At 49.5% G+C, this 42,507-nt stretch carries 35 protein-coding genes and 2 pseudogenes; 20 read left to right on the top strand and 17 right to left on the bottom strand.

The window, feature by feature from the left end; all coding sequences use genetic code 11:
* The first annotated feature begins 405 nt into the window (after positions 1–405).
* Positions 406–528: a hypothetical protein gene (locus FS806_RS26820; protein ID WP_260982151.1), complete on the top strand. Its 123-nt coding sequence runs from the start codon at positions 406–408 to the stop codon at positions 526–528.
* Positions 529–632: 104 nt separating this feature from the next.
* Here FS806_RS26820 and FS806_RS17665 read toward each other — a convergent pair whose 3' ends face one another.
* Positions 633–1,478 carry an SDR family oxidoreductase gene (locus FS806_RS17665; protein WP_144939270.1) on the bottom strand — a complete coding sequence of 282 codons (846 nt, stop codon included), beginning with the start codon at positions 1,476–1,478 and terminating at the stop codon, positions 633–635.
* A gap of 178 nt (positions 1,479–1,656) precedes the next feature.
* On the opposite strand from FS806_RS17665, the gene FS806_RS17660 reads away from it, so the two are divergent.
* Positions 1,657–3,120 (top strand): protein adenylyltransferase SelO, encoded by a 1,464-nt coding sequence (locus FS806_RS17660; protein ID WP_144939268.1) that lies wholly within the window; start codon positions 1,657–1,659, stop codon positions 3,118–3,120.
* Positions 3,121–3,313: 193 nt separating this feature from the next.
* Here FS806_RS17660 and FS806_RS26815 read toward each other — a convergent pair.
* Positions 3,314–3,499, bottom strand: a pseudogene (locus tag FS806_RS26815) (hypothetical protein); the annotation flags it as partial.
* A 385-nt stretch (positions 3,500–3,884) separates the two neighbouring features.
* On the opposite strand from FS806_RS26815, the gene FS806_RS17650 reads away from it, so the two are divergent.
* The 5 genes and pseudogenes from FS806_RS17650 (at position 3,885) to FS806_RS17630 (ending at position 8,483) form a co-directional block, all read left to right on the top strand.
* Complete coding sequence (locus FS806_RS17650; RefSeq protein ID WP_186328413.1) at positions 3,885–4,832, top strand: aminoglycoside phosphotransferase family protein; 948 nt, start codon at positions 3,885–3,887, stop codon at positions 4,830–4,832.
* Positions 4,833–4,956: 124 nt separating this feature from the next.
* On the top strand, positions 4,957–5,322 hold the full coding sequence (locus FS806_RS17645; protein WP_144939263.1) for a MazG-like family protein: 366 nt from the start codon (positions 4,957–4,959) through the stop codon (positions 5,320–5,322).
* Positions 5,323–5,471: 149 nt separating this feature from the next.
* Positions 5,472–6,118, top strand: a pseudogene (locus tag FS806_RS17640) (response regulator transcription factor).
* 2 nt (positions 6,119–6,120) lie between these two features.
* The gene (locus FS806_RS17635) at positions 6,121–7,518 is read left to right on the top strand and encodes a sensor histidine kinase (RefSeq protein WP_144939261.1); all 1,398 of its coding nucleotides are present in this window, start codon (positions 6,121–6,123) and stop codon (positions 7,516–7,518) included.
* Between the two features lie 77 nt (positions 7,519–7,595).
* Entirely contained in the window at positions 7,596–8,483 is an 888-nt protein-coding gene (locus FS806_RS17630) for a hypothetical protein (RefSeq protein WP_222126703.1), read from the top strand.
* Between the two features lie 157 nt (positions 8,484–8,640).
* On the opposite strand, the gene FS806_RS26270 is transcribed toward FS806_RS17630, so the two are convergent.
* Positions 8,641–8,826: a hypothetical protein gene (locus FS806_RS26270; protein WP_222126702.1), complete on the bottom strand. Its 186-nt coding sequence runs from the start codon at positions 8,824–8,826 to the stop codon at positions 8,641–8,643.
* 361 nt (positions 8,827–9,187) lie between these two features.
* On the opposite strand from FS806_RS26270, the gene FS806_RS17625 reads away from it, so the two are divergent.
* The 6 genes from FS806_RS17625 (at position 9,188) to FS806_RS17600 (ending at position 17,338) form a co-directional block, all read left to right on the top strand.
* A complete protein-coding gene (locus FS806_RS17625) occupies positions 9,188–10,066 on the top strand; it encodes a pentapeptide repeat-containing protein (RefSeq protein WP_144939257.1) in 879 nt (292 codons plus the stop codon).
* Positions 10,067–10,488: 422 nt separating this feature from the next.
* Positions 10,489–11,274, top strand: coding sequence for a class I SAM-dependent methyltransferase (locus FS806_RS17620; RefSeq protein ID WP_144939255.1), 786 nt, complete (start codon positions 10,489–10,491; stop codon positions 11,272–11,274).
* A gap of 680 nt (positions 11,275–11,954) precedes the next feature.
* Positions 11,955–13,016: an LLM class flavin-dependent oxidoreductase gene (locus FS806_RS17615; protein ID WP_144939253.1), complete on the top strand. Its 1,062-nt coding sequence runs from the start codon at positions 11,955–11,957 to the stop codon at positions 13,014–13,016.
* 357 nt (positions 13,017–13,373) lie between these two features.
* Positions 13,374–14,366: a YecA family protein gene (locus FS806_RS17610; protein ID WP_186328412.1), complete on the top strand. Its 993-nt coding sequence runs from the start codon at positions 13,374–13,376 to the stop codon at positions 14,364–14,366.
* A 106-nt stretch (positions 14,367–14,472) separates the two neighbouring features.
* The gene (locus FS806_RS17605; RefSeq protein ID WP_144939249.1) at positions 14,473–15,228 is read left to right on the top strand and encodes a class I SAM-dependent methyltransferase; all 756 of its coding nucleotides are present in this window, start codon (positions 14,473–14,475) and stop codon (positions 15,226–15,228) included.
* Between the two features lie 394 nt (positions 15,229–15,622).
* Positions 15,623–17,338: an ABC transporter ATP-binding protein gene (locus tag FS806_RS17600; protein WP_144939247.1), complete on the top strand. Its 1,716-nt coding sequence runs from the start codon at positions 15,623–15,625 to the stop codon at positions 17,336–17,338.
* A gap of 120 nt (positions 17,339–17,458) precedes the next feature.
* Here the strand turns inward: FS806_RS17600 and FS806_RS17595 are convergent, their stop codons facing one another.
* Positions 17,459–18,499, bottom strand: coding sequence for a hypothetical protein (locus tag FS806_RS17595; protein ID WP_144939245.1), 1,041 nt, complete (start codon positions 18,497–18,499; stop codon positions 17,459–17,461).
* A gap of 609 nt (positions 18,500–19,108) precedes the next feature.
* Here FS806_RS17595 and FS806_RS17590 point away from each other — a divergent pair.
* The 4 genes from FS806_RS17590 to FS806_RS17575 all read left to right on the top strand — a co-directional run bounded on the left by FS806_RS17590 (position 19,109) and on the right by FS806_RS17575 (position 22,875).
* Positions 19,109–19,321, top strand: a complete 213-nt coding sequence (locus FS806_RS17590) for a hypothetical protein (protein ID WP_144939243.1) — start codon at positions 19,109–19,111, stop codon at positions 19,319–19,321.
* Positions 19,322–19,324: 3 nt separating this feature from the next.
* Positions 19,325–20,311: an ABC transporter permease gene (locus tag FS806_RS17585; protein WP_144939241.1), complete on the top strand. Its 987-nt coding sequence runs from the start codon at positions 19,325–19,327 to the stop codon at positions 20,309–20,311.
* A gap of 12 nt (positions 20,312–20,323) precedes the next feature.
* Complete coding sequence (locus tag FS806_RS17580) at positions 20,324–21,217, top strand: carbohydrate ABC transporter permease (RefSeq protein ID WP_144939239.1); 894 nt, start codon at positions 20,324–20,326, stop codon at positions 21,215–21,217.
* 68 nt (positions 21,218–21,285) lie between these two features.
* Positions 21,286–22,875: an extracellular solute-binding protein gene (locus FS806_RS17575; protein ID WP_144939237.1), complete on the top strand. Its 1,590-nt coding sequence runs from the start codon at positions 21,286–21,288 to the stop codon at positions 22,873–22,875.
* Positions 22,876–23,030: 155 nt separating this feature from the next.
* Here FS806_RS17575 and FS806_RS17570 read toward each other — a convergent pair whose 3' ends face one another.
* The gene (locus FS806_RS17570) at positions 23,031–24,074 is read right to left on the bottom strand and encodes a DUF7309 domain-containing protein (protein WP_144939235.1); all 1,044 of its coding nucleotides are present in this window, start codon (positions 24,072–24,074) and stop codon (positions 23,031–23,033) included.
* A gap of 246 nt (positions 24,075–24,320) precedes the next feature.
* Between FS806_RS17570 and FS806_RS17565 the strand changes: the two genes are divergently transcribed.
* Together FS806_RS17565 and FS806_RS17560 are read left to right on the top strand one after the other, a co-directional pair.
* Entirely contained in the window at positions 24,321–24,899 is a 579-nt protein-coding gene (locus FS806_RS17565; protein WP_260982150.1) for a histidine phosphatase family protein, read from the top strand.
* Between the two features lie 167 nt (positions 24,900–25,066).
* Entirely contained in the window at positions 25,067–26,527 is a 1,461-nt protein-coding gene (locus FS806_RS17560; protein WP_144939233.1) for a serine hydrolase domain-containing protein, read from the top strand.
* Between the two features lie 435 nt (positions 26,528–26,962).
* Here FS806_RS17560 and FS806_RS17555 read toward each other — a convergent pair whose 3' ends face one another.
* From FS806_RS17555 to FS806_RS17545, 3 genes are read right to left on the bottom strand one after another with little or no spacing between them, the layout of a single operon-like run.
* Positions 26,963–27,631, bottom strand: coding sequence for a GNAT family N-acetyltransferase (locus FS806_RS17555; protein ID WP_144939231.1), 669 nt, complete (start codon positions 27,629–27,631; stop codon positions 26,963–26,965).
* Positions 27,632–27,647: 16 nt separating this feature from the next.
* Positions 27,648–28,322, bottom strand: coding sequence for a GNAT family N-acetyltransferase (locus tag FS806_RS17550; protein WP_144939229.1), 675 nt, complete (start codon positions 28,320–28,322; stop codon positions 27,648–27,650).
* Between the two features lie 59 nt (positions 28,323–28,381).
* Positions 28,382–29,242, bottom strand: coding sequence for a carbon-nitrogen hydrolase family protein (locus FS806_RS17545; RefSeq protein ID WP_144939227.1), 861 nt, complete (start codon positions 29,240–29,242; stop codon positions 28,382–28,384).
* Between the two features lie 693 nt (positions 29,243–29,935).
* Between FS806_RS17545 and FS806_RS17540 the strand changes: the two genes are divergently transcribed.
* The gene (locus tag FS806_RS17540; RefSeq protein WP_144939225.1) at positions 29,936–30,313 is read left to right on the top strand and encodes a winged helix-turn-helix transcriptional regulator; all 378 of its coding nucleotides are present in this window, start codon (positions 29,936–29,938) and stop codon (positions 30,311–30,313) included.
* A gap of 103 nt (positions 30,314–30,416) precedes the next feature.
* Here the strand turns inward: FS806_RS17540 and FS806_RS17535 are convergent, their stop codons facing one another.
* The 9 genes from FS806_RS17535 to FS806_RS17495 all read right to left on the bottom strand — a co-directional run bounded on the left by FS806_RS17535 (position 30,417) and on the right by FS806_RS17495 (position 42,227).
* Entirely contained in the window at positions 30,417–31,628 is a 1,212-nt protein-coding gene (locus tag FS806_RS17535; protein WP_144939274.1) for an MFS transporter, read from the bottom strand.
* Positions 31,629–31,798: 170 nt separating this feature from the next.
* Complete coding sequence (locus FS806_RS17530; protein WP_144939223.1) at positions 31,799–32,914, bottom strand: response regulator transcription factor; 1,116 nt, start codon at positions 32,912–32,914, stop codon at positions 31,799–31,801.
* An 18-nt stretch (positions 32,915–32,932) separates the two neighbouring features.
* Positions 32,933–34,717, bottom strand: a complete 1,785-nt coding sequence (locus tag FS806_RS17525) for a cache domain-containing sensor histidine kinase (RefSeq protein ID WP_144939221.1) — start codon at positions 34,715–34,717, stop codon at positions 32,933–32,935.
* A gap of 151 nt (positions 34,718–34,868) precedes the next feature.
* Complete coding sequence (locus FS806_RS17520) at positions 34,869–36,179, bottom strand: Gfo/Idh/MocA family oxidoreductase (protein ID WP_186328411.1); 1,311 nt, start codon at positions 36,177–36,179, stop codon at positions 34,869–34,871.
* Between the two features lie 41 nt (positions 36,180–36,220).
* Positions 36,221–37,114: a carbohydrate ABC transporter permease gene (locus tag FS806_RS17515; RefSeq protein ID WP_144939272.1), complete on the bottom strand. Its 894-nt coding sequence runs from the start codon at positions 37,112–37,114 to the stop codon at positions 36,221–36,223.
* A gap of 22 nt (positions 37,115–37,136) precedes the next feature.
* Positions 37,137–38,051 carry an ABC transporter permease gene (locus tag FS806_RS17510; RefSeq protein WP_260982149.1) on the bottom strand — a complete coding sequence of 305 codons (915 nt, stop codon included), beginning with the start codon at positions 38,049–38,051 and terminating at the stop codon, positions 37,137–37,139.
* Positions 38,052–38,068: 17 nt separating this feature from the next.
* Positions 38,069–39,730: an extracellular solute-binding protein gene (locus tag FS806_RS17505; RefSeq protein ID WP_186328410.1), complete on the bottom strand. Its 1,662-nt coding sequence runs from the start codon at positions 39,728–39,730 to the stop codon at positions 38,069–38,071.
* 656 nt (positions 39,731–40,386) lie between these two features.
* Positions 40,387–41,070, bottom strand: a complete 684-nt coding sequence (locus tag FS806_RS17500) for a class I SAM-dependent methyltransferase (RefSeq protein ID WP_144939213.1) — start codon at positions 41,068–41,070, stop codon at positions 40,387–40,389.
* 200 nt (positions 41,071–41,270) lie between these two features.
* Entirely contained in the window at positions 41,271–42,227 is a 957-nt protein-coding gene (locus FS806_RS17495; RefSeq protein ID WP_144939211.1) for a DNA-3-methyladenine glycosylase family protein, read from the bottom strand.
* Between the last annotated feature and the right edge of the window lie 280 nt (positions 42,228–42,507).

Here is a 42,507-nt window from a genome sequence, read left to right as displayed (position 1 = left end):
AGAGGCTCCGTTAGGAGCTTTTTTTATATTTCATCGGTAAACGCGCCCGTCCTAAGGACGGCGATAGCCGTTTATCCTTGTTTACTGCTGGTGCCGTGCAAACGGAATGGCGCGTCTAACTGGATTTCATACAGTTAGTTTGAACCTCTGGAACGAAAGACGGAAACTAAGTGGAAAAACTACAGCTAGTTTGTACAAAAAAGGCGATTTTGGCAAAAAGCCCGGATTCTAAATGTAGTTTTTCCATTTACTTTAATCGCTTTCCACCATTCGCTTGAATTTAGCTGCATAAAATACAGTTAGACCATCTCGACCCTCGAAGTAATGGTTTTCTATTTGTGTAACACTTATATCCAAACTTATATTCCGCCAATCAAACCAAACCTTTAAATAGATTTTCGCTCTGTGAAAGTTGAATTATTATCGCTGCAAGAGAATAAGAATCCGGAGAAGATCATGAAGGCGGCGGAAGAAGCCATCCTTGCCCTCATCCCTCATAATTATAGTTACATGACTGTAGGGTTTTGAAATTGGTGCACATTAAACGAGCCGTCCACTGTTGGTCCGGCATCTTTAGGTTGCCTTGCTGAAGGATAACGAATAACGGAGCAGGGGAAGAAATGAACACACTACTATACCGAAGGTTTTAGTCCGCACCATTTCAAACTCCGCTCATACAGCCTCTCCTGCTGCTGTTGATCATAAGAGAACGGGCCGGTTTGCTTTTGCTCCATTTGCTTAAAATATTGGCCCGATATCCCTTCAAGCGACGGATCCGCAGCCAGCCTCAGAGACGGCCCCGCCCCTTTTTCCGGACTGGACATGAATAACTTTAACAGCGGTCGAAATATGGAGGGGGCCATCCGCGAAGATTGAGGCGTATAGATGACCCCGGGATGCACCGCATTGACCGTCACGAAAGTGCCGGATAACTTGCGGGCAAGCGCATAAGTGAACATGACGACAGCCAATTTGGAAGCCCCGTAAACTTTCAACGAATTGTATTTAGCGGGGGCGATCATTTGCTCGATATTCAAGGTTTCAGCCTGTACTTCCGAGGCTACATTGACGATACGGGCCGGAGCACTTCTCTTGAGCGTGTCAAGAAGAAGATGCGTTAACAGAAACGGGGCATAATAATTTAATGCGAAAGTCATCTCCATTCCTTCCGCATTCTTCTGATAGTCTTTAAAGACTCCGCCGGCGTTGTTGATCAGCACATGCAGCTTGTCGTGCCGATATAAATATTGCTCTGCCAACGACCGGACGCCATCGCTGGTTGACATATCCGCCACTAATAATTCAACACTCCGGTTGCCGCTTCGCTTAATGATATCCGCTTGCGCTTCTTCCCCTCGCTTCGGATCTCTGGCCGCCATAACAACATGCGCCCCGGACTTTGCCAGCCCTAACGCCGTCTCTCTGCCAATACCTGAATTGGCTCCTGTAATCAGACACAGCTTCCCGTTCATGTTCATTGCTTGGGCACCTCCCCAACAAGTGGAATATTAGTCCATACCTATGTACATGCAAATGAGTGGTTAAATTTTTTTGGTTTTTTCCTACGCAAAGTATTATAATGCCCATGATTATTATTGCAGTAAAAGTGTAAAATTAAGATATCAAATGTCAAAAGGAAAAGGAAGATTCGATTCGATGACAGAGGAAAAAACAGGTTGGAACTTCGATAATAGTTACGCTCGTTTGCCGGAAAGGTTGTTCTCTAGGCAAAAACCGACTCCTGTACATTCGCCGGAGCTGGTCATTTTCAATGAGCCGTTGGCGGCATCTCTTGGTTTGAATGCCGAGGCATTGCGAAGCGAAGAGGGTGCCGAGGTGTTTGCCGGTAACCGGATTCCCGAGGGCGCGGAGCCTCTTGCGCAAGCTTACGCCGGGCATCAATTCGGGCATTTCACCATGCTGGGGGACGGACGGGCTCTGCTGCTCGGCGAGCAAATAACGCCTTCCGGAGAACGGTTCGATATTCAGCTCAAAGGTTCAGGTATGACGCCATACTCCCGCGGGGGAGACGGCCGTGCCGCATTGGGGCCGATGCTGCGTGAATGCATCATCAGCGAAGCAATGCATGCGCTGGGCATTCCGACCACCCGCAGTTTGGCAGTGGTCACAACCGGTGAAACGATTCAACGTGAAACGGAGCTGCCAGGTGCTGTATTGACCCGCGTCGCTTCCAGTCATATTCGCGTCGGCACTTTTCAATACGTATCGAGATGGGGCACCGTCCAGGATCTTCAAGCCCTTGCGGATTATACTTTGCAGAGGCATTTTCCGGTTGGCGATGCTGTCCCGAATCGCTATTTATTTCTGCTGCAGGAAGTGATTAAGCGGCAAGCCGGGCTGATTGCCCAATGGCAGCTCGTTGGTTTTATTCATGGGGTGATGAACACCGATAACATGGCCCTCAGCGGAGAAACGATAGATTATGGGCCTTGTGCCTTCATGGATACCTATGACCCCGCAACGGTGTTCAGCTCTATTGATACTCAGGGCCGATATGCCTATGGTAATCAACCGTATATAGCGGCTTGGAATCTGGCCAGATTTGCCGAAGCTTTGCTGCCCCTGCTGCATGAGGACGAGGATGAAGCGGTGAAATTGGCTCAAGATGAGATATCGGCTTTTACCGGACAGTTTCGCCGGAACTGGCTCGCAGGAATGAGGGCGAAGCTGGGCCTCTTTAACGAAGAGCCGGAGGATCAAGCCCTGATTGAAGACCTTCTTGGTATGATGCAGAAGAATGGTGCGGACTACACGAATACCTTCCGTGCCTTAACTTTCGGTAAGCTGGAGGATACAGGCCTTTCCTGCAGCGCGGATTTTGATCCATGGCATGAGCGGTGGCAGGCGAGACTGGGCCGGCAGCAGGAATCCCAGGACTCCTCGCGCCAGCTGATGCGAAGCAGCAATCCCGCGGTCATTCCCCGCAACCACCGGGTGGAAGAGGCGTTGGAAGCGGCGGTGGAGGAAGGAGACTACAGCGTGATGGAGCGTCTGCTCGATGTTCTGTCGGACCCCTATAAGCACTCCCCCGAACAGGCTGAGTATGCAGCGCCGCCTGCGCCGTCCCCCCATCCTTACCGCACTTTTTGCGGTACATGACAGCTGGTTATAAAGTGGTTATTACGATAACGGGCGCCCATTCCAGGGCGCCCGAAATTTTCAAATTGGAGTTCCATATCCAAATAACGAGGCTGCCGTGGAAAAACGATCGGCAGCCTTATTTAAGCTTCGGCCAGCTTGCTCGCGAATGATTTCGCGGACTATGCCGGCATTCTATTTATTATCGTGCCTCTTACGTTCCCGAGAACGGTTCATACCTTCGTTCATGGCTTGCCAACCTATGACTTACAAGGGCCATAATTACAGCCAACACGAGAAAATACATCGGCATCGTTAATAATGAACCATTATGAAGATAACTCATGCCGCTCGTAATCAGGCTGACGACAAGGTAGTAACCCAATCCGAAAATGGCCCCGGGCTGGCGTGATGCCGATTCAGCGGCATGGCATGGGGCATGACTTTTGCCTGGAAGGAAGCGATCTAACTGTATTTTATGTAGGTAGATTGAAGCGAACATCGTAAAGTGAGATGGCTAACTGGAAAAACTACACTTAGAATCGAGGTTTTTTACTGATAACGCCCTTTTTGTCTAAAATAAATGGAGTTTTTCCATTAAGTTTTAATTTTTAGCTCCAAGGAAGCAAACTAACTGTATAAAATCCATTTTAACCGATCCCTGTCGGGACCAACGAATGCTGCCGATAATGATCAGCTATAACAAAACTGTCCGGTGATTAGCTAAATAGGTTTCGTATATGATTATCGGTAATGATAAATATACATTGGGGAGGACGGGCCATTTGATCAAAAAAGATGCTCCTAGTCTGGATTTAGCAGCACAAGTAGTAGGGGAATATCTTAATTCTACAGCTTTTAAAATAGAAAGGGTCTTAAGCGGAGTCTCCACTTATGTCTATCGTATCCGATTAGGTGAGGAGACCTTGTATCTTCGGGTTCTTCCGGAACAAGAGAGAAGCTTAGGCGTGGAAGTACATGTACATTCGTTAGTAAGACGAATGGGAGTTCAGGTTCCGGAGGTCATCCATTTTGAACACCATAATGAAGTCTTGGGGATGTCGGTGATGCTCGTTAAAGAAATCCCTGGTTCCAGCGTAGAGGATTGTATTTCCAATGGCGAATATGAGGACATTCTTTACCAAGCCGGGCAACAGATTGCGGTTATCCATCAGGTCAAGGTCGATGGCTTCGGTTGGATAATAAGAGGCCAAGAGCAATACGGCAACTTTTTACGAGGCGAGAAAAAAACATTGCAGGATTACATCTGTCCCTACTTGGAAGAGGATTTATTTTTACTGTCACAGAAGGTTTTCAGTAAGAGAGACACCTCTCAGATCACAAATATCATAAATTCCGGAATGGAATTGATGTCCAGGCACGAAGCCCATTTGGTTCACGGGGATTTCGATGATTCGCACATTTTCCAGCAAGCCGGGAAATACACGGGGATCATTGACTTCGGAGAGATCCAAGGAAGCAGTCCTTTATATGATTTGGGGCATTTCAAATTGCATGATGGTCAGCGTTATTATGGCTTCGATTCGTTAGCGAAGGGGTATGATGCAGTCACCTCCCTCTCATATAATGATCTATTGGAAATCGACCTTTGGGCATTATGGATAGGGGTAAGAAGATTAGGGATGATATGCGGAAGGACTTGGGGACGTTATCACGAACATTTAATAAAAACGGTAAACATGGAAATAGAACTATTAAAAGATATGCTTTAATTATAGGCGGGTCGAAATTAGTTTAATTGAAGGGTCGGTCGGGCCGGTGACTATGGATTCCTATCCCCATTGTTCCAACGGTGTTATATAATAGCAGAATGATATGAACGAAAGGGAGGCCAAAATGAAAGCGGTCCAAGATATGTATCAAACCTTCCAGGAGGAAATGGGATGGGCGCCGGTTGACAAGCATGACTATCAGTCCAGCAAAGAATTTCTTCTATATATCCATATGCTGCTGACAACCGAGGTGGCCGAAGTAGCCGAAGAATTTCGCAAGATGATGTATAGAACAAGGGACCTTGCCGAAACCGGGATGGAGATAAACGAAGCTTATTCCCGGGCGAAACAAGAAATCAGAGAAAATTTGGGCAAGGAGCTGGCGGATTGCCTTGCTTATCTTTGTAAGCTGGCCAACTTCTTTGACTACGATTTAGAAGAGGAGCTTCGCGCCAAGCTGGATGAAATAAGAAAGAGATACAACAAGTAAGGTAGTCGTAATCTAGCCTCTAAGACCAGTTTGGTTATAGAGGTTTTTTCTTGCTGAGCAGAACCGGCAGCATGGCCCGCCTAAGCCGAGATATTGGTTTTTACAACTCTGTTACATCTTCATGCTATGCTAGGGAAGAGTTGGTCCTAGTGGCAACAATTTTAATTGTAGAGGATGAAATTCCAATCAACGAGCTGGTCAGAAGAAACCTGCAATCCGTGGGACATAGATGTATCTCCGTATTTGACGGGAAGGCTGCCCTACTTGAGCTGGAACAGCATGAGGTCGATCTCGTCCTGCTGGACATCATGCTTCCTGAGATGGACGGGTACGAGGTGTATCAGCATATTTGCAAGACCCCTACGATTTTCCTGACGGCGCGAAGCAGCTTGTCGGATAAGGTGAAGGGCCTGACTCTCGGCGCAGATGATTATCTGGTCAAACCGTTTGAGATGTTAGAGCTGCTGGCAAGGGTGGACGCGGTATTAAGACGTACCAAGAAGGAAAGCAAGCATTTTGAACTGGACGGGGTTAAAATCGATTTTGAAAGCAGACAAGTCTTTCTGAATGAAAATCCGGTCGAATGTACTCCCAAGGAATTCGACTTGCTGGAAGTGCTGGTGAACAATCGCAATATTGCTCTTTCCCGGGACAAGTGCTGGAGCTTGCCTGGGGCTACGACTATGCAGGGGATACAAGGACGGTGGATGTCCATATTCAGAAGCTGAGAAAGAAGCTGGATATGGATGTCAGAATTAAAACGGTCTATAAGCTGGGATATCGTCTGGAGGTGTAGAGGTGAAATCGCGGACTTTTTTGCTCACGCTCATTCTATTCCTCTTGTTTTTTTACAGCGGGATTTTATTGGCATCGGTCGCGACGCTCAAGAGCAATTTGGACAACTCCAAGGATCGCAGTCTGCGGGAGCATTATTTTATCGCATCGTCTTATGCTAAGGATTTGAATGCTTTGGAGAATAGAGGGATTTCGGCAGGGGACGGAATTGGATCGCTCTATCGCTCTTACCTTGACTTCTACAGCAAGCAAAAAGTGATTCTGGCGGTTTCCAAGGACGGCCAACCACTGTTTGCCGATTTCATAGATAGGTCCACTTCGCTCCCCCAAATCTCTCGTCTTCCGAAGACGGGCGAACGTCTGGTTTCGATGGAAAAGCACGAAGGCAAGGAATACATCAGAGTAGCGGGTGCCCTGCCTGTACCATACGATACCTATACGCTTACCTATTATTATGATGTGTCCAACATCGTCTCTTCGTGGAACCAAATGACGGTGATGTTGTTTTTATATGGAATGTTATTTTGCGGATTGCTGGCCGCTTGTTTAATGCTTGTTCTGAATCGCGTGTTCAAGCCGCTTAAGCAAATTTCGGCGGCTTCCAAGAGCATTGCGCAGGGACAATACGAGAATCGGATTAAGGTTAAGGGGAACGATGAGCTTGCCGAAATGGCCGGGAGTTTCAATCATATGGCAGAGGAGATTCAGAGCCAGATGCAGCAGCTGGCCACAGCCGCTGAACAGAAGCAGCAATTTGTAGATAATTTGGCCCACGAGCTCAGAACTCCACTGACGGCTATCTACGGATATGCGGAATATATTCAGAAGGTCGCCCGCACAGAGGAGGACAGGCTGTTCGCGGCCCAATACATTATGTCCGAGACCCGCAGACTCCAGAAGATCGCTTATCGTCTGCTCGATCTGGCCATTCTTCGCGGAAATAAAATTGAGCTGTGTGAAGTTCCTATAGATAAGCTGATTCATGAGGTGGAGCAATCCGTGTCCATGAAGGCAGCGGAACGCGGCATTCGGATGACCTGTGAATGCCGGTTTGATACGTTATTGTGCGATGCGGACCTGGTGCATATTCTGCTCGTTAATTTGGTCGAGAACGCGATTAAAGCATGCGGTTCGGATGGAATCATTCACCTGAGCGCAACTCTGGAGAATGGAAGAAAAGTCATCTCTGTCCACGATAACGGCAAGGGAATGACAGAGGAGCATCTCCATCATATTACAGAAGCATTCTATCGAGTGGACTCTTCTCGAAGCCGTTCTCAGGGTGGAGCGGGATTAGGTTTGACACTGTGCAAACAGATTGCACTGAATCATGGAGCGGAGCTGAGCTTCTCATCTGAGCCGGATATAGGAACGACAGCCAAGGTAACTTTTACAACTTAATAATAAGTTCGTGATCGTTTGATAACTTTAGCCTTATATACTCATCCCTGTGATCACAATCTTTCAAAGGAGATGGTATGATGGGAACGTCGAAAGGTAACGAAATGAAAAAAATGGTGATCGGATCGGTAGCGGCCATTGCGGTGACTGCGCTGGCATTCGGCGGTATCAGTCAAGCGGTCAAAGCGGCGGAAATCGGTAAAACGCAAACGATTCCTACCAATTACAACATTCCTTATGCGGGGGCAGTGAACAATAACGTGCCTGACGATTACGTAAAGAAGGATTACGCGTTAAAATTTGTCGGTCAGGATCAGCCCACCGTCAACGATATGAAGATGGAGGAGGCTGCGGAGCTCGCCAGTCAGAATTTATGGCGGATCTTCCAGGCAGATCTGAGTGGTCAAACACTGGAAATGACCTATAATCCGGCCGGCACAACTCAACTGCGACCTATTTGGGAGGCTAATGTTAACATTAGTGATACGCTGTCCTATACCTTCACTCTGGATGCCGTAACCGGGGAAAACCATTCGATAGCGAAATGGGCTTATCACAAGGCGGACATTCCTGAAGGAATGGATTTCAATCTGTTGAAAAACAATCAGGAGTATCAAGAACTGGCGAAGACCGCAGCAGAAAAATATGAATTGGTATCAGGCAAAGTGACATCGGTTGAGTATATTGCCCAGGGATATCAGGAAAATCATGGCGCAACGGCCAGGAATGCGGACATTACCTTCCAGGTGAAATCGGATAAAGGGGAGGTGGCTCGACTCACTTTCTCCAGATACGATAAAGACTTGCTGACTATAGAATATAGCAGCTGGATTGAAGAAACCGAGCGTCTGGAAAAGCAGATTGAGCAGGAACTGAAGGAGAAGACTGAGAAATTTATTATTACGGACGAGTTATTGAAGAAAATTGAGGAAAATGGAGCCCCTATGCTGCTGGAAATAAAGTAAACGCCATGAGCATGACAGAATGGTATGGTTACGTTGATTGGATGATTCGTGCCATCCTGCCGCGAATAGTAAACATTATGCGAGGCTGGTTTAATTTAGGATGATGTTAGACCATGTATCTGCCTCAACATATCCAAATAGGCTTCGAGGGCGCTCTTTATAGGCTGTTGAAGCGTTCAGAGGTCACATCGATTAATTCGATGTGACTTTTTTTCTGTGCAGGAGCAACTTGTAGAAAGCCCGCAATTGTGCATCCTTTGAGGTCGATATGCTCCATTTCCGCAACAAAGCCTGCAAAAATACATCTTTTTCCTTGTTCCAATGGCCGCTCGACCGGTTTCATACGAAATTAATGCACAATCGCAGCTTTTCCCTCGAACGATCGGTAGCGATTCATAATAGATGTATTATCGCAGCTTTTCTCTCGGAACGAGGGTACATTGGATGAACAACCTTACGCCCAAGCATACATAAGAAATTACTTAAAGGATGTCCCGTTTCTATTCCGTGTGATCGAACCTGTGAAAATAGATAGGAGCGAGTAACATTATGGAAAAAGAATTGACGGAGACTTCGTTCAGTAATAACATAGACTTCTATAAAAATTCAACTATTCGAAAAGTATCTCCGATGATGCCGGAAACTTGCGTTAAGATCAGATAGTTAAAGGATGGAATAGATTCAAGAGGGGAGGAAACCGCACCATGTCAGATAATCATGAAAAATCATCATCGACCCCCCATAAGAGCCGCGTGAGTCTGCAGGGCGATTGCGAGAACTGCTTCGGCTTGTGCTGCGTTGCGCTGCCTTATGCAGCTTCGGCTGACTTCGCAATCGATAAGGATGCCGGGTGCCCCTGTCCGAATCTGCAATCCGATTACCGCTGCGGTATCCACGACAGCTTGAGACAGAGGGGCTTTCGGGGCTGCACGGTTTATGACTGCTTCGGCGCCGGGCAGAAGGTATCTCAGATAACGTTCGGCGGGCGAGACTGGCGGGGAGCCCCGGAGTCCGCGAAGCTCATGTTCGAGGTGTTTCCGATCATGCGGCAGCTCCATGAGCTGCTTTGGTATCTGAACGAAGCCCTGACGTTACCGTCGGCAAGTCCGATTCATGGGGAGCTTGCGCAAGCTCTCGACGAGACCGAACGACTCACCGACCTGGATTCCGGCTCCATCATGGAATTGGACATCGCGGCACATCGGGCCAAGGTGAATGACCTCCTGCTTCGGACCAGCGAGCTTGTGCGGGCGGAGGCTATCCGATCGCAGAAGGGCTCTGCCAGCCGCCGGAAGACGTACGGCCGGGGTGCTGACTTGATCGGGGCCAAGCTGAGGGGCGCCGACCTAAGGGGGGCCAATTTGAGGGGCGCCTACCTGATAGCGGCGGACCTCCGTGGCGCTGACTTGAGAGGCGCCGACTTGATCGGAGCCGATTTGCGGGACGCCGATCTAAGAGGGGCTGACCTTACCGGCAGTATATTTCTCACTCAGCCCCAGCTTAATTCAGCGAAGGGAGATGCCGATACCAGGCTGCCCAAGTCGCTCACTCGCCCTGCACACTGGTCCTCCAGCGGAAGATAAAGTGTGCGGGGTTCAGCCAATCGGATCTTATCCACCTGCTGTTGTGACAAATGGGTGAAATCGCTTTATTTGAACGAAGGTAGCAGCCTATGCCGCCTTGTGCAGCACCATCAGATACTGAAAAAGCGGGATTTTGAAGCCTGTTGATCCATAAACTCGAATCGGGAATAAAGGCCTGGTTTACCTTACAGTACGCGTAAAAGGGATTGTTTTGCAACATTCGAAGCAGAAGTGGCAACAAAAAAAGACACTGCCACAGTGTCTTTTGGTTTTTTTTGGGTGATTTTAAGCAGAGGGTACCTATCCCGGTTCCCTATAATAATATTATAATTTCCGGATCATTATAAGTCTACACATTTAGCAAAATATCCCGTATTCTTAATCGTGCCGGCCGGCAAATCTGATGTTGGGGGTGCCAATCTATGTTTCCAGATCTGACGCAGCATCCGGACTATTTACGAGGGCAGACCTTGGCCTGGTGCAATCAATTGGCCGCCAAGACGGGCAAGTATGAGTTTACGTGGAGAAGCATTTGTGAAGGGACAGCGGCCGAGGACGTTTTATCTGATAAGCTATCTTCCGTGCTGTACGGCAAAGTTCTGGATGTCGGATGCGGTCACGGGGAGTATACGAATCGATGGACGGAACTGGCCGAAGAAGTGGTCGGGTATGACATGACCGAGGGGTTTATCCGAACGGCTGAGCAAACCCGCAAACCGAATGTCCGGTACGTAGCGGGAAGAACACATGACGGGCTTCCTTTTCCAGATGATTATTTCGACTGTGCCTATACTAAGAAGGGCCCGACCAGCTGGTATAAAGAGGGGAACCGGGTAGTTCGGTCCGGGGGAACGCTTCTATTATTCCATCCCGGAGACGGCAACGGAGAAGGTGGAGAATTGGGGTTATGCTTCCCCGGATTATTCTCTCCTCCTGAGTTAGGCACCCCGACTCTGGACAGAATCCAGGAGCGGCTGGAAACTAGCGGCTTGATCGATATTCAACTAACTACTTTGAAGGAGACCATATGGATTCCGACTCCTGAAGATATATTTGCTATGGTATGCTTCGGCCAGAGTGATTCATTTGCCCGCTATGTCAGAGAAACCTGCTATGATCGAATCGTTACCCAATTTGAGAAGCATGCGAGCGAACAAGGAATCCGGACGACGGGCTTTTATTATTTGATTCAAGCTAAAGCTGCATAAAATGTATCCAGGGCCATCTATTCGGATGGTCCTGTTTTACTATTAAAAAGAGCAACTCTCCGATTGGCGTAAAAAGCATTCGATGGGGCGACGGACTAACTGTAATTTATGCAGGTAAATTCAAGCGAATGGTGGGAAGTAATTGAAGTAAATGGAAAAACTACATTTAGAATCAAGGAATCTTGCTGAAATCGCCTTTTTTACACAAACTAGCTGCATTTAGTTTCCGCCTTTTCGCTCCAGAGGAGCAAACTAGCTGTATAAAATCCAGTTAGACGCCCAGTATCTAAAATCCAGTAAAACTGCCTGTATAAAATACAGTTAGATGCGCCAACTGCGAGTAGACTGTTTGCACGCCACCGGCAGAAAATGAAAATAGACGGATTTCGAGATAGTCGAAGTCGGAAAAGCGTCACCGGTACCGTCAAACGTCACCACATCAGAAGGGTGAAAATGAAGACATAGTTTAAGAGTAGCTATGCTTTTGTCCAGACATGATAAGGCAGACTATATATTTACTGTGTGGTAAAGTCGTTTAGGCGGCGGTATTATCAAAAATATATTTACTAACTTGAAATAAGTATGGGAAAGCCTCAAAATAAAGATACTACTCTTGGACGGAGCTTTGCTTCCATAGCGTCGGAGAGAACTGAACATGAAACCGCAAGGAGGAAGAATAAATGGAAATAGGAATAAGCACATTTGTAGAGACGACACCGGACGTACAGACCGGCGAAGTGATAAGCCATGCGCAGCGCTTGCGTGAAGTGGTCGAGGAAATTGTACTGGCCGATCGGGTGGGGCTGGACGTCTTTGGCGTGGGCGAGCATCATCGCAAAGATTATGCGGCGTCTTCCCCCGCCGTCGTACTGGCCGCTGCTGCTTCACAGACGCAGCGTATTCGGCTGACCAGTGCGGTCACCGTGCTTTCCTCCGACGATCCCGTGCGCGTCTTCCAGGATTTTGCCACACTGGATGGCATCTCGAACGGGCGTGCAGAGATTATGGCTGGACGGGGCTCTTTCATCGAATCGTTCCCGTTGTTTGGATATAATTTGCAGGATTACGATGAGCTGTATGATGAGAAGCTGGAGCTGCTGTTAAAAATTCGCGAATCCGAGAAAGTGACCTGGAGCGGCAAGCATCGTCCGGCCATCAACAACCTGGGAGTGTATCCGCGTCCGGTTCAGAATCCGCTTCCGGTCTGGATTGGCAGCGGGGGCACTCCGGAGTCGGTTGTGCGCGCGGGTATGCTCGGCCTGCCTCTGGTTCTCGCGATCATTGGAGGCCGCCCGGTGCAGTTTGCTCCTCTCGTACAGCTCTATAAGAGAGCGGCGGCCAAGGCCGGCCACGATCCGTCCAAGCTGCCCGTAGCGTCACATTCCCATGGCTTCATCGGGGAGGATAATGAACAGGCGGCCGACAAATTTTTCCCATCGACCCAGCAGGCTATGAACGTGATCGGACGGGAGAGGGGATGGGGGCATTACGACCGGGCAAGCTACGATGCCGCGCGAAGCTTCGAAGGAGCGCTGTATGTAGGAGATCCGGAGACGGTCGCTCAGAAGATCATTCACCTTCGCAAGAACGTAGGCATAACCCGCTTCATGCTGCATGTACCCCTTGGCACGATGCCGCATGAGGACGTCATGAGGGCGATCGAGTTATTGGGGACCGAGGTGGCTCCTCGGGTTCGGGAGGAAATCTCCAGATGGGAAGCGGCAGGCGAAGATAAAAAATAATTAGCGAATGTGATATGGAAATATATTGCTAATTTATACTTCGGTAGAAATATATAATGAGCAGCAGATTTTATGTTACGATAAAAGAACAGGCAGCTTCCGCCATTGTAATCATGTCAATATAGCAGACAAGCCTGGGTGAAGTCGAATATTGAAGCAGCCTGTTTCAAATCTAAGATTTATAGAAAATCCGATAGGGAGGTTATCATGGATTTCTCACAATATTATGATAAGGCCAACAAAGCCAATGCGATAAAAGGCGAGGTGCTTTTCAGACTATCCGATATCCTTCCATCTTTAACTAAAGAAAGGTTATCCGCTATTGCTTCTAATTGCCAGCTCTCCGGACGATCCAAAATGAATAAACAAGAACTGGCCTCGAAGCTTCAGGAACGTCTAGTCGACCCGGAATATGTTGAGGCAAGCCTTGTGCTAACTAATCACGAAGAATGGAAGTTATTCGAAAGGCTGCTTGGCAGGGTGTCCATGCAGCTTAATAGCAAGAAGCCTTCAGAGTATCTGTTTTTAATGAGCAATGGTCTTCTCTTTCCTTTTTATGATCAGGGGAAGATGTTCTATGTCGTACCGGAGGAGATCCAAGAGGCGTATAATAAAGTGCAATCCGAAGCTTTCCTTTATAAAAGAGAGCGTTATGAGGCCGTGCTTCAATATTGTTTGGCGGCGGTTAATCTCTATGGTTATGTGGAGATCAAGCGATTGTTCGAGCTGTATATAGAACAAAACCAGGATCCGTTAAACGAAGAGGAATTCAAGGGAATCATCTTCTTTCATTTGGCCAGACCCCAATCTTTTTGGATGGAGCAAGGCTATCTGATCAGTGATTATTTCAGGGATTTCGATGATCTGAAAGAACTTATGGACAGTACCCTTTTTAAGCCTTATTATACTCCGGATCGGGAGACCTTTTTGAAATATGCCGAATCAGATTATTTCGAAATGACACCTCAATTAAATAAATTGAAGAAGTTTATATTGAAGAATCTCTCTCGGGATAGGGAGCTCGTGGAGGATCTGATCGATGACATTCAGCTGGCCTGCTCCATGGAAGAGCCGCTGCAATCGATCATCCATGAATTCGAGAGAAGAAACATCATCTTCGACGATATGGAACAAGTGAACATTCTGATCTCGCTCATTACAGATGTCCATAATCATACGAGACTCTGGTCCAATCGCGGACATACTCCCGTTGAATTAAGCCTGTCCAGGAAGCCGGAGACTCAGGGCATGGGGGTATCGTATTCGCAAGCGAAATCCGTCAAAATTGGCAGAAACGAGCCTTGTCCATGCGGCAGTGGAAAAAAATATAAGAAGTGCTGTATGAATTAACACGTTATATGTCAAACCCACTCATATGGAGTGGGTTTAGCTGTATGGCTGAGTTAGAGGATGGAGGTTGTTTTGGCCTAGCAATCGATGGGGAGAGTGGTTCTGAATGAATAGCAAAGAACGATTTTCGAACCGGGTTGATTCGTATGTGAAGTATCGCCCGAGCTACCCGCAAGAAGCGATTCAATATTTGTACGACACCGCCGGATTGCCGGAGAATGGCGAAGTGGCGGATATCGGCGCGGGAACGGGGATTTTTTCCAAGCTGCTTCTGGAGCGGGGGAGCAAGGTAACGGCAGTTGAACCGAATAAGGAGATGCGGGAAGCTGCAGAAAATATGCTTGGCGGCGAACCTCATTTTCGCATAGTGCCGGGGGCTGCTGAGGAGACAGGACTGCCGAGCCGGTCCGTTGATTTTATCGTTTGTGCCCAGTCGTTCCACTGGTTCGACCGCACTGCCTCGCGTGCTGAATTCAGACGGATACTGAGGCCCGGCGGGAAGGTCGCCCTCATTTGGAATTCCCGGCTTACCCACGGAACCCCATTCAGGGAAGAGTATGAACGGCTGCTCCAAACCTTCGGTAACGACTATAAACCCGAGAAGGACAGGGACCTTTCGCTAGAGGGCTTGGCCTCCTTTTTCAAGCCGGGGACCATGCAGGAAGCCCGGTTCACCAATCAACAAGCGTTTGATTTTGAAGGCTTGCTCGGTCGGCTGCATTCATCTTCCTCCAGTCTCGTCCCCGGAGATCCGAATTACGAGAACATGGTGAGCGAACTGCGAGGTCTATTTGACAGGAATAATGTGAATGGTCAGGTGGCTATTGATTATGAGACCCGCGTGATCTGGGGCGAGGTTTAGCGGGACTGAATACCAATAAAATCTTGAGAACCCCCTCTTCCAAAGTTATAATGGGGGTAATCTTTTAATTGAGGTGAAGTGGATGTCTTTCCGCATCGTTCGAAGTAACTAGTGATCGGGCTGGGTAACAAACGCGTGCAGCCATCAAGGGGGTAGTCTGCCCTTTGGATCGTAAACCAACTAGTGCTTCGAATGGTGTCGGACAGCTCCTATGAGCCAGGGCACCAGCCTGTTTTATTGCTAAAGCCATGCGTTGATTTACCGTGGTTCTTTGCAGTTAAACGGCGAGGGGGGACCCTGGCTTTTTTTATATTTCATCGGTAAACGCGCCCGTCCTAAGGACGGCGATAGCCGTTTATCCTTATTTCAATTAAAAGATAGGGGATTGACGAGCATGTTAAAAAAGTGTCTTTTGCACCTGAAGTGGTGGGTGGTTCTATATCTTTTCATAGGTTTCGCCATACAGTTTTTAAGCAGTTCAGGCATTGTCGTTTTCCAACAAATCTTAGACAAGGCTGTGGCGGCGAAGCATATCGATGAGGTAACGGGTTTAATCGCTGTCTATGGGATCTTGCTGGGAAGCACGGTGATCCTCAATTATTTGGACGAATATCCAAGTACACATATATCGAACAGCCTCACCGAAAGATTGAAAATTATGGCCTTGTCCAAAATATCCAGGATTGATTATCAAGCGTATCAAGATCTGGGAACCGGCCAGATGATAAAGGTAATCGAAAATGGCGCAATAGCGGGAAGCGGCATCCTCTTTTCCTTCCTTCTCCGAACGATGCATGAGTTATTGCCAACCATTATGTTCAGCTTAGTATTCATTAGCTTCTACGACCTAAGGATTATGCTGGTGATAGCAGGCGGATATGTCGTCATCTTTCTCATCACCCATTTGCTGCTCAAATATTTGTACAAAATGAAATCAACGATACTCAAAGAACAAGAAAAGCTGTCCAGATACTCTGTACGGGGATTCATGGAGCTGGTCGTGTTTAGAACGAACAAGAGATATGGGAAAGAGATCGACAAGCTAAGCCAAACGGCACGCAGCATCATTAATACAAGCACCCGATTAAAAATGATCCATGAAGCCTTCTTCGCAATTTTTGAATGGTTTATCACGGTCGTTAAGATCGTCGTATTGGTTTATGGGATACAAGGCGCTTTAGCAGGGGACACATCGCTTGGGGTGGTAGTCGCATTATTGCTTTTTATTGAGAAGATTTATTCTCCCATTGCTATTTTTAATGTACTATTTGTGGATTACAAGCTTAACAGGGTGGCCTATCAGAGGCTGGAGGATTTTATTAATGCCCCGGAAGATAAAAATTTGGAAGCCGGCAAAGAAGCGGCCGATATTCAAGGCAAAATCGAATTCCGAAAGGTATCCTTTGATTATGGAAAAGTAAAGGCGCTGTCCAACGTGTCCTTCTCCATTGAAGCAGGGACTTCGGTTGCTCTGGTAGGATTGAGCGGGAGCGGCAAATCCACGATGATTAAACTGATTGCGGGGTTATTGAAAAAGGAAGAAGGTCAAATCCTGATCGACGGCACGGATATTGACGATCTAAGCCTGAACAGCTACTACGATCATATCTCTTATTTGTCGCAGGATACACCGATTTTCGATACTTCCATCTGGGGTAATATTGTATTTGATCAGGCGATTTCGGACGAAGAGATCTATGCGGTTTTGGAAAAAGTTCATTTGAAGGAAACGGTATTGAAGTTACCCGGTCAATTGGACGCATGGGTGGGTGAGCGAGGCGTCAAATTATCCGGAGGCGAAAGGCAGCGATTGGCTTTCGCCCGAATCCTTATGCAGAGAAGAAATGTGTTAATCCTGGATGAGCCCGTGTCCGCACTGGATAATCTCACGGAGGCAAACCTTATGGAGACCGTCCTGAACGAATTCCGGAACAAAACAGTGATCATTATTGCGCACCGGTTGAATTCCATTAAAGAGGTAGACAAAATCATTGTCTTGGAAAAGGGCTCTGTGATCGGTGAAGGGAAATTTGATTATTTAATGGACCATTGTGGGGCTTTCAAAGAGCTTTGGCATAAAAAAGCTTCTATTGAAGCAATATCGGAGTAGCCGTCGAATTCATCGTATTTCCCCAAAAAAGTGACGTAAACCTTCGAAGTCAGCATTGAAGCTTTGGCAGCGCGCGCCTCTCCCGGCGCGCGCTGCCGTTTTCTTACGCTTAGAGGCGGATTAATTGGCCCGGATGTCCGGGTTAGCGGACAGGATGGCCTCTGTCGTCTCCCAGAGCCTGGGGAGAAACCGGACGACATCTTCGGCACGACCGAGCAGATCGTCCGTAGAGGTGATGCCGATGTCTGCAAGGACCGCGTGGAAGGCGGGAGAATGAGTACGCTGCAGGTCTGGGGCGTCTGCGGCCAGAATCTTGTGGCAGCGTGCATAGGTGGCGACCATCCAGAAGACGGCTTCATGATGATAGCCCGCCTCTATCAGCTCGCGGCTTCCATCGATGGCAATCGGCCGCGCTGCGGCGGTGATGTCGCTGCTGAAGAGAAACGGCGTCTTGGCAACGGCCGACGCGGCGTCGAAAGTATGGGCAAGCCCGTCCAGATGATGCTGCACACGCTGAGGGGTCAGATGAGTGCAGCCGAGCAGCTTGATCAGATCCGCATAGAGGTGGTCATGACCGTACTCAATCAGGACTTTGCGTGCAGCGAGATAGCGGAGCCGTACCGTGGGGTTGCGAAGCGCGGCCACAAGAAGGACGTGCGTGGTCACGCCGGTCGGGAACAGCCAGGCGGTTACCCGGTCATGCAGCGGAGCGGAAGGGTCGACCGTCCGTAGTCCGTTCTCAATCTTCTGCCTGGCGTTCTCGCAACGGCGGCATACCCATTCCGGCTCCGCAAAGCGGCGAGATACTTCGGCCTGCAGTCTGCGCAGATGGCCTGTCGGGTCGGCTATAATCGTATCCATGCGGAAGCTGCCTGCCAGAGGATAGGACGTCAGAACCTCCTCGACGGAGGCGAGCTGGCCCCAGGACAGATACGTGACCTCTATTAACGTGTCACGGTAGATGAACTTCCCCAGCTTAGGCGGGGCTTCGTCCTGCGCAGTGACGATAACGACGTCGATGTCGGAAGCGGCAGACAACTCTGCGTCATCCGGCAGCCCAACCGTGGAGCCGCTGAAATACGCTCCCCGGAATCCCGCGTCCCGACTGGCGTGCTTCGTAACCCACTCCGCCGCGGCCTTTCTTGCCGAACCTATCTTCATAGTTACCCTCCTTTGACCAAAGTGGATAAAATAGTGGTATTTTTTTCATTTATTTCAAATACTGGGTTATTCATCTTCAGTCCCAGAGCTCCCGCAAAGTACCTGAGTAAGCTTCGAAGATAACGCGTCACTTAGTAGGGTATTCACAAGGCTATATCAGAGCCTTTTTTATCAGTCTAGCATGGCGATGTGAACAATTCGACCAAGAAAGCCTGCAATTCTGCAGCTTTTCAGGCGGTATGCTCCTTCTCCGCTGCAATTCCTGCCAAAGTACATCCTTTTTCTCATTCCAGTGAAAAACAGGCGGCTTCCATACCGAAATTGCTGTATAATCGCAGGCTTTCCCTCGAGCGTTTGAATTCGATCCGGAAAAACTGTATTTCTCAGGAATTTGTAATCGCATAGGGATTCATTCCCGAGACTAATTGCCAAGTATTTAACCTCCCTAACCATGTAAATTTGTTTTAAAAAAAATTGGCTTTCGCGAATAATTTTTTTCTAAGTACAACGTATATTTGAATAATAGGCAGGCCTCGCAAGCAAAATTGGCAGCGCAAACATTTTGTAGTGACCGGGAAAGGGCGGATTACAACAACGGGAGGAATGGAAATGCATTTAGTCGTGTCAGGTGCGCATTGCGGAGATGGCGAAAATCAAGCGGGCTATGATGCAGCCTACCATGCAGCCTATGATGCAGCCCATAAGTATGCTGAAGCAGGCCGTGAATCCACATTCATCCGGCTAAAGGCTGGCGGCCAAGGCCGTCCGGAATATATTTCTGTCGAGGGTTATCGTCCGTCGATAAGAGAGGGGCAGCGATAAAGCATGAATGGACAGAACCGCACAAATGTGGGAGCGCATGCCGCCATAAATCCTGCAGGGAAGGCTCTACCGGCCCCGCAGCCCCGGCATAACCATCCCAAGCTGAAGAGAATGCTGAAATATTGGCAGCTGTATGTCCTGCTCGCTCCTGCCTTAATCTATTTTTTAATCTTTAAATATTATCCCATGTACGGTGTTCAAATCGCCTTCAAAAATTTTGTAGCCGCAAAAGGAATTCTGGGCAGCGATTGGGTCGGATTCGATCATTTCATACGTTTTTTTGACTCCTATTTCTTCTGGGACTTGATTTGGAATACGCTATCCATTAATTTGTACGGCTTGGCTTTGTTCCCCGTATCCATCCTTGTCGCGCTATCGCTTAACGAATTGAAATCCGGCTCGTTCAAGAAAATTGCCCAAACGATCACCTATGCTCCCCACTTTATTTCCGTAGTTGTTTTTGTCGGGATGATCATCGCCTTCCTGGATCCGGATACCGGGATAGTCAATCACTTTCTTCAATGGCTTGGTTTGGAACCGGTTAACTTTATGACGAGCCCGGCCTGGTTCAAAACGATCTTTGTCTTCTCCGGAGAATGGCAGAACCTCGGATGGGGAGCCATCATATACCTCGCGGCGCTGGCCGGAATCGATCCCCAACTCCATGAGGCGGCCAAGGTGGACGGCGCATCCAGGCTGCAGCGCATAAGACATATCAATATTCCCGGAATTCTGCCGACGATTATTATTCTATTGATCTTAAACATGGGAAGCATGATGTCGATCGGGTTCGAGAAAATACTGCTGATGCAAAACCCGCTGAACCTGGAGTCCTCCCAGGTCATTCAAACCTACGTTTACGAGATTGGGATTCTGTCCGGGCAGTACAGCTATTCCACCGCAGTGGGACTGTTTAATTCCGTCGTCAATTTCGTCATCCTTCTATTCTTTAACCGTCTCGCCCGCAGAACGGGTACGAGTTTATGGTAAAGGAGCCCTCCTATGATAAAAGAAGCAAGGTCCGATCGAATCTTCGACATAGCCAACAAGGCACTGGTTTGGTTCTTCATCCTCATTATCACTTACCCGTTGATTTACATACTGAGCGCCTCTATCAGCGATCCGAGTTATGTGAACTCGGGCAGAATGTGGCTGATTCCGAAAGGCATCACCTTCGAAGGGTTTGTCCGGGTCTTTAACAGCACAGAGATCTGGAACGGGTACCGCAACACGATCTTCTATACGCTGCTGGGGACGTTGATCAACCTGGCGGTCACCCTGCCCTGTGCCTACGCCCTGGCCCGGCAAGAGCTTGTCGGCAGAGTAGCCATCATGGGCTTGCTGATCTTCACGATGTTCTTCGATGGCGGCCTCATCCCGACCTATCTTCTGGTGAGAGACCTCGGCATGATCAATACCATCTGGGCGATGGTCATTCCGGGGGCGGCATCCGTATGGAATATTATCGTGACGATGACCTTCTTCCGAGTGACGATTCCGCGGGCGCTGGAAGAGGCGGCGGAGATTGACGGCGCGTCGGTGTTCCGAACGTTCTTTCAAATTGTCCTTCCGTTATCGGCACCCATCGTTGCGGTAATGGCCTTATTTTATGGGGTTGGGCACTGGAATCAATATTTTGCGGGCTTGATCTTCTTATCCGACCGGGAGCTCTTCCCCCTGCAGCTAATTCTGCGGGATATTCTCATCCAGCAGGAGATGACGGCAGAACTCATGATCCAAGGGGCCAATCCCGAAGCCATTGGCGAGCAGGCCAGAATAGCTAACGTGATCAAGTACGCGGTGATGATTGTTTCGGCCGCTCCCCTTCTGATCGTTTACCCGTTTTTACAACGCTTTTTCATAAAGGGTGTCATGATCGGTTCGATCAAGGAATAATCCGTCTCAAGCAATTGGGGCCGGTCATGCCCCGAACGATTTCTCAAATTTAGGAGGGGGAAAATGTCATGCGCAGCAAAATGGCTTTGGCTTCGGCGGCGGCACTTCTGTTAACCGGCTCTGTCTTCGCGGGCTGTTCGAAATCGGAGGAAGGCTCCGGCGGGAAGTCCGGCAATTTGAACGAAACGGGGTTTCCTATCGTCAATGAGCCGATCACATTGGAAATGATGGCGCAAAGCTCGCCTTTGCAGCCGAATTGGGAGAACATGGCCTTCTTCAAAGAAATGCAGGAGAAGACCAACATTTCCTTTAAATTCAAAAATTCCACATCGGAGCAGTTTCAACAGAAGAAGCAGCTGGCCTTCGCCAGTCTGGAGCTTCCGGATGTATTCTTCGGCGCCAATCTGACGGCCAATGAAGAGGTCGAATACGGCTCCCAAGGGCTGCTTATCCCGCTGGAGGATCTGATTGAGCAGTATGCCCCGAATCTGAAGAAAGTGATGGAGAAGCACCCGGATCTTAAAGCTTCCATTACGGCCCCGGACGGCCATATCTACGCTTTGCCCGGGCTGGATAATCTGAGCCATTCCCAAACTCCGTTAATATGGATGAACGGTCAATGGCTGAAAAATCTGGGCGTTGAAAGGCCTTCCACTATAGATGAGCTGTATGCCTTATTGAAACAATTTAAGGAACAGGACCCCAATCGGAATGGCACGGCGGATGAAATTCCGCTATCCGCCTCCAGCGTAGCGGAGCTCCGGTATTCGCTGCTGCCCAACTTCGGGATCTCGGAATCCAATGGCATTTTTGAACGGGACGGCACCGTACACTACGCTTTTATCCAGGAGGAGTACAAGGAGTATTTAACCTTCTTGAACCGTTTATATACGGAAAAATTGTTGGACCCTCAAATCTTCTCTCATACCTGGGAGCAATATGTGGCTAAGGGAGCGGCCGATAAAGTCGGCATCTTCCCGACCTGGCCCATTGTCATGGTCGGATTTACCGACGTGACGGAAGCGGCCAATTACCCGCTGCTGCCTGCGCTGACGAGTCCGACCAATAAAGAAAAGCTGGTGACCAAAGTGTCTGAAATCAAGCGGGGTCGTTTTGCCATTACCAATAAAAACAAACATCCAGAAGCGACCATGCGCTGGGTGGATTACCTCTACTCGGAGGAGGGAACGATTCTTGCCCGCTTAGGGGTGGAAGGGAAGAACTGGGAGTGGGTGGATGAAGGGAAGACGAAGTGGACCCTGTTGGCCCCTGAAGGAATGAACACGACCCAAGCCAATGCGCAGGATGCCCCGGGGGCAGGCTCGAATGTTCCGATGGTGATTGACCAGGAGTTTTTTATCAAGGAGGATAACCCGACGATCCATACGATTTCGGGTTGGGTGGAAGAGGAATATCTGCCTTATGCCAAAGTCCCCTTCCCGCAAATATATTTTACGGTTGACGAGCAGACAACTTACAGCACGATCAAGCCCGACATCGATACTTATCTTAAACAGATGGAGGCGAAATTTGTATCGGGGGAGATCTCCATTGAACAAGGCTGGGACGACTATGTAAGCACCATGAAGAAACTGAAGGTCGACGAACTGGTCAAAATCCATCAGGCGGCCTATGACCGCTGGGCGAAAGCTAAATAAGCAGGGAACGCAGCGCACGCCGGGGAGGTGTGCGCTGCAGTGCTGCATGGCGGATGGTCGGCCCCCGGGATCACATTGCAGACCATCCGTGCGGAGGGATCGACATACTTATGGAGCCTGGTTATTTTGGGTAATAGGAGCCGATAGCCCGAGGGCTAGAAGCTGCTTTGGATAGCTTCTTGAGCATGGAGCAAGGCCAACGACATCGGGTTATAAACGATGGGAATCCCAAGCTTCTCAGCGGTATCCTTCAACGCCAGGAATGCTTTGTCGGAGGCCGCGTGGATTCGGGACGGCTTCAATTTCGTTGATTCCAGCAGATGGAGCAGCTGATCCACAAACTGCTGTCGACAATCTAATTCTTCCACTATCTCCACTCCGAGAATGATGCCGCTTGTTCCATTAACCCATAGGCAAAGACGAGGATACTGGCCTCTTTCTCCTCTTTGGCCTATGATGGCATTGGCGAACATGAAGTCCGCTTCCCAGATTTCCTTCGATGTTCTGACTGTCTTCTTCAATTGACGCAGACGAATTTCATCCGGATAAAGATAGGGCTCGATCAATTCTCCTTTCGGATGCCAGGGCAGCCAATGATCCTGCCAGACGATGCCATTCTTCGTTGCTTGAGGGACAAGGTGAAGGCGTTTCTCCCCAAAGCCGTACTCGGTTTTGTCGCGTTCGAAATTTAGCTCATGATTTTCACGAAACCGTTCCGCGACCACGAATGCTTGCTCTAACGCAACGGTGAGGAATCTGACCTCTTGCTTATCCAAATACCAAGGTTGAAGTCCGGGCTTATAGCTGCGGAACAGCGGCCATTCGCCGGAGCCTCGAAATTTGTAACCTAGTTCGCGAATAAGACCCAAATCGTTTTTGTCTAATCGATCCCGATCTTCGAAGTTTACGGATATGGCGTCAGTAGTAAACATTGACTCTTTAGTATCCTCGTCCACCCCATAACTTTGTACAATGTCTCTAAGGAAAGCCCCGGCTTGAGGACCCCGGTACACATTCAGACCATAATCAATCCCACCCGCACCAAGGGGGACACAATATCCGATTTCACCGGTCTCGGGGTCCGTTATCGCGAAATAATCCTCGTTCGTCATCCAATCCCAGCATCCCTGCTGCTTAAACTTTATAGCCGCTTCGAACAATCGGCGCCATTCCTGGATACTTGCTTCGGTTTTGTCCATGTTCAACTCTCCCGTAAGATGATGTAATTTCCTAATACGATTGCAAGTAAGACCCTTTAAGTTTCAACCTGTTAAAGAAAATTATACTCTTTTTCCCAGGCTCTTACCAATGGATCAACCGAAAAATAGCGAGTTCCGTCAGCTATCTTCGGAAAATTCAAACTTGAACGAAAATTCCAATGGTTCCGGCCAAATGCGTTCAGTTATGTGGTAACATATACCATAAAACGGAAAGGGAATAAGCGGATGATGACACGAATCGGATTTATACGACATGGAGAGACGGTATGGAATGCGGAGAGAAGGGCACAGGGCCAGAGCGATATTCCTCTTAATGACCAGGGGAGGCGGCAGGCCCGGTGCCTGGCCGAGCGCTTGAGAACGGAGCCTTGGGACTGTCTCTTCTCCAGCGATCTTTCGCGGGCTAAGGAAACAGCGGATATTGTGGCCGAAGCGATAGGAGTGCCGGTACGGACCGACCCGCGCTTGAGAGAAATGCATAAAGGCGAAATCGAGGGGACGACTCCGGAGGAAAGGATCGCCCGGTGGGGAGAGCAGTGGGAGAAGCTGCCCCTCGGAATTGAAGAGGAGCGCTCTATCGTTGGCCGGGGAACTTCCTTCCTGTCCGAGCTAATAGAGAGTGCCCGGGGCAAAAATATACTGGCCGTCAGCCACGGGGCGTTAATCGGACTAACGGTCAGAAGCCTGATTCCTCATGTGAACGTGGATGTGTATTTTCATAATACATCGATTACGATTGTCCGCTATGACGGCTCGAAATGGGACTGCGAGCTGTTTAATTGCGCCAAGCATGTGCAGCAATGAATGGAATCATAAACAAAATTGATATTATTATCAAAGATGATAGAAATGAAGTGGAGCCAATAGGATGGGTGTCCGGGCTCCAACTGCTGTGGGGAACTGCGGTCCGTTTTTAAGTTAACAGCAGTTCGAATTCTTGATTGGTGAATATAAAGGAGGGTGTTTATCCAATGCGTGAAAAGAAACCACTGCCGACAGCTACTCCAGAGCAAGTAGGAATTCCGTCTTCCGCCATCCTTCAATTTCTTGACAGATTAGAGAATAAAAAATTATGTATGCACAGCTTTATCGTCCTTCGTTTCGGCAAAATAGCTGCGGAAGGATATTGGAGTCCTTTTCATGCTCATAAGAAGCATCGGATGTACTCCTGCACCAAAAGCTTCGTTTCCGTAGCCATCGGCTTGATGGAAGAGGAGGGGCTGCTTTCTCTCGGGGACCAAGTGACTCGCTTTTTTCCGGAGAAGCTTCCAGAGGGAGGGGTTCATCCTTATATAGCCCAAATGACGATTCGCGACCTGTTGATGATGGCTTCTGCACATGAAAAAACAACCTACAAGCAAATTAAGGATGATGACTGGGTGAGGACGTTCTTCCAGGCTGCGCCGTCGCATCTCCCCGGGACAATGTTCTTTTACGATACATCAGCAACCGTTACCCTTGCCGCGATTGTGGAGAAATTAAGCGGAATGTCTTTGCTTGACTATTTGCGTCCGCGTTTGTTGGATCCTATCGGGTTCTCGGAGGATGCGTACTGTCTCCAGACGCCTCTGGGAGTTTCCCATGGGGGCTCGGCTCTGATCTGCACGTCTCGAGACCTGGCCAAGTTTGCATTGGTCTGCATGAATAAGGGCCGATTTAACGGGGAGCAGTTGATTCCGGAGGAATATATACTGGCAGCAACCTCCCGTCAGATCGATACAACGCATACGCTGGACACATTCTATGAGGCTCAGCAGGGATACGGGTATCAGTTCTGGAGGACAAGTCATGGCGGCTTCGCTCTTCGCGGTATGGGGGGACAGTTGGCTATATGTTTGCCGGAGGATGATTTACTGGTGGTGACAACGGCAGATCTTCAGCCCAATCCGGATGGAACACAGATCGTGTTCGACGCTCTGTGGGATACCATCTACAGTAGTCTTGCCGCCCATTCGCTGCCCGATGATGAGGAGGCTTACAACCAACTGCAGGATCGAACAAGCCGGCTTTCCATTATGCTTCCTGACGGGAGCTCTCACTCATCCAAGGCGGCTGAAATAAACGGGAACGGTTACCGCCTGGCAGATAACCCCATGGGAATCTCTCAAATTCATTTTGAGTTTAACGGCGATGAGGGGGCTTTATATTTTGAAAATAGCAGGGGGACTCACAGACTGGGGTTTGGATTGGGGAAGACCGTTTCGCAGAAGTTCCCTCTATACGGTTATGACAGTCTGTCTGCAGCAGCCTGGGTAGATTCCAATTCCTTGCTGATTTATTCCTACATCATTGATGACTATTTCGGAACAGTGAGAACTAAAGTTCATTTCGGAGCAGATACCTTGACTATCGTTATGCGAAAATATGCGGAAGGCTTCCTGGATGAATATTCCGGCATTGCAAGTGGAGACAAAATTTCAGAAGCCGGCTAGAGGAGACTGAACCTATCAATAGAAAATAAGCCGAGCTCGGTGCGAGTTCGGCTATTGTTAATATATAAGAAGTATAAGTTCACCTTATACCTATTCTTACCACATTAGAAAGTTATAAGTTCATTAAAGCATTAAAATGGAACAAACTTTCTAATTGGCATAAAAAGCTACCTTTAAAACCGGGTTATTCATCTTCGAAGAGGCTTCGTTAGGAGCTTTTTTTACCACAATAGTTATGATGAACGTGACCACCCCCAAAATTTGTTCATCATAACTATTTGGCGATAAAAACATCCTTTAAACACGGTCGCTCATCCATGAAATACTCCGATAGGAGTTTTTCTCATATTTCATCGGTAAACGCGCCTGTTCTAAGGACGGCGATAGCCGTTTATCCTTGTTTTCTGAGATAATGCGGCTTCAGTTCCGTCAGCCCTAGAAAGGCAGCAGAGCGACCGTTTCCTTCGCCCGGAGGTCTTCGATCATGTCCAGCCAGGCTTTGGGCTTATTGGACAGAACGGTGTAATAGCGGGTCAGGAAATTCACGATCAGGTCTGCCGGCAGCTCATTCTGGTCTGCCATCGGCAGGAAGCACAGGTCGAGCCCCTCCACCGCTTCACCGTCGTTGTTCCACGAAGGGTGAACATAGGGGAAGTCCAGACGTTGATAGCCCAGGTGGGACAGCACCTCGCGGCGGACATACGGGTCCATAGGCTTAATGCCGCCGAATTCATAATGTTCTACACGGTAAGGGTCATAAATCTCCGCGAACATCCCGGACAACGGATTGCCCTTACTTGCTGCCCAGGATTGCAAATCCTCCAGCCTCTTCCGAGCAAGGAAAGGGCCGATTCCCAGTCCCGCCGCCCCGATAATCGTAAAATCGGTCATGGCCACGTTGAAATCCTCGTAATAACGATATTCGGTAGCCCCCACGACCTTGCCGTCATGGACAGCCACAAAGACACGGATTCCCGGGTCTTCCAGAGGCTCTTTCCACAAGTCGAACTCAAGTACTTCCTCGGGCGGGAACACGTTCTGCATCAGTTTATGCATCTGCCAGAACAGAGGATCTTCAATACCGGTTATTCTGCGATAATCCATCGTTTCATTCTCCTTCTTATCCTTTTCCTGTGCGGAAAGGGTTCTTCCATTCCATCAAGGCTCCATAGTTGCAGGATTCTTCATCCTCCAGGTAATCGGCCACTACCTTGACGGGAGTGCGGCCGCACCGAAGCAGGAAGGTGATGACAGGGTCCTTGCATTCCCCCCGGATCACTGCCTGCAAATATTGCTCCGCCGTCCATTCCTTCGCCTTGTGATGATAGCCGGGCATCCTTCCTCCGCCTAGAAGCCGTTCCAGGCCCAGATGAACGACAACCTCGTACATAGACTGCATCAGCCATTTTCCCAGGCCAAGCTGGCGATAGGAGGGCCGGACGCTGATATCTACGACATAAAGAGTATTCCCGTCGGGATTATGATTGCGGATATAGCCGTTATCGGTCATCTCCGCCCAGGTATGGTCCGCGGAATGGCCGTCATCATCCACCAGCAGGCCGGTCATCGAGCCCGCGATTTCGCCGTCGACTTCAATGCACAGAGCCCCTTCCGGAAATAACTTGACATGGTTCTGCAGCTGCTCCTCGTTCCACCATAATTCCGACGGGAAGGGAGGAGGGAACGTTTCCTGCTGGATGCTGATTAATCCGGGAAAATCCTTCTCCTCATAGTTCCGGATCACTGCCGGGACAGGCCGGTTCCCGTTAAAGACGTAGATTTCCTTGCGATACATAGCCATCCCTCCTCAACCGAAATAATAGTCCGCCTGCGCTGATCGACCGGCAAGCCCGGCTATTCCTTCCAATCGGGATACAGATCGGTTCTCCGGTCGCGCCAGGTCGTGACCGATCCGCTTGCCCGCACCTGATACAGCAGCTCCAAATCGAGATCGGCCGTTACAAGCATATCCTGATTGATTTCTCCCTCCGCCAGAATTCCTTGGGGAGGGAAGGGGATGTCATTAGGCGTAATAATCGCCGCCTGCCCGAAATTGGCCCGCATGAAATCCACGGTGGGCAGAGAGCCGACCGTTCCGGCGACGACGACGTACACCTGATTTTCAATCGTTCGGGCATGGCTGGTGTAACGGACCCGGTGGAAGCCGTGACGGTCATCCGTGCAGGACGGGCAGAAAATAACGTCGGCCCCTTTCGCCTTAACCATCCGGACGATTTCCGGAAATTCAATATCGTAGCAGGTTAATATGGCGATAGTTCCTTTGTTGGTTTCGAATACCCGCAGACTCTCGCCGGGAGTCATGTTCCATTCCTTCTCTTCCGTCGGGGTCATATGGAGCTTCGGCTGCTCCGCTACGGTTCCATCGGGATAGAACAGGAAGGCGGTATTGTATAAGCGGTTTTCTCTGCGGATGACGTGGGTTCCCCCGATGATGTGGACATTCATCTGCTTGGCCAGAGAAGTGAACAAATTCAGGTAACGATCTGTAAAATCGGGCAAATCTTCAATCGATAAAGCGCGGCCCCGATCATCGCCGATGGACATTAATTGAGTCGTGAAATATTCGGGAAAGAGGATGAATTCCGCATCATATTCCGCCGCTGTCCTGACATAATGCTCCGCTTGCCGGGCAAATTCCTCGAAGGAGCTGATCGTATGCAGATGGTATTGAACCGACGACACTCTTAATTTCATAGCGGGTGCCTCCTTGGATAGGATATTGATTTCTATTTGACTTCTAAAAGAGTTCTTTTAGGAGAGGTGCCTCGTGAGGGGCATAGGGTATAAAACATTCCATATATTTCCAATATATGGTCTGCAGCTTGGCGACATGGAGACTGGTGGATTTCATCCATGGGAAGGTTGGTTTGGCTCCTTCATGCGAAAAATTTAGCTGACAGGAAACCCGGGGCTCCCGCAAATGACAGAACTGTAGGCAAAATGGCCGTGCCCCCGCAGATTGCGTATAAAGATGCAAAAGTGCATCTTTTCCTCCGGAAAAACCGAATAATGCGAGAAAAAGGATAAAAAGCATGCACTTTTTGGACAAATTTTAAGCAGATTCTATCGTAAAGCGTGCACTTTCGCAGCTTTTGGTTGGCGCTGACGGGCTTATCCGCCGCTCCCTTCGTTCCCCCGTCTATGGACATATCCCTGCCCATTCAAGGGAACATCCTCATTGTGCTAAAAATATGACAACATGGCAAGTACCTACCGAAAAGTGACTAAGTTACCCGGAAGTAACTATGCTTGATGTCCCAGAGCGAGAGGAATTATAGCAGCCGGTTTCGGGCATAATATGAGGCTTGTCAGCCATCCTTCCTCCATTAAACAGTAGGATTCACCTATAGGGATATAGTATGATTAAAACAAGAGGAGGCGGGCGCAGTGGAATTGAAAGACCGGATCAAGCTCAAGGAAATCAATTGCGATAAAGAATTGACCTTGGCCGTCATCGGCGGCAAATGGAAGCTGATTATTCTGTGGCATCTTGGCCTGGAGGGTACCAAGCGTTTCGGCGAAATGAAGAAATTGATTCCGAATATTACGCAGAAAATGTTGACCAACCAGCTTCGGGAGCTGGAAGAGGACCAGTTGGTCATAAGACGGGTCTATCCGGAAGTGCCGCCTAGAGTGGAATATTCCCTGACCGAGTACGGCGAAAGCTTGATGCCGGTCTTGCGGATGATGTATGACTGGGGCAGAAATTACCGCCAGAACGTGATTCGGAAAGATTCCGATTCCGCTGCCTTCGTTGAAAGATAGGATGGAAAAATAACTCCCCTGCGCGTGAATATGGCGGGCAGGGGGGTTTTTGTATTTGGGGGAAGCAGGCTTCGTCGGACTTTAACATTGCGGTTTCGGATGACTAGTGTCCCACAGCCTTACTTTGCGGACGGTCCCGATTCTTGCTGTCGGATGGAAGCAGAAGCCCTAGGATGCCGAACAAGGGCAGGAAAGAGCTGCAGAGGATAACCAGCGTCAGGTCGGTCAGATCGATCAGCCCGCCGATCGCCACCGCTCCGATGGCTCCCATGCCGAACGCCAGACCGGTAATGAGACCGGAGACGGTTCCTACCTGCCCGGGCACCAGCTCCTGTACGTAGACTACGGTTACAGAGAAGCTGCTGTGATTAACGAGCCCGAGAATAAACAGCAGCAGGTAAGCCCATAGTTCATTCGCATAGGGCAGCAGGATGGCAAAAGGAGACGCACCCAGCAGGGAGAGCAGAATGACTCTCTTTCGGCCAATGCGGTCGGACAGAGGCCCGCCGAGGAACGTTCCGGCAATGCCGGCGCCTACATATACAAAAATATACCACTGCGCCTCGGGGATCGATATCCGGAACTTTTCCATCAGATAAAAGACGAAATAATTGGAGATTCCCGCCCCGTACCAGGATCGCAGGAAGACGATCAGGATAATAATACCGACGGCCAGCCTTACATGTTTCCAGTGGCCCTTGTCCGTATGCTGCTTCACTTTGCTTTCGATTTTCCGGCCGGAATCGGACAGATAGCCCCGGTACCATCCGGCCAGCCTTAGCTGAATAACAACTCCAATAGCGGCGACCAGAGTAAACCAGAGCGCCCCCAATTGCCCGAACGGATAGAAAATCAATGCCGTCATGACAGGCGCCAGAGCGCTGCCGGTGTTTCCTCCTACTTGAAAAATGGACTGCGCCAAGCCTCTTCGGTTTCCGGCGGCCAAATAGGCAATTCGGGCCCCTTCCGGGTGAAACATGGCGGAGGCGGCCCCAACCAAAATCACCGATCCGAGAACCGCTAAATATCCCGGGGAAACAGCAAGACAGAGCATGCCTAACAAGGCAATAGCCATTCCTATAGGGAGCAGGAGCGGCGAGGGCCGTTTATCCGAATACATTCCGACCACCGGCTGCATGACGGAAGAGGAAAAATACAGGATGAACGTGATCATGCCGAGCTGGGTGTAGGATAACCCCAGTGTATCCCGCAATATCGGATAAGAGGCCGGGATGACGGCTTGAAGCGAGTCGTTGATTAGATGGACCAGGCTGACGGCCAATAATATGGGGTAGAGAGTCTCCTTCTTGTTCATTGTCGGCTCAGACAAGATTGTCACAACCGTCCTTGAGGGAATGGATGGCTCGTTCGTACAGTAGTTCAGTTATCCTTAAATGACGCCGTACCGTCGCTCGATTGATTTTGGACAATGGTTCCAGGCCCCCTTCCCACGAAAGATCGTCAGGCAATACTGACTTCTGGCGCTCAATCATAACAAAGCTCTTCTTCATCGGCGATTTCGACCATTCGCCTGTATTCCTTGGGCGTTATGCCGTAATATTCCTTGAACAGCTTGGAGAAGTGCTCGCTGTTTTCATAACCTACCTTATTGGCCACCTCATATACTTTCACATTATGATCCAGCAGCAGCATCTTCGCTTTCTTCATCCGCACATTAACGAGATATTTCCACATCGTTAAGCCGGTGCTCCGCTTGAACATTGCCGTCAGGTAGGAGCGGCTGATGGGAATCAGATCGGCCAGCTTCTCCAGATTCAACTTATCGGCATAGTGCGTATCAATATACTGTTTGATGCGGCGAATGATTTTTTCGTTCTCGCTGGACTGCCCTTTTCTCATCCTATCCAGAAAATAAAGAATGCTTCCTTCCATCTGCATAACGGCATTCAGCCGGAAATATTCTCTCAACTTGTCACGGGGAAGCACGGCATAATCCATATCCCATTCGCGCATGGGAGCCATATTCTCACCAATAGGCGGCCGTTTCAACGCTGCGGCAACCAACTCGATCCATGCGGTGGATAGAGCTTTTAATAAACAGTAGTCTCCTTCAATCCAGCCTTCCATCAGATTCAACGTATCCACCACAAGCAGGGGATATTTATCCGCACGGTTGGTCAGGATGTAATCCGTCCAGCGCTGCAGCATGTCCTGGTACTGATCGTTTTTTTGCAGCAGAAGATGGGAGACCTCATCCATTCTTGTTTTGTCGAGAGTGACCGCCGCATGCTCCAATGCTTGCTGCAAAGCAGCCCTGTCGATAGGCTTCAAAATATAATCGGAGACATTTAATTGGATCGCTTGCCGGGCGTAAGCAAATTCATTATAGCTGGATACGACAATGCTTAGCATCCGCGGATGAGTCTGCCTGATTCGTTGGATTAGTTCCAATCCGTCCATAACGGGCATGCGTATATCCGCAATACAGATGTCCGCGTGATGGGTTTCCAGCCACTCCAAAGCTTCCATACCATTGCCCGCAAACCCGGATACGACGAACGGTCCCCCGAATTGCCCGATCTTCGAGGCAATCCCCGTACGGATGTATGGTTCATCATCCACGACTAAAATTCGTAACATCGTGCTCCCACCCCCGGTCTATAAATTCATAGGCAAGCAAAAGCGCACTTCGGCGCCTCCGCTGTCGCTGTTTCTTATCCGGAGGCCGGCCTTGTGCGATGTATATTGCGTCGTTAATCGGTAATGGATATTGAGCAGCCCGATGCGCTGGAAATCGGAATAATGCGAGTTTTGCCGGTGCAGTTTATCGTTCAGTTCCCTGATCTTGTCCTCGGAAAATCCCGTTCCGTTATCGGCAAAGCAAACCTCTATCCACTGGTCTTCGATTTTTCGAATGGCAACGGACAAGTGAAGGGCTCCGCCAGACGTCTCGAAGCCGTGCTTTACGGCATTTTCCGCAAGCGGCTGCAGAATAACTTTGGGACAAACCGCCTTCCAACACGTCTCTTCCACGAATAGGTCGTGTGTAAATTTATCGCCATAGCGGGTTTGAATAATATGCAAATACCTTTGCAAATGTTCGACCTCATCCCGGATCGTCGCTTTCGTATCTTTATAATTGGCCGTATAGCGGAACAGGTTGGCCAGGTCCACGGTCATCTGCTCAATATCTGTCGCATGGATTTGGGAAGCCATGGAGTTAATGATCTCCAGCGTATTATACAGAAAATGGGAATCGATCTGCGATTGCAGCGAGAACAGAACGGCCTGCTGCTCGGCTACCTTGGATTCGGCCAGCCGTTTGATGTGCTCTTGTAAATCCTCCAGCATCTGATTGTACGAATTGGCCAGAGCCGAAATTTCATCCTGACCTTCCACTTCTGCCGGAACATGAAGATGACCGCGCCCCGTGCGTTTTATAAGCCGCTTTAATTTGCTTAACCGTCTTGTAATAGAGGAGGAAACCATAACAATGAAAATGGCCGATACAACCAAGCAAGCGGCCGTAATCCCAAACACGGCATTCCGGATGGTATAAATGCTCTTGGCAATATCTTCATACGGAATGAGGATAACCGATTTCCAATCGGTGCCGGCTATGTTTTCGTAAATGGCGATCTCATTCGAATCGTCCCATACAAAAGCCCCGCCTGCCGACTTATCCATCTCCTGCATCATGGAAGCCTCTAATGGCGAAAGAAAGCGTTCCTTATGCGGATGGGCGACAATAATTCCTTCCTCATTGACAAGAAAGCCGACCCCGTTGTTGCCCGGATTCATTTCCTTCAATATGCTTTCCAGCAGAGTGGGCTGGATATCGATTTTCAAATAAGTAGACCCGTCAAAGCCAAATTTCTTCACCAGAGTGATGACCTGCAGCGATACGGGCCTAAGCATTACATCTACGTAATTACGGCTCGTTTCCACCCTATAGGCCGTCCGGCCTGCAGGCGAAATCTGCTCCAGCCAGGCTTCCTCGCTCATACTGTAATCCAGCTTCAGCCCATAAACCGGTGAATAATGCGCTTCATTGCCATTGGTGTTGTACAAGGTAAGGGATAACAGCTCGGGATGCGTCCGCGCGAAAGGCTGGATATAATCATTGACGATCATGGAGTATGGAACGACGGACTCCGCCTTGCGCGGACCGGTCAAGCTGGCCCAGGACAGAAGCTCCTGACTGGAGCTCAGAGTAAACATGAATTGTTCGATTTCCCCCAAATAACGTTCCAGATTCAAATTGGCCTGTTTGAGAATAAGCCGGCTTAACTGTATGGAATCCTTCTCGATAGCCATCGCGACATACCGGTTGACGAAGAAACCGATGACAACCAGATTGAACATAACAATGACGAGAAAAATAGAGATCAACTTCCACTTTAGAGATGACTTCCATCGATTGATTATGTTTTTGGCCGGCAAATGAAGTCCCACCTGTTCCTAATGTTCATCCGGAGGATTATCCCGATGTTGGTATTATCGGGTTAAGACCCCCACCTCTATAGGTGGGCTCTAAATCAGGTGGAGTAGAGTCTCCATCTGATTACTCGATGTTCAGCTAAGCTGAACGAGTTCACTTGTCAGCGGCCGGTGTCTTCAGCACTTCGAAGATTAAGGTCCGGAGAGGCTGATCACTGTTATTTTCCAACCCGTGCTTCCACCAAGGCTTGTTCAGGATGACATCCCCGGCTTTGACCTGCCGCGTCTGGCCGTTGACGGTCATTAATCCGGTCCCTTCCAGGATGATGTATACCTCTTCGTCCTCCCGGTGGCCGTGATAGCCGATGGAAGCCCCCGGCGGGATTTCTCCGTAGCCGAGGAACATGATCGGCGTATCGAAATCTTCACGGGAATACAGCCTCTTCCCTCGGGTCATCCCCTTCCCGTGATGGCTGACCGATGGGGGACCGAATTCCATATCGTAATAGTTGCGGACAATCATTGGACCATACCCCCAGCTCGCAGAAGTATCCACTGCTTGGTGCGTAGTGATGGATTCCCTGCAATAATGTGCGAGCGCCTGATTTCTCAAGTAGTCCTTGGCGCTTGTCTCCGGCTCTCTCTGCTCCTCAAGGGACTGCAGAAATTCCGTAAACGGGCCCGGAGCATGAACATCGCTAAAATCATCGATCAATGTGGTGGCTCCGTCTTTCGTCAGATGAATCTGGTTATCTATCAGCTCCAGGCAGCCTTGATCGCCTTCGATCCGCCAATTGCCGGCCCAATCGGTATGCTTGCCCTTCGATCGGACGGAGCAGCGGAAGGTGGCCGTAATGCCTGCTTGCAGCTCCATAACGATATTCAGGCTGTGGCGGTATGTCGCGAACACTTTCCCGATCTCCCGCCCTGTCAAATAGCGGATCAGATCGAAATGATGGACGATCAAGCCTTCCAGAATGGCGGTTTTGTCCGAATGCGCCATTTCGCTGTAACGGTAGAACACTCCGTCGATCGTAAGGATGCTGCCGATTTCACCGTCCGCGATGAGCTTTCTTAACTTTCGGACAAACGGGAAAGCACGGTAGTTTTCGGCGATCATGAACGGAATATTTTCTTTCTCCGCTCTTTCCACCATCGCGATGGCATCCTCGTAGTTATCCGCAATCGGCTTTTCGCAAAAGACGGGAATTCGATGATCGAATGCGAGATGGTTGATTTCCTTGTGGATATGCGGCGGAGTGACGTTGAGCAGCACATCGGGCCGTTCCTTCTCAATCGCTTCTTGTACCGAGGTGTAGAAAGGGACACCGTCTTCTTCCACCTTGGCTCGCTTGCTTTCATCGGTATCGGCAACCGCCAACTGCAGCTCACTATATTGATTGCGAAGCCTCCGGTACCATCCGGAACCGAATCCTCCAATGCCGACCAGCAATGCTTTCATCATATATCCCTCCATGTCCATTGTTTATGCAGCGTGTATGCGGATTACCCTTTGAGCGATCCGACCATGACGCCTTTAACAAAATATTTTTGTACAAACGGGTACAGTACGATCATCGGCAAGCTGGAAAGAATGATCAGCGAATACTTCAATAATTCGCTCAAGTAGAAATTTTTGCTTTCCTCATCCACATTCAGTGTGATATCGCTCGTAGTGTTCAGCAGCAATATTTCCCGCAAGTAGATCTGTAGAGGAAATTTGTTCTTGTCGGACAAATAGAGCAGCGCGTCGAAAAAACTGTTCCAATGTCCCACCGCATAGAACAGCGTAATAACGGCAATGACCGCTCCGGACAGCGGCAGGACGATGCTGAGCAAAAACCGGAAGTTGCTGCATCCGTCCATCTTGGCCGATTCCAGCAATTCGGCAGGAATATTGCTGCGGAAGAAGCTCATCATCACGACGACATTGAAGATGCTCATCGCATTCGGAATAAGCAGCGCCCAGCGGGTGTTCAGCAAGCCGAGCTCTTTCACCAGCAAATAATTGGGGATAAGCCCGCCTGAGAAAATCATGGTAAAAGCAAAGATCAGCATGATCGTTCTTCCGCCGTAAAAATCTTTGCGCGAAAGCGGGTAAGCGGCCGCAATCGTCATGACCACATTGATGACCGTCCCTGCTACGGTATAAAACAGGCTGTTGGAATAGCCGATCCAGACGCCCTTGTACTCGAATACGGCTTTATATCCGGCCAGTCCGATATCCACGGGAAACAGCCAAACTCTGCCTCCCATCAGCGACTCCGGCGAACTGAACGAGGCGCTGAGTACATATACAAGAGGATACAGGACCAACAGCAGAAGAATGCCGGCGAACAGGTAGTTGGCAATGGTGAACAGCTTATCCAGGCCCGTTTCTTTGATCAGCCGGTTTTCGATCAAGGCACATCCCCCCTTCGAGCTACCATAGGCTTGTGTCGCTTACTTTTCGGGCTATTTTGTTCACTGACACTATAAGGATCAATCCGATCAAAGATTTAAACAGACCAATGGCAGTGGCGTAAGAATAGTTGGGAATTCCCGAGATAATGCCCACTTTGTACACATAAGTGTCAATCACTTCCGAGGCTTCCAGGTTCAATTGATTCTGCAGCAGCAGTACCTTCTGGAAGCCTACGTTCATGATCTGCCCGACATCGAGAATGAGCAGGACAACGATCGTGGGCATAATTCCCGCAATGTCTATGTGCCATATGCGCTGCAATTTGCTGGCGCCATCCATAACGGCCGCTTCATGGAGATGAGGGTCAATGGCGGATAGAGCCGCCAAATAAATAATGGATCCCCAGCCAATCTGCTGCCAGATGCCGGACCAGACGTAGATGGACTTGAAATAGAGCGGCTCTCCGAGAAAATTGATCTGCTTGCCGGTAATAGCCTCGATCATCTGATTGACGATTCCCGTATGAACCGACAGTAATTGGACGACAATTCCGACCAATACGACGACCGAAATGAAATGGGGGGCATACGTCACCATCTGCACCAGCTTCTTGAACCTGCGGTTCCGTAAATAATTGAGAGATAGTGCAAGAATAATCGGAGCTGGAAAGCCGACTCCCAAATTGTAAAGGCTTAGTCCGAGAGTATTCTTGAGCACAAGCACAAAATCATAGGAGCCGAAAAATCTTGCGAAATGGGAAAGTCCCGCCCACTCGCTGCCCCATATCCCTTTGGCCAGGTTGTAGTTTTTAAAAGCGATAAGCAATCCGTACATCGGCAAGTAATGAAAAACGATGACGTACACAAAGGGCAGAAAGATCAGTACGTAAAGCTGCCAATTGTCCCAAATTTGCTTGCGTCTTAACGCATTCACCCGTCCACCCCCGAGCTTCATTCCTTGTTCTTATCGTAGGTTTCCTGCAGAATGTCCACGTATTGCTTCAATCCGGCGTTGTTCAGCTCCTGAATGTATTTATCCCAATCTTTGTCGATATCGAGATTTCCCGTCACGAATTTAAGCATGAACTGGCGGACGACGCCGACGATATTTTTTTGCAAGTCTCCATATTTGGCCAAATCTTCAGGCATGAAATAAAGGAAAGGAAGCTTTTTGTCCAGCATGGAGTACGGTTTGTACAGCTCTTTAGTCGTGTTATACAGAACGACCTCGCTGTCCATTTCCGGCGTGACCTCGTAGCGGTACATCGTTTTCACGGTGCTGTAGCTGGGAACGCTCTGATTCCAGTAATAATTGCCCGGTGTCCCCGGCTGCACCAAAATCCGGAATTCGGCAGGCGTGACTCCGTCCAGACCGAATTTGCCCGGCTCGATCTTCTCCCAATGGACGCCTTCTATGCCGTAAGACGGGCTCATGCCGGTCTCGAGCATTTGGGACGAATCGTAGAAAAAGTCGATCCAGCGGATGGCCGCCTCCGGATTTTTGGCATTTTTCGTAATGACAAATTCCGCAGGAATAACGCTTTCGCCCTTATCGAAGCCGTATCGTTTCCCGTCCGGACCGGCCAGAATAGGTACGGGCACGAACTCTTTGTCCCGCCCGAGCGGGGAGTTGCTGACCGAGAATTGGGTCCATATAAGGCCGGGCGCCGCCCCCAGACGCGCTCCCTCCGGCGCTTCCGACAGAGCGGTCAGCGCTTTGCGGTCCTGGGTGAACGATTCCGGTGCGAGGAGCCCCTCCTGGATGAGCCGTCTCAAGTATTTGAGCCCTTCCTTGTAACCTTCGCTATCTCCGGTAAATACGATCTTGTCATTCTCCACCATGACATAAGTATCTCTGTCGAAGAACAGGAAGGACTGCATGATGAACGATTCGGGCTCGTTATTATCTTGAGTGGCGCCGGCAAAGGGGATTTCGTCGGCTTTGCCGTTTCCGTTCGGATCTTCGGTTTTAAACGCTTTCAATACGTTGTAGAGATCTTCTGTCGTTTCCGGCATTTGCAGGCCGAGATTGTCCAGCCACTTCTGATTGATCCATAATTTCTTCGGCATGGACGTATGGACGTTCTCCGAATACCGGGGCAGCCCATATATGTTGCCATCCGGCGCATACAGATACTTCCTTGATTCCGGAACCTGCTCCATCATTTTCTTGATGTTAGGGGCATATTGGTCAATCAAGTCGTTAAGAGGAAGGAATAAGCCTTGGCTGCCGTAGGCTACCAATTGGCTCGGGGTAAGCCCTGCGGTCATAATCACCTCCGGCAAATCGCCGCCGGCCAACGTCACCTGCAGCTTCTCGGCCAATGCCGACACCGGCACGGTTTGCCAATCGATATGAATGTTGGTCTTCTCTTCATACCATTTGGTGAACTCGTTAGTGGCGTAATCCTCCACCTTGGGATCATGCTTCGTGAACAGCTTGATCGTTATTTTCTCATCCACAATCGGAAACGTCCCCGGAGCCGAAACTTTCTTCTGGTCTGCCGCTGTTTCTCCCCCGGGAGACGGGTTCCCCGTGCAGCCGGACAATACGACCGTACCGCATAGCAGCCAAACCAGCCTTTTGGAAACGCCTTCAGAAAAAGTTCTCAAAGGTGCGAGCTCTCCTTTCCTTATTGGGATTTAAGCTTACTTCATCTTCTCAACGGCCTCCATTCTCGATGTTCTCTTCATTATGGAGGGTCGGGTGGGTTCATACAACATGGTAAAATACTAAAATATATAGTGATTTTACGATGTTTTCGGGACAAGGGATGGGTCACGCGAAGAGTGATATGAATGAAATGTCCCCGGACTGCCCGGGGAACGGCAGGAACGAGCTGGAGTAGGCGATTCGAAGCTCTTCCGGCCAAAGACAGGGGGTTATCAAAGTTGATTTATGATTTTTAAGCCCGCATAGAGTTAACTTTGGCTGCCCCAGAAGGACTTCATTTCCACGTCAACAAAACGCACTCGTTCCGGGAACGAGTGCGTCCATATAGTCGGACCGTTGCGGCCATATACACGGCAGGTTGTATAATTCGCGTGCAAAATGCACTCGTTCTCGTTCCCGGAACCTGCGCGTCCGTATGTACGATTAAAAGTCGGACCGTTGCGGCCATATATACGGCAGATTGTACGATAATTCGTGCAAAAGCGACCAGAGGTCCTTCTTGCTTCATAGTTGGGACGGGGCCGTTTTATGCTAATACGCTTGTGGGAAAGCTCGCCGACTACAGGAAGACTCGGTATGAAACGATAGCAGGGGATCAGCGGCCTTTTTTTCCATAGAAAACGGCGAATTCCAGATTTTTGTACATGCAGTCCACGTCGGTGAAGCCGGCTTCCTCCATCCAGCGGATTTGCTCCTCTACCGAGGCGTTGATGTCGTGCTTTCTTCTTTCCACCGAGGCGTCGATCATCTCTTGCGGAAGACCGCTCGCGCTGACGGAGGCCATCCAGCGCCTTTTATAGTAAGCATCCGTCTCGGGAGTGCTGCCTCGTGCCTGGTCGGCATTGACGAAAGCTCCACCATCCCGCAGCGCATGATACACGTTCGCGAACAATTTTCTTTTGTCGTCATGGGGCAGATGATGGATAGACAGCGAAGAGATGACGAAATCGTAGGATTCGGTAAACGCATAATCGCAATAATCGGCCGTAATATATTGAACATTTGCCGCCTGGGAGCCGAATCTCTGGCGGGCTTTGTCCAGCATCAGCTCGCTGAAATCGATGAGGGTCAGACGGGCCTTCGGGTACTTCTGCAGCACCAGACCGGAGAACAGCCCCGTCCCTGCCCCCAGATCCAGGATGCGTGGGGAAGAATCAGCGCTTTCCACCAAGGACAGAGCCATCCCGTAGAAATCGTCAAAGCATGGAATCAAATTTCTCCTCTGCCACTCGTAGTCTTTCGCACCGGCATCGAACAGCTTCTTTACTGACGGATCCATCGTTATTTCCTCCTTGCGTATTTGGTTGAATTCATTGTAGTCGACCGGTCCTCATTATTGAAATATATAAAAGATATCGTGTTTATAGGTAAAAACTATAAGGCGTTCAGCCAGCGGCAGAGGGCCGCCCCTGGCGGGGGACACTCGGCTATGCTGTTGGAGAGCCATCCTCCTGCATCCCGTATTGGAGCCGATCCGCTTCAATAAATACTTCTCCATAAGTAGAAGGTGGCATAGGCTTCCCATCCGGCCCAGGTGGAGGCCAGCTTCCTGATTTCGTCTATGGAGGGCTTGCTTGGCCTCCCCAAGAGCTCACGGATGGCGTTATGCAGACCGACATCGGCAATAGGGAAGGCGGACGGGAAGCGGAGACATCTCATCAGGACGTAATTGGCGGTCCATGGACCGATTCCCCGAATGCTGACCAGTAGCCGCTCCGCCTCCTCGCAGCTTCCTGCCTCCAGCAGCTGCTTCTTGGTCAGTTTGCCTTCCGCCATCAGCCGGGCTGTGCCGATCAAATATTCGGATTTTCTGGCGGTTAGCTGCAGCCGGGTCAGGTCCTCCACCTTCAGCTCTGCAATGACGGATGGGGAAGGGAAGCACCAGTACTTGACCCCGTCCCATTCGACATGCTTACCGAACGATTCCACGAGGCGTCTCTTGAGCGTGTAGGCAAAGGCTAAATTAATCTGCTGCCCGATAATCCCCCAGCTAAGAGCTTCGAATAAATCGGGAATGCCGGCCAGGCGGAGGCCATAAAACCGCCGGACTACCTTGTTCAGCAGGGCATCGCCCGCGGCCATTTCGTAAAAAGGAGCGAGGTCCGTCTCCAAATCAAACCATTCGCGAACATATCCGGCTACCATGTCTCGGCTTGCCTTGGATGGAAGGCCCTCTTGCAAATAGGTAACAACGAGAGAACCTTCCTGCTCTCCGCTGATTTCGATTACAGGGCCCGTTCCTTCATCCGTTACCGGAATGTGACAGTATAGTTTATCATTGTGGATACGGAACATACACTCGTTGGGCGAGCGGGACAAGTAGCCTAATGTTTCGGTATAGCTGAAGGGCTGAGGGACGCTGAGCTTTATTTGCTGTGTTTCCGGTATCGCGGGTAGGGTTCTCTTCGTTCTATTGAACGGTTCCTGGCTCTCCATATACTGATTCCTCCAATTAGACAACTATATTCAGGCAATGAAGACGGAAGGATGGCCACGTTTCACAAGAGAGGGAACCTAGCTCTGAGGGACACTACCTTGAAAATCCGTCTATTTTCATTTTCTGCTGGTGCCGTACAAACGGAATGGCGAGTCTAACTGTATTTCATGCAGGTAAATTGATGCAAATGGCGCCGAATGACTAAACTACCTTGAAAATCCGTCTATTTTACCGTCTGCAGGCATCGTTGCAAGCGGAGCGGCACGTCTAACTGTATTT

Origin of the sequence: Paenibacillus sp. 32O-W, assembly GCF_007679495.1 — a bacterium.
GTDB lineage: Bacteria > Bacillota > Bacilli > Paenibacillales > NBRC-103111 > Paenibacillus_L > Paenibacillus_L residui.
The sequence above is the reverse complement of the archived record's forward strand: the minus strand, read 5'-3'. Positions and strand labels throughout refer to the sequence as shown.

Bases quoted from the DNA above. Each gene is read 5' to 3' on its own strand.
- FS806_RS17595 (WP_144939245.1), bottom strand. From the start codon at position 18,499: ATGAAGATAGGTTCGGCAAGAAAGGCCGCGGCGGAGTGGGTTACGAAG.
- FS806_RS17645 (WP_144939263.1), top strand. From the start codon at position 4,957: ATGAAAGCGGTCCAAGATATGTATCAAACCTTCCAGGAGGAAATGGGA.
- FS806_RS17555 (WP_144939231.1), bottom strand. From the start codon at position 27,631: ATGGATTATCGCAGAATAACCGGTATTGAAGATCCTCTGTTCTGGCAG.
- FS806_RS17565 (WP_260982150.1), top strand. From the start codon at position 24,321: ATGATGACACGAATCGGATTTATACGACATGGAGAGACGGTATGGAAT.
- FS806_RS17610 (WP_186328412.1), top strand. From the start codon at position 13,374: ATGAATAAACAAGAACTGGCCTCGAAGCTTCAGGAACGTCTAGTCGAC.
- FS806_RS17585 (WP_144939241.1), top strand. From the start codon at position 19,325: ATGAATGGACAGAACCGCACAAATGTGGGAGCGCATGCCGCCATAAAT.
- FS806_RS17500 (WP_144939213.1), bottom strand. From the start codon at position 41,070: ATGGATCCGTCAGTAAAGAAGCTGTTCGATGCCGGTGCGAAAGACTAC.
- FS806_RS17575 (WP_144939237.1), top strand. From the start codon at position 21,286: ATGCGCAGCAAAATGGCTTTGGCTTCGGCGGCGGCACTTCTGTTAACC.
- FS806_RS17545 (WP_144939227.1), bottom strand. From the start codon at position 29,242: ATGAAATTAAGAGTGTCGTCGGTTCAATACCATCTGCATACGATCAGC.
- FS806_RS17660 (WP_144939268.1), top strand. From the start codon at position 1,657: ATGACAGAGGAAAAAACAGGTTGGAACTTCGATAATAGTTACGCTCGT.
- FS806_RS17580 (WP_144939239.1), top strand. From the start codon at position 20,324: ATGATAAAAGAAGCAAGGTCCGATCGAATCTTCGACATAGCCAACAAG.
- FS806_RS17600 (WP_144939247.1), top strand. From the start codon at position 15,623: ATGTTAAAAAAGTGTCTTTTGCACCTGAAGTGGTGGGTGGTTCTATAT.
- FS806_RS17665 (WP_144939270.1), bottom strand. From the start codon at position 1,478: ATGAACATGAACGGGAAGCTGTGTCTGATTACAGGAGCCAATTCAGGT.
- FS806_RS17590 (WP_144939243.1), top strand. From the start codon at position 19,109: ATGCATTTAGTCGTGTCAGGTGCGCATTGCGGAGATGGCGAAAATCAA.
- FS806_RS17550 (WP_144939229.1), bottom strand. From the start codon at position 28,322: ATGTATCGCAAGGAAATCTACGTCTTTAACGGGAACCGGCCTGTCCCG.
- FS806_RS17530 (WP_144939223.1), bottom strand. From the start codon at position 32,914: ATGTTACGAATTTTAGTCGTGGATGATGAACCATACATCCGTACGGGG.
- FS806_RS17495 (WP_144939211.1), bottom strand. From the start codon at position 42,227: ATGGAGAGCCAGGAACCGTTCAATAGAACGAAGAGAACCCTACCCGCG.
- FS806_RS17630 (WP_222126703.1), top strand. From the start codon at position 7,596: ATGATGGGAACGTCGAAAGGTAACGAAATGAAAAAAATGGTGATCGGA.
- FS806_RS17535 (WP_144939274.1), bottom strand. From the start codon at position 31,628: ATGAACAAGAAGGAGACTCTCTACCCCATATTATTGGCCGTCAGCCTG.
- FS806_RS26270 (WP_222126702.1), bottom strand. From the start codon at position 8,826: ATGAAACCGGTCGAGCGGCCATTGGAACAAGGAAAAAGATGTATTTTT.
- FS806_RS17625 (WP_144939257.1), top strand. From the start codon at position 9,188: ATGTCAGATAATCATGAAAAATCATCATCGACCCCCCATAAGAGCCGC.
- FS806_RS17605 (WP_144939249.1), top strand. From the start codon at position 14,473: ATGAATAGCAAAGAACGATTTTCGAACCGGGTTGATTCGTATGTGAAG.
- FS806_RS17620 (WP_144939255.1), top strand. From the start codon at position 10,489: ATGTTTCCAGATCTGACGCAGCATCCGGACTATTTACGAGGGCAGACC.
- FS806_RS17570 (WP_144939235.1), bottom strand. From the start codon at position 24,074: ATGGACAAAACCGAAGCAAGTATCCAGGAATGGCGCCGATTGTTCGAA.
- FS806_RS17560 (WP_144939233.1), top strand. From the start codon at position 25,067: ATGCGTGAAAAGAAACCACTGCCGACAGCTACTCCAGAGCAAGTAGGA.
- FS806_RS17520 (WP_186328411.1), bottom strand. From the start codon at position 36,179: ATGATGAAAGCATTGCTGGTCGGCATTGGAGGATTCGGTTCCGGATGG.
- FS806_RS17615 (WP_144939253.1), top strand. From the start codon at position 11,955: ATGGAAATAGGAATAAGCACATTTGTAGAGACGACACCGGACGTACAG.